The sequence below is a fragment of the Pedobacter glucosidilyticus DSM 23534 genome (assembly GCF_000425145.1).
Lineage (GTDB): Bacteria > Bacteroidota > Bacteroidia > Sphingobacteriales > Sphingobacteriaceae > Pseudopedobacter > Pseudopedobacter glucosidilyticus.
In genome coordinates, this window is sequence record NZ_AULF01000031.1 from 1 (window position 1) to 52,111 (window position 52,111).

Genomic DNA, 52,111 nt, shown 5'->3' on the forward strand with positions numbered 1-52,111 from the left:
GCTATTTCCATCTTCTTTTTACTATTCAGATAATACGATAAAAACACTCCATCATTATCTGTTTTAATAATATTTAAATCACTTCCTAATGCAACTCCCGATTTTAAAACACAAGAAGCTGTAGCAATATCGATTTTAGATTCACCAGATGCAGGAATTATAACATCATTATCCTCGCTAAGTACTAATAAAGACTTTTGCAAATTCGTCTTCGATTTTATCTCTTTAATAACTTCACCATAATATGTATAAAGCTCACCATATCTTATGCAATCGTTCATTCCATCTTCAGTAATATCACTTTTTGAAATACCTTTCCCTTTTGAAAATTTTGCAACCTCCCCCAACCTCTTAACCTCCCATGCCCCCTCAAAGCCAGGAAATCTTAAATTGGGAACCTTTAATCCTTAATTACATAAAGATTAGTAATCCTTAATCATCAATTACTTTTCTTCGTGATTTTAATCAATAAATAAAATCATGAACAATCAAAAACAACTCTCAGAAATTATTGAACTATGGAAAAAAGACAAAAAGCAGTACGTGAAAAAGTCGAGTTTTTCTGCTTATGTACTCCTTACAGAAAACCATTTATTGCCAGTATTTGGTCATTATTACGAGTTAACTGAGGCAGATGTACAAAAATTTGTTTTTCAGAAACTTGAAAGAGGGCTTAGTCAAAAAACAATCAAAGACATTTTAATTGTTTTGAAGATGATTCTCAAATTTGGTGCAAAAAATAAGTGGTTAGCATATACTCCTTTTGAAATACAGTTCCCTACCGAGCGTGAGAAGCGTAACATTGAAGTGCTAAACCGTAGCAATCAGAAAAAAATCATGAATTATATTCAAGATCATTTTACGTTTAAAAATTTAGGTGTTTATATCTGTTTAAGTGCGGGTATGCGTATAGGAGAAGTTTGTGCATTAACCTGGGATGATATCGATATAGACAACGGAATCATTAATGTAAACAGAACCATACAACGCATCTATGTGATAGAAAACGGACAAAGAAGAACTGAACTTATTCTGGATACACCTAAAACAAAAAATTCAATCAGAGAAATACCAATCAGCAAAGATTTATTGAGACTGCTAAAACCTTTTAAGAAAATAGTTAATCCGTCTTTTTTTGTTTTAACTAATGAGGCTAAGCCAACAGAACCTAGAACTTACCGTAGTTATTATAAAAACCTGATGGAACTGTTAAATATGCCAGATTTAAAATTTCATGGCTTAAGGCATAGTTTTGCTACAAGATGTATAGAGAGTAACTGCGATTATAAAACCGTAAGTGTACTACTAGGGCATTCTAACATCAGTACAACTTTGAACCTTTATGTACATCCAAATTTGGAGCAAAAGAAAAAGGCTATTGAACAAATGTTTAAAGGATTAAAGTAATTATTTGATTTCGGTTTGTTTGAATATTTTGAACACAAAATACTTTGAATACAAATCTTGAAAGCAAAAAGGTTTGTCTTCTATTTTTACTTGATTATGGAAAACAAATAAACTTATCTTCATTTTTGGAAAACAAAGCTCTTTGATTTCAGGAAAATTATTTTTTATGTAAACAAGGGGCTTTGTTTTCTATTTTTTGTAGTTTCGGAATGGCGAAAACTTATGAGTAAACAATCAGAACAGATTTTAGAAGAACAGCTTATCATCCAATTACAAAAAATTGGTTATAAACTTGTCTCTATTGCTGATGAAAAAGCCTTGTTGGCTAATTTAAAGACACAGCTAGAGAAACATAATAAAATACAATTTACGGATACAGAGTTTGAGAAAGTGCTTAATATTTTAAGTAAAGGCTCAGTATTTGAAAAAGCGAAAACATTACGTGAAAGGCAGCATATTCTCAGAGATAATGGTGATAATCTGTACTTTGAATTTTTAAATGTAGAGCATTGGTGTCAAAATGAATATCAGGTTACAAACCAGATAACACAAGAAGGTAAATACGAAAATAGATATGATGTTACTGTCTTAATAAACGGTTTACCTCTAGTTCAAATAGAACTTAAAAGAAGAGGCTTGGAAATGAAAGAAGCCTTTAACCAAATTAACCGTTATCAAAAACATAGCTTTGGAGCAGGAAAAGGCTTATTTCATTTTGTTCAATTGTTCATCATCAGTAATGGTGTAAACACTAAATACTTCAGTAATTTTGGTTCGCATCCTCAAGAATATCTTCAAACTTTCCATTGGACAGATGAACAAAACAAACCTTTAAATAATATCCTTAACGGTTTTACTGATTCTTTTTTAGAGCCCTGCCATGTTAGTAAGATGATATGTAAATATATTGTCTTAAATGAAACAGACAAGAAGCTCATGGTGCTTAGACCATATCAGTATTATGCTGTAGAAAGCATCATCAAAAAGGTAACAGAAAATGAGATTTTAAAGGGTTATAGTGTCCAAAAAAATGGTTATATCTGGCATACTACAGGTAGCGGTAAAACATTAACTAGTTTTAAGGCAAGTCAGATTTTATCTAAAATTCCAGCTATAAAAAAAGTAGTATTTGTTGTTGATAGAAAAGATTTAGATTACCAAACCAACCAAGAGTATGATAAATTTAGCAAAGGATGTGTGAGTGCCGCTGGTAGTACTGATGAATTGATTCAACAATTCAAAAATCCTAATATCCCAATTATTGTTACGACCATTCAAAAGTTAAATAACGCTATTTCGGGTAAGAATTTGATTAAGATGAAAACTATTCAAGATGAAAGAATGGTTTTTATTTTTGATGAGTGCCATCGTTCTCAATTTGGTGATACCCATAAAAATATCATCAGCTATTTTACTAATGTTCAACTATTTGGTTTTACAGGTACACCTATCCTTGCAGAAAATGCTGATGGAGAAAAAACGACAGCAAGTTTATTTGGTAAATGCCTACATAAATATGTAATCACTGATGCGATTAGAGATGAAAATGTCTTGAAATTTTCTGTTGAATATATCCAGACATTTAAAAAGAAAGACCATATTATTGATTTAAAAGTAGAAGAAATCAATGAGGCTGAGGTATTAGAAGCGCCAGAAAGAAAGGAGGCTATTGTAGATTATATAATTCAATACCATGACCAAAAAACGCAAAATAGAAATTTTTGCGCTATGATGTGCGTTCAGGATATTGACTCGGTAATTCAATATTATGAGATTTTTAAGCGTAAAAGAATTAATGGAGAACATGATTTAAAAATTGCTGCCATATTTAGCTATGCCCAAAATGAGGACGAGCTAAAAGATGATGTTTATCCACCAATAAGTATGGCAGCCGAGCCAGAGGCAAGTTATGGACATATAAAGCCGCACCGAAGAGAGTTATTAGAAGAGTATGTTAAGGACTTTAATGCCCAGTTTGGAACTGCTGAAAATATTAAAGACACAGAAAGTTTTTATAATTACTATAATGCTATAGCAAAAAAATCTAAGCATCCTAAACATGAAACGGATATTCTTTTAGTTGCAAATATGTTTCTAACAGGCTTTGATAGTAAGAATCTAAATACTTTGTATGTTGATAAAAACCTTCAATATCATGGTTTAATACAAGCATTTAGTCGCACCAACCGTATTTTAGATAAGAATAAAACACAGGGCAATATCATTTGCTTTAGAAACTTAAAAGATAAGACAGACGAGGCTATTACCTTATTTAGTAATAAAGAAGCTATTGATGAAATTATTGTCGAACCTTATGAATCGTATGTAAATCAATTTAACGAGGCTACAGAAAATCTGTTGAAAATTGTTCCTGTTGTAAAATCAGTAGACGATTTATATTCTGAAGAAGATAAATTGAAATTTATTCTCGCTTTTAGAATGCTAATTAGGCTTCATAAGAAAATGAGTCATTATACAGAGTTTACTTGGAATGATTTAGATATAGAAGAACAATTATTCACAGATTATACCAGTAAGTATTTAGATTTAAAAGAAAGAATTCCACCTCAAACAAAAGAAAAAACATCTATTTTAAAGGATATAGATTTTGAACTAGAATTAATTAGGCGTGATACCATAAATGTAACCTACATTCTTCAGCTATTAATGAAAGTTAAATCAAACCAAACTACTCAAGAAAAAGAACGTTTACAAAAAGAGATTTTTAATTTGCTAAATACAGAGGTTTCTTTAAGAAGTAAAAGAGATTTAATAGAGAAATTTATTCAGGAAAACTTACCTCATATTAAAGATGCAGATGCCATTCCCGAAGAGTTTGAAAAGTTCTGGAGTGAAGAGCAGTTAATAGCCTTAAAACAATTGATACAAGAAGAAGATCTTTCGGAAGAAAAGACCGAAAAATTAATAGAAAATTATCTTTTTGCTGAAAGACAACCTTTAAGAAATGAGATATTAGATTTACGTAAAGAAGGCCGGCCTAGTGTTTTAAAGTCAAAAGAAATTGGAGATAGAATATTGAATAGAATTATAAGTTTTGTTGAAACATTCGCTAACGGGATTTCAGGGCGGTAGGTTTTAATCTATTGATAATTTTATACCTTTCAAATAAGTTCAATTACTCTTGATGGTCATGAATGATATGCTTAGCTTTTTTCTATCCCGCTAGAATTAAATTGTAGGTCATACAAGTTTTTATAATAACCGTTTAACCTGAGCAACTCTTGGTGTGTGCCCTTTTCTTTAATTTCACCATGGTCTAATACAATGATTCTATCTGCATTTTGGATGGTAGATAAACGATGCGCAATAACTATGGAGGTTCTGCCTAGCATTAGTTTTTCTATAGCTTGTTGTATCAAAATTTCTGTTTCTGTGTCTACTGATGAAGTAGCTTCATCTAGAACTAAAATTTTAGGGTCGTAAACCAGCGCTCTGATAAAAGAGATTAATTGTGCTTGTCCAGCAGATAAAGTAGCACCTCTTTCTTGTACTTGATAATCATAACCATCGGGTAAACGCATAATAAAATCATGTGCGCCAACATCTTTAGCTGCTGCTATAATTTTTTGTCTGCTAATAGCTTGATTTTTGAGGGAGATGTTATTTGCAATGGTATCAGAAAATAAAAAAACATCCTGTAAAACCGTGGCTATTTGATTTCTTAAGTATGTAAGCTCAAAATCTTTGATGTTAATACCGTCTATTTTAACACTTCCCTTACTGATTTCATAAAATCTATTCAGGATATTGATGGTTGAGGATTTACCTGCACCAGTAGCACCTACAAGCGCTAATGTTTCTCCTTCTTTAACTTCAAAAGAAATGTTTTTTAATATCCAATCTTCTTCAATTATAGGAGTTTGATTTTGCTGGTAAGAAAACCAAACATCTTTAAATACAATCTCGCCTTTTAAGTTTTGTGGTGCCAGTTTGCCTTCATTAATAGTTTGTTCCTGAGTATCTAAAACTTTAAAAATTCTATCAGCGCCTACCATACCCATTTGTAAGGTGTTAAACTTATCTGCTAATTCTCTAATAGGTCTAAATAACATGTTAACGTACATGATAAAGGCAACCACTACTCCGGCAGAAATTTCATTGTTAAGTATACTTTTAGAACCATACCAAACCAATAAGCCAATAGACAGAGCGGATATAATCTCTACAACAGGAAAAAATATAGAATAATACCAGTTTGAACGGATATGAGCATCGCGGTGAACCGCATTTATAGCTTTAAACTTTTTGTATTCTTGATCTTCTCTGGCAAAATATCTGATGATACTGATGCCACTAATGTGTTCTTGTAAAAAAGTATTGAGTTGGGCAACCTGTGTTCTTACCTCTTGAAAAGCAGATTTTATGGCTTCTTTGAAAATGTAAGTTGCAAGCATCAATAATGGCATCGGAATTAAAACCACTAAAGTGAGCTTCCAATCGGTATACAACATGACCCCAATAATGGTTACCAATTGTAATATATCGCCAATAATAACTATTAAACCTTCAGAAAATATATCGGCAATGGTTTCTAAATCAGATACGGTACGTGTTATGAGTTGTCCTAAAGGTGTTTTATCAAAATACTTTAATCTGAGTTGGGTTAGATGGTTAAAAACATCTTTTCTTAAATCTTTAATAACCGATTGCCCTAGTGTATTGGTTAGGAATGTGTGATAGTATTGGATAACGGTTTGAAGGATTAACAATATGATAAGGATAATAGTCATATTGATCAATCCGGATTTATTATCAAAAAGGATAAAATCATCAACCGTTTTTTGAATAAGCAGGGGTCTTAACGGAGCTACGATAGCTAAGCTAAGGGTTAAAAAAATAGCAAGATAAAAAAGTCTTTTATAAGGGTTGGTATATTTAAAAAGTCTTTTTAATAAGCTCCAATCATAGGTTTTTCCAGTAACTTCTGCCATTATTTTTCTTCTTCTATTGCCCTCATGATATAAGGATAGTTAACTTCGGTTAAGAAAAGTCCACAAGCAGGTACAGAAGCACCAGCGTAAGATCTGTTTTTACTTTCTATCACTTCTCTCATATAGTCTGGTGAAAATTTCCCTCTTCCAATATCCGTTAAAGTGCCCACAATTGCCCTTACCATATTTCTCAAAAACCTGTTAGCGGTGATATGGAAGATAATTCCATCGGAAGCTACTTCCCATTCTGCTCTGGAAACTAAACAGTTATTCGTAAAATTATCGGCATTAGCCTTACAGAAAGCACTAAAATCTTCATATTCTAATAGATATGTTGCTGCAATATTCATGGCGTTCATATCCAGATTTTCTTTTATAAGCCAGCTGGTATGGGTTTTAAAAGGGTTTTTATGAAAATGAATATGGTATTGATAAGACCTAAAAGTGGCATCAAAACGGGCATGCGCATCTGGCACTACTGGGTAAATATGATGTATAGCGATATCATGAGGTAGAAGCGCATTTAAACTTCTCAGGAATTTAAGTTCTTGGTTTTCTAAATTCGCGATAGGGCAATCAAAATGTGCAAAAAACTGAGTGGCGTGTACGCCAGTATCTGTTCTGCCACAGCCTAAAGTTTCTATTTTATCTTTAAAATAGATGCTTAAAGCTTCGTCAATTTTTTGTTGAACAGTAATAGCGTTAGGTTGATATTGCCAGCCATGGTAATTTATTCCATGATAGCTTAATTCTAGAAAATATCTGTTAACGTGATGCACCCTACAAATTTAATCTAAATAGGCTTACCATTTTAGTTCAATAGGCAACATTTATGTAATTTCTTTTATAAACAATTTTAATAAGACCAGATGTTTTTACATTTGCTTAATTGTTTATATTTAAAAAAGATTATGATACAAAGAATACAAACTGTTTATTTTTTCTTAGCTTCTTTAGCACTTGCAGCTTTGTTTATGTTTCCTATTGCCACAGTTTTTGAAACCGATGGAGCAAAAAAAATAAGCGTTACCGGTGTAACCCAAACCCTTGATGGAAATGTAGTACAAACAGAAAGTTTTTTATTATTAACCATTATTACGGCATTGTTAGCTTTAAACTCGTTGGTATTGATATTTCTTTACAAGAATAGAAAGCAGCAAATGATGTTTACCTATGTACATATCGTTGTTATTATTGCTTACAGTTTTTGGTTATCGCAAACTGTAAAAAATGCTACTACTACTCTATTAGAGATAGGAGATTATGGTATTGGTGCCGGACTATCATCTATAGCGGTTTTATTTTTGGTGCTAGCAGTTAAGGGGATTAAAAGAGATGATAAATTGATAAAATCTGCGGATAGATTGAGGTAATGCTTTAGATAATCGAAGTGTAGCAAGAGGCTGTCAAAAATCATATTTGCCACATTGAGCGGACCTTTGTTGTCATCCTGAGGGTTAATATATTTCATATAAATCAATATGTAATGACGTGTTTAAGTATTTCGATAGTCCTGCCCAAGCATTAACAGCCGTTTACGCCCAATTCCGCCTTGGCGGTTGCGGCTTCTACAGGATTAGCCTTAGTAGAACCTTTAGAAGCAAGCGGCGCAGCGGAGAGTTTTTGGGTACTTTTTGCGGAAAAAAGTACCTTGACATGGCCGGTCAAGAGGCCGGAAAGCCAGTGGGTGAATGCTTAATTTTTAAACATTTATAAATAGCGTCAATGGTAGCGAAGTCGAAGGATAAGAAAAGGCTTCGACTCCGCTCCTTTAGCCTGACACAAAGTGGTGATTTGAGATAACTTCTTTTTTTGTTTAAATATTTCCTACAACCAAAATAGGTTCAGGGCCTTTGGGTTCTTGTTCTAGTTTTTCTGAAATGGCGCAATAGCCAGAGACCCCTCTGTTAAGTAAAGTATAGCCTAAGGTCAATTCTGTTGCCGCGATAAGAGGATGAGAAAATATGTTTTTTAATCCTTTAAGGGCGATATAAGTTCCTCCGGCTATAGAAAGTATCCTTTCTGTTTTACTTAAATTGGTATTGATGTTTTCTTTTAATAAAGAATCTTCTAAAGTATTCTTTAATTGTTCTACGGTATTTATCATAAGAAATGTTTTTTTTGAGAGCAATAATTCAATAATGATGCCTAATTATTGTTTTAAGGATTTTAAATTGTGGTATAAAAAAGGGATAAAACAATAATGATTTTTTAGAGTTTATAACTTTGTGGTGTTTTTGTATTGACAAAACGAAATATTTATCAATTATTTTTTGAAAATTTCACATAAATTTAATCTATTCTCTTTATATTTAGCAGAAACTACTTAAAAAATTAAATTCGATACACATGAAAAAATTTTTACTCTTTTTATTGGGCTTGTCTAATTCTGTTTTTGCACAGACAACTATATTCTCTCAAGATTTTAGCTCTTCTGCTGTTGTTGCAGACTATGTAAGTGGAACGCCTGGTATTGGGCAGTTTACCGCTATAAACAATGCAACCAACAATCCTACATCTATAAATAGCGGGACTTTAAGATTCGCTAAATCAGGAGGAAGTACAGGTTATTTTTCAAGAATTACACCTTTTACTGGCGCACCCGAGTTACTGGAAGTAAAATTTGATTTTGAAATAAGTAATAATTTAGCAGCAGCTGCAATAACACAAGCTACATTTTATGTAGGTTCAAATTTTGAAAATAGTGCCTCAGCCCCAGCAACTGTAGATTTTCACAGTAGAATAACTTTTAATTTTGAGACAACAGGAAGTTTTAGTCTAAGAAATATCGGACCAAATACAAATGGGAACATCTATACTGGTAAAAGAACTATAACTCTTGTCATTAATAATACCAGCTCTTCTCAAGATTATTTGGCTCCTAGTGGAGTTTTGGAATCAGTTGGAATAGATGCTTATGATATTTGGGTAGGTAACGTAAAAGAGTTTAATGATATACCAGCAACTACGCCAACTGTGGGATTAAACAATATGAAATTTATTTATCCTAGTAGTTCATCAAATGCAAATTTAGACTTTGATAATTTTGTTATTAAAAATCTTTTGGGAGTACTTCCCATCCAACTATCCTCTTTCGCAGCTCAAGCTATTGATAAAACCATCTTATTAAACTGGGAAACTTTATCAGAAACTGAAAATGCAAGTTTTGAAATAGAAAGATCAGTAGATGGAATAAGCTTTACTAAAATTGGCTCAAAAGAAGGTTCAGGAACTACCATAGCTTTAACAAAATATCGTTTTGTAGATGAAAATCCTCTGCCTGGAACCAATTATTATAGATTAAAGCAACTAGATATTGATGGTAAAAGCGAAATTTTAGCAGTTAGATCAGCCATATCAAATATATCTTTTGCTACTTTAAGTGTTTTACAAAATAGTAATACGGTTACGGCTCAAATTTTATCTCCCGTAAAAGAAAAAGCAAAACTAAGCTTGTTTGATATAGGGGGTAAAGTCTTGGCTCAACAAGATATTTTATTAGAAAACGGCTTAAATAGGTTTGATTTTTCTCAGAACCTGGTTAGTGGCGTTTATTTCTTCAAGCTAACAAGTGCATCAAATCAAATTAATACAAAATTTATAAAGCTGTAAAAGCTGTATTACTGTCTGGTATAAAAAACTATATCAGACAGATTTTGCATTTCAGGTATATAATTGTATCTTTGCGCCCTATTTGGCAATGTTGCCATATTTTATAAATTATCATGAACCCATTCAATGAATTGGGGATACGACATGATATTGTTAATGCGATAACTGAGTTAGGTTTTACTAACCCTACTCCAATCCAGGAAAGTGCCATTCCAGTTTTGTTATCAGGCAGCAACGATTTTGTCGGATTAGCCCAAACAGGAACAGGAAAGACAGCCGCATTTGGCCTTCCATTATTAGAACTGATCGACTACAGTAAAAATCACCCACAAGCACTTATTCTTTGCCCAACACGTGAACTTTGCTTACAAATCAGTAACGATTTAAAAAATTATTCTAAAAACCTTCCTAATGTTAATGTAGTTGCAGTATACGGTGGTGCAAACATCGTAAACCAATTAAGAGACATTAAAAGAGGCGTACAAATTGTGGTGGCAACACCTGGTCGTATGCTAGACATCCTTAACAGAAAAGCTATAGATTTCTCTCAAGTGAAATATGTGGTTTTAGACGAGGCTGATGAGATGTTAAACATGGGTTTTCAGGATGATATTAACGATATCCTTTCTACAACCCCAGACACTAAGAAAACTTGGTTGTTTTCTGCTACCATGCCTAAAGAGGTAAGAGCCATTGCCAACAATTACATGACCAACCCACATGAGTTAACCATGGGGACAAAAAACACAGGTAATGTTAATATTGAGCATGAGTATTACATCGTTAAAGCTAGAGACAAATACGCAGCTTTTAAACGTATTGTAGATTTTAATCCAGAAATTTTTGGTATTGTATTTTGTCGTACTAAAATAGAAACTCAAGAAATTGCAGAATCTTTAGTAAAAGATGGTTACAATGCCGATTCTTTACACGGAGATTTATCTCAACAACAACGTGATAAAGTGATGAAGCGTTACCGCGATAGAAGTTTGCAATTGTTAATTGCTACTGATGTTGCAGCCCGTGGTATTGATGTTAGCGATGTTACCCACGTTATCAATTATTCTTTACCAGATGAGATAGAAAACTACACGCATAGAAGTGGTAGAACAGGAAGAGCTGGTAAAACAGGTATTTCTATAGCTATCATCAACTCTAAAGAATTATACAAAATACGCCAAATAGAAAAAGTAATTGGTAAGCAATTTACAAAAGCAGAAATTCCAACTGGTTTTGATGTTGTAGAGAAACAATTATTTGGTTTGGTACATAAAGTTCATAATGTAGAGGTTAATGATTCTCAGATAGAACAGTATCTTCCTAGGATTATGGACGAGTTTAAGGATTTAACTAAAGAAGATGTTATCAAACGTTTTGCATCTTTAGAGTTTAACAGATTCTTAGATTATTACAAAAATGCCCCGGATTTAAATACTGCTACAGATGAGCGTGGCGGTAGAGAAAGAGATGGCGGCAGAGCAGGACAAAGTGGATTTACGCGTTTGTTTATCAACTTGGGTTCTGTTGATGATTTTACAAGAGGAGATCTTTTAGGTTATATCTGTAACAATGCAGGTATAAGTGGTAAATCTGTTGGTAAGATTGATATGAAAGGTGTTTTCTCTTTCTTTGAAGTGGAGAATGAAGTTGCAGAAAAAGTGATTGAAGGCTTCAAGAAAGTAGATTTCCATGGTAGAGATGTAAGAATTGAAGTTTCTGGAGAAGGAAGAAGTGAGCGAAGAGGTGGTGGAGGCCCTAATCGTGGTGGAGACAGAGAGCGAAGAAGCTATGGTGGCGGCGGCAGTAGAAGCAGTGGCGGCGAGCGAAGAGAAAGAAGTGATAGAGGAGGAGAAAGAAGTAGCGGTGGCGGATTCAGAGATTTTTCTGGTAAAAGAAAAGAGGGTGGAAATAGTGGTGGTGGAGAAAGAAAATCTGGTGGAGAAAGAAAAAGAAGATATTAAAATTAATATCTACACATAAATTCTAAAAAACTAAAAGCAGAGGTATTCTTATATAAGAATGCCTTTTGCTTTTTATAAGGGCTTGTATGCTTATCAAAAAAAAATGATAATTTCACGTCTTTATCTTAATCAAATAAAATGAAGTTATTACAAGGGAAAACCGCATTAATTACTGGTGCATCTAAAGGAATAGGAAAAAGAATTGCAGAAAAATTTGCAGAACAAGGTGCAAATGTTGCATTTACCTATTTATCATCAGTGGAAAAAGGCGAAGCTTTAGAGAAAGAATTGCAACAATATGGTACGCAAATAAAAGGTTACCGTTCTGATGCTTCTAAGTTTGGAGAGGCTGAGCAACTGATTAATGCTATTGTTACTGATTTTGGTACCATAGATATTGTTGTGAACAATGCTGGTATTACTAAAGATGGTTTATTAATGCGTATGTCTGAAGAAAATTGGGACGATGTATTGGAAGTAAACTTAAAATCAATTTTTAATACCACAAAAGCAGCGTCAAAAATCATGATGAAAAACCGTCATGGTGTGTTTATTAATATGAGCTCTGTAGTTGGTGTACAAGGAAATGCTGGACAATCTAATTATGCAGCATCTAAAGCTGGGATTATAGGTTTTTCTAAATCAATAGCTAAAGAATTAGGTTCAAGAAATATCAGAACCAATGTGGTAGCTCCAGGTTTTATCAGAACAGAAATGACAGCTGTTTTAGATCCAAAAGTTGTAGAGGGATGGGAAAAAGATATTCCTTTAAAAAGAGCGGGAGAAACAGATGATGTAGCCAATGTTTGTGTTTTCTTAGCATCAGATATGAGTGCTTACGTAAACGGACAGGTAATTTCTGTTTGTGGCGGCATGCTGTAGAAAGTTAGAAAGTATAGAGTACAAAGTATAGAGTAGAAAGTACAGAGTACAAAGTATTAAGCCGTTATAAGCTTTCAGAAAAATCTCTAACAAATTGTTAGGGATTTTTTTATTTAAAAATTTTGGGCTAAAGTGACTTATGTCACCTAAATCCCAATGCTATTATTTCATATTTGTTATAAGAATTAAAGAAGAGTTTATGAGAAGTCTGTTGCTAAATAATTGGAATATTATCCGAATCATAAAAACCCTAGCGGGTATTTATATCGCTTATGAAGCTATTGCTCGTGAGGAAGTGATGATAGCTGTTTTAGCTGCAATTTTACTTTATCAAGGACTTTTTAATGTTTCTGCTTGTGGTATTGGCGGGTGTAATGTATCAAATAGATATAACCATTAAAATTTTGAAATATGAAAAAGAATATGGGAAGCTTAGATAGAAGCCTAAGAGTAATTATAGCCTTGGTAATTACTTTATTGTACTATAATGAAATGATAAAGGGCGCTTTAGGTATGGTATTATTAGTGCTAGCTATTGTATTTGTTCTAACAAGTTTAGTGAGTTTTTGCCCCTTGTACGCACTTTTTAAACTGAATACTTGTAAGCGGGATTAAATCAGAAAATGATGGTGGAGAAAGAGAAAAATGATAAGAAGTTGTTCAGTTGGTCTAATATTTCAACTGTGTTATTAGTTGTTTTTGCTTTAGCAATGCTATTTAGTCCGCAAGTTAAAGGAAAAGTAATTGAAGGCTTAATGATGGTAGGCTTATTTCAGCCTGATTTACCTCAAGATCAAGAAATCAAAGCAGCTTCAATTTCAGAGGAAGAGGTTGTTTTTAAAGATGAAACAGGTAAAGAAGTAAGATTATCTAGTTTAAAAGGTAAAGTTGTGTTCATTAATTTTTGGGCTACTTGGTGTCCGCCTTGTATTGCAGAAATGCCGTCTATCCATCAACTGGCTAAGCAATTTAAGGGAAATAATAAGCTTATTGTTTTAACTGTGGATGTTGATCAGGATTTGCGGAAATCATTAAAATTTATGCAAAAAAGGAATTTGGATTTGCCATTATATGTGCTTGCTAGTGCAGTGCCCAGTGCGTATCTGGGGAATAGTATTCCAACTACTATTGTTTTAAATAAAAAAGGTAAATTGGTATTTAAGCATGAGGGTGGTGCTGATTATACCAATAAAGAATTTATCGACTTTATAATAAAGTTGAGTCAAGAGTAATGTTGTACTGATATGGGAATAATATTTTAAAGATTTTTCTGGAAAAGATGTTATTTTAATGTAATTATCGCTTATTTAATGTGAAACATGTATCTTTTTTGCAATAGCTCTTTAAAACATATTTTTAGTTTTACATTTACAATTAAAAAAAAGAGAAATGAAAAATAAGTTATTACTACTTGCCATGTTGTTGGCAACAAACAGCCTTTTTGCACAGTTTACGCAAAAACCTTTGCCTTATGATTATAAGGCGCTTGAGCCTTATATTGATGCTCAAACTATGGAGATTCATTATTCTAAGCACCATGCTGGTTATATTAAAAACTTGAATGATGCATTAAAAGCTAAGGGTGTAGAAAATCAATCTATTGAGGCTATTTTGGCAAATATGTCAAAATATGACACTGGAATAAAAAATAATGCTGGAGGGCATTATAACCATGAATTGTTTTGGTCTATTCTTTCCCCTAAAAAAAGTAATCCGTCGGCAGAACTTAGCGCAGCCATTAATGCATCTTTTAAAAGTTTAGATGGTTTGAAGAATAAATTAAACGATGCTGCCGTAAAAAGATTTGGTTCTGGTTGGGCATGGCTGATTGTTGATGAGAGTGGTAATTTAGTGGTTTCTTCTACTGCAAATCAAGACAATCCCTTAATGGAAGGAGCTGCTAAAAAGGGTATACCTATTTTAGGGATAGATGTATGGGAACATGCTTATTATTTAAAATATCAGAATAAAAGAGCTGATTATCTTTCTGCTATCTGGAATGTGATTAATTGGGACGAAGTGAGTAAAAGATATAACGAAGCAAAGAAAGCTAAGTAATAGTTAAGATATCATCAGGAAACAGATTGAGTATTTGTTTCCTGATTTTAATAGTAAGATAGTTGATGATTTTAGATGACGATTATTAATTTTTTAATGTTTTAATAACCTCTATAATTTGCGCTTTTGTTTGAGCGCTAACAGGAACAAGAGGTAATCTTACATAATCATCACAAATGTCTAATTGTTTCATTGCAGCTTTAATCCCGGCAGGGTTACCTTCTACAAAACATAATCTTGTAAAAGCTAAAAAGTCAAAATGACTTTTTCTTGCACCTTTAAAATCATTGTTTAAGCAGGTGCGTACCATTTCAGAAAATTTTAAAGGGAAAGCATTTGCAACAACTGATATTACCCCTATAGCACCTAAAGCAATCATAGGTAACGTTATGGGGTCATCTCCAGAAATTAAGTCAAAACCTTCTGGTTTATGAGCTGCTATCTCATTAAACTGATCAAAATTACCTGAAGCTTCTTTAATTCCGATGATATTTTTAACTTCTTTGGCTAACCTTAAAGTAGTTTCGGCACTCATGTTGGCACCTGTTCTACCTGGTACGTTGTATAAGATGATAGGTAATTTGGATGCTTCGGCAATAGCCTTATAGTGTTGATAAAAACCTTCTTGTGTGGGTTTATTATAATAAGGTGCTACAGAAAGTATAGCTTCATATCCTTTTATAGAAAAACTACTTACTTCAGCCACTATTTCAGCGGTATTATTACCACCAATTCCGGCAATTAAGGGAATTCGTCCGTTTACTTTCTCGGTAACAAATTCAAAAACTTTTTTCTTTTCTTCTTTTGTTAATGTAGCAGATTCTGCGGTTGTACCTAAAACCACTATATACTCAATTTTGCCATCTATTAAATGGTTAATGGTTTTTTCTAAGGCATTAAAATCAATTGTGTAATCAGCATGAAAAGGTGTAATTAAGGCAACACCAGTCCCCAAAAATCTACTCATTTTATTTTCTCTAAATAATATCTCAACTCTGTAGAAAAGCCAACTATGCTTTCCTGTTGTGTTTCTAACATAAAATCAAAAAAAGGTGCTTGCTTAGGATTATAAGCCGCAACTTTAAAAACCGATTTTGATACCGCAGCTACATAAACCAGTGGGAAGCATAAATCAGTACAAAGGTTTATTAAAATGTCAAATTCATGATTAATGAAATTGCTTATTTTGTCTTTTTTAGGAATATAATTCCAATCTATATCCTCTAAAGAAATAAGTTCAATATTGGTTTTTGATTTCAGTTTTAAACCTTTGTCTAGCACAAAACCCAACAATTTTACCTTTTTATTATCATTTTGCAAAGTTTTTGCAAAATGTTCTGCCTCTATCATCTGTTCTGCATCTTTAATGGGTACTAAAATACCTATATTTTGTGCATCTTGTAAGGATATAGAATGATTATGACGTTTAAGTTTCTTGAGTTCATGCTTCAACTTTGCAAAGCCATACTTAATCCTTAAACTATTGAAGAATTGCTTCATCTCTTTTCCTTTTTTTATTACTCCAACAGCTTTAACAAAGCCGCATCATTGATGATAGGAATGTTTAATTTATGGGCTTTTTCTAATTTAGAAGGGCCCATATTATCACCAGCTACTAAATAATTTAATTTACCGGATATACCACTTAGTATTTTACCTCCATTACTTTCTATAATGTCTTTAAGTTCATCACGACTGTATTGTTCAAACACACCCGATATAACGAAAGTTTGGCCAGCTAATTTTGAACTCTGTAAAATTACTTCCTTTTCTTCAATTTCAAACTGTAAACCTATTTCTTTTAAGCGATTTATTTCTTGTTGATGTTTTTCATCAGTAAAATATTCTAAAATACTTTGTGCAATACGTTCTCCAATTTCATCAGCAGCAATCAGTTCTTCAAAAGAAGCACTTTGCAAAGCTTGAATATTCTTGAAATGAAAAGCTAATTTTTTAGCAACGGTTTCTCCAATATATCTGATTCCTAAGCCAAAAAGTACTTTTTCAAAAGGCATTTGTTTAGAGCGCTCTATACCATCCAGCATGTTATTAACAGATTTTTCGCCAAACCTATCCATACCTTTTAAGGTAGCTTCGTGGTTTTTTAATAAGTAAATATCACTAATATGCCTGATTAAGCCTTTTTGATAAAGCGCTTCTATAGTTTCAGAACCTATTCCATCAATATTCATTGCCTTACGGCTGATGAAATGCTGCATTTTACCTACAATTTGTGGCGGACAACCCTCGTCATTAGGGCAATAATGAACAGCTTCTCCCTCTTTTCTGATGAGCTGTGTGCCGCACTCTGGACAATGTTCTATGTAATTGATTTTTGCAGCATCAGTTTTTCTTTTTTCCAGATTTACACGTATAACTTTCGGGATAATTTCTCCGCCTTTTTCTACTAAAACAGTATCGTTTTCATGTAAATCAAGTCTTGAAATTTCGTTAGCATTATGCAAAGTGGCTCTTTTTACTGTTGTACCTGCCAATAAAACAGGTTTTAAATTAGCTACAGGAGTTACAGCACCGGTTCTACCAACTTGGTAAGTTACTTTTTCTAAAGTAGTTTCTACTTCTTGGGCTTTGTATTTATAACTGATTGCCCAACGTGGAGATTTTGCTGTAAAACCTAACTCTTGCTGTTGGGCGTAGCTATTTACTTTGATGACGATGCCATCTATATCATAGCTAAGGTTAAACCTTTTAGTTTCCCAGCTTTCTATAAAGAGTAAAACATCTTCTATGGTATTACAAAGTTTACTTTCTTCGGATACATGAAAGCCCCAACCTTTTACAGCTTGTAAACTTTCCCAATGTGTTTTAAACGGATTTTGGTCTGCATAAAGGAAATATAAAAAGCAGTCTAGCGGGCGTTTGGCAACTTCGGCAGAGTCTTGCATTTTTACAGTACCTGATGCAAAGTTTCTTGGATTGGCATAAGCTTGTTCGCCCTGCTCTATACGTTCTTGGTTAAGTTTTTCAAAAGCAGCTTTATGCATAAAAACTTCGCCACGTATCTCAAAATGTTCTGGAACATTTTGATGGGTTAAGCTCAATGGAATACTTCTTAATGTCTTGATATTCGCAGTTACATCATCGCCCTTGGTGCCATCTCCGCGGGTAACGGCTCTTAGTAACTTTCCGTTTTCGTAAGTTAAACTGATAGATAAGCCATCAAATTTTAACTCGCAAACGTATTGAAAATTATCGCCTATGGCTTTTTTAATTCTTTGATCAAAATCTATTAAATCTTGTGCATTATAAGTGTTACCTAAAGAAAGCATAGGCCATTTGTGCACCACAGTTTTAAAGGTTTTGGTAATTTCTCCGCCTACTTTTAAGGTAGGGGAATCCGGGTGTACAAATTCTGGATATTGTTTTTCAAGAGCTTCTAATTCTTTTAGTTTAATGTCAAAATCATAATCAGAAATGGTTGGCATAGCTAATACATAATAATTGTAATTATGCTGTTTTAGCTCTTTTACTAATGCGGCTATTTGCTCTTTTATATCTACCGTTGGCATACTGCGAAGATACTATTTTAGAGAAATATTAATACAGGCTTCTTTTTACATAACAAAAGAAGTTTTTTAAAAATTACATCCCTAATGCAGCTCTTAATTTGGGATAACCGTTTTTACTTACAGGTAGTTTTTCGCCATTTCTAAGTAAGACAATGTGACTGTCTTTTTCGTAGTTTTCTATTTTAGTGATTTGATCTAGCTTTACGATGTACGAGCGATGAATCCTGATGAATTCTTTCTCAGATAGGTTTTTCTCAAAAAAGCTCATGGTTTTGTTTTTCAGAAAAGCACCTTCTGCGGTATGTATATTTACATAATCATCATCAGCTTCTAGATAGAGAATGTCATAAACAGGGATAATTTTAATTTTATTGCCCGTTTTAACCACAACACGTTCATTTTGAGCCTGGGTTAAAGAAGCTTCTTCTAAAACTGTTTTAAAATTTTGTATGCTTTGCTTTGCCAGGCATTTAGCAATAGCTTTATTAAAACGCTGTTGATCAAAAGGTTTTAATAAATAATCTATGGCGTTTGCTTCAAAAGCTTTGATGGCATATTCTTCAAAAGCAGTGGTAAATATAACCTGAGGTTTTTGGTCTAAAAGTTCAAGCATTTCAAAACCAGTTATTTTAGGCATTTGGATATCTAGGAAGATCAAATCAGGTTCGTGTTCTTTGATAGCTTTTAGACCCTCAAAACCATTGTTGCATTCTTCTAAAACAGTAATGTTTGGATGCGCTGTTAAATATTCTAGAATAACACTTCTAGCTAGTGGTTCATCATCAATAATTAATGCCTTTTTCATGTTTGTGGAATCGTGAGTGTAGTTGTGAATTCATGGTTTACGGCGGTTACCTCTAACAAATCTTTTCTGTTATAAATAATAGAGAGTCTTCTTTTAATACTAGCCAAGCCAAAGCCTGTTCCTTTATGCGGGTAAGCCGTATTAGGGTCAAACGGGTTGTGGATACTAATATAGAGCGTGTTTTCCTCCGAACTGCAATTTATCGTGATGGTTACATATTCTAAAGTATCATATAAACCAAATTTTATAGCGTTTTCTAGTAAAGGCTGTAATATCATCGGAGGAACTTTTAGCTCTTTATTCTCTGTATCACAGTTTATGATGGTGTTAAGCCGGTGTCCAAACCTAACTTTTTCTATGTCTAAATAAAGCTTTAGGTGTGATATTTCTGCTTCTAGTGTAGTTAACTCATCATCTCTTTTGATAGTGCCTCGTAAAAAATCAGAAAGTTGCTGTATCATTTTTCTTGCTTCCTGAGGTTTTGAAAAAGTGAGTGCACTTATAGAGTTAAGGCTGTTAAACAGAAAATGAGGCTGTAGTTTTTCTCTCAAAGTAGAAAGCTCTGCTTCTTTGCTCAACCTGTCTGCTTCTTGTCGTCTTTGTTCTAGTTCTTCTTTTTCTTGTTGGTTGTACCAAAGTACGCCAATCATGGCCATCCATCCAATAAGTAAAAAGGAAAACCCAAAGCGTATAGGGATAGAAGAATGTAAAAAATTATGATATTCTTCGGTATCTGATACTAGTTGAGGTAGCACAAACAACAACACCGTGGTAGACAAAAAAGCCAATACTAAGCACCAAACAATTATAAAAATGTATTTATTTTCTTTTGGTTGATAGTAGGCTAAGTTGTTGGCAATTAACCAACAAAATAAGGCTATAATGACTAAAGAGCAGAAGCTGTCTTTAATGGCTACCATCAAGTTAAGACCTAAAGAGTACAAGGTATATGTACTTAAGACAAACCAAATGGTCCATAAAATAAAGAATGCTTTTCTGAAACTTCTGTTAGAAAAAGGTAAAACAGCCAAACTAAAAATGAATTAAATTTTCTTGTGTTATCTTTTTTAAATTTAGTGCTTTTTCTTCTACTCTTTTTAAGTAAAGCTCAACATTATCCGGCTCTTCAATATGATAATGTATTTCTTTGCCCTGTTCTATCTCGCCAACATATTCAGATTCTGTTACGGCAATAAACTTCCAATTTAAAGTATGCCCGTTTTGGCTGATGATATTTTCTTGAGCCATCATACCAACCTGATGAGCCATCTCCAAAGCATGTTCTTTACTTAATGCTTGAATAAGTCTTAGTTGTTCATCAAATTGAAAATGCTTGTTATTATCATTCACAATTTGAAAAATTAGTTTTACAGCAAACCATTTCATAAGTAAAATATTTAAAAGCTTTTAATTTCTATTCCTCCAAATACCGATGTTCCTTTAATTACAAGTACCTTACTTTTATCAGTTACTTGATTTTGGAATACTCTTTTGTCATCTATTCCGGCAAAAATTGCTGCCATCTCTGTACTCACTTCCCAGCCATGTGGGATGATGATTTTTGTGCCTCCAAAAATTTGTACTACCTCTAGTACGGCAACACCTTGTATATCAGCATGGGTAAGATTAATTTCTGTACCACCCATAATGGTTACAATCTCGCCACCTTTAAAATTTTTAGAAAGTACGTGTTTTTTTGCGCCTCCAAATACTGCAACGGAGTCTATCACATCATCACCTGTATTTAAATTTTCTTTATGACTGAAGTTGGCTTTCGCTTCATTTTCGTCAGTTAAAGGCTGATGCTCTTTTTTTTTAAATCCACCTTTAAACTCATGCATCTCGCATTTTTTATGCCTGCCAAAAATGAACCATAAGCCTAAGCCAATTAATATAACTGGCCAAGTAAATTCAGTTACAATTAAATCGGGATTAATTCTTTCTGCTAAAAAAACACCTCCTACTAAAATCATAAATAACCAGCCAGAGTTTCTGAAGTTGTTTTTGATACCACTGGCAAGGCCAATGACAATCAGTAGCATAGGCCAGCTTACTAACCATGATGGTAAATCTGCGCCCATTTGTTTAGCTAACAAAACTGAGCCTATAACCAAAAAGGCGCCTCCAACGACTTGTTTGTTGTAATTTCTTTTATTTTTTATTTCTTGGGTTTCCATATTCTTTGTATTGATAGTTCAAATATGCGATAGCAATTACAGATTCTTTATAGTAACAGGGAGAAATGAGGGGATTTCTCGGTAAAATGCCATAAAAAATCGGTGAAAATATTAGGCTTGATATTTTTTTGCTTGCCTTTGACCGATATAAACCAAAGAAAAACTACAAATAATACAGAAAGCCATTACGCTTGTCATAGGTAAAGCTGTACCATCGTGTAGAAAACTAACTGCAAATGATGCTAAAGCACTAAACAACATTTGGAAACACCCTAATAAGGCTGATGCTATCCCTGCTTTTTTATCAAATGGTGCCATTGATAATGCTGAAGTATTGGGAGAAAAGAAACCTAAAGCCGACATAAATATCCATATCAAAACTAGAGTACTGTAAACATTTAATAGTTGTGTAACTGATAAAATAGCAAGCAATAAGGCTGTGACGAGTTGTACCCGACTTGAGTTTTTTATAATCATCCCAATGGGATATTTTTTGAGCAATTTACTGTTTAGTTGGCTAGCACTTATTAAACCAATGGCATTTAATGCGAATAACCAACCATATTGTTTTTCGGTAAAGCCAAATAGTTCTATAAAGACAAATGTTGAGCCTGCTATATAAGCAAACATAGCTGCTGAGGCTATACCTCCGGCAAGAGCATAATAAATAAAGCGTGGTTCAGTAAAAGCAAACCAAAAATCTTGTAATACTGCTTTAGGTTTTAACGACATGGTTTTATCTGCAGGTTTACTTTCTGGCAAATATTTATAGCACATGTAAATGGTGAAAACAGCTAATACAATTAAAAAAATAAAGATAGAGCGCCAACCTAAACCGCTACTCATGTATCCACCTAATGTTGGAGCCAGAATAGGCGATACCCCAATAACTAACATCAATAGAGAAAAGATTCTGGCATTTTCACTCACCGGGAAAATATCTCTCACCATGGCTCTGGAAATAACCATGCCTGCACAACTTCCCAAAGCCTGAAAAAATCGCATCACTATAAGGGTATCAGCAGTATTTGCAAATGCACAAGCAATACAAGTAAGCAGATATATAAATAATCCTGTAAAGAGTGGGATTAACCTACCAAACCTATCTATTAAAGGGCCATAGATAAGTTGTCCTAAAGAAATGCCGATAAAATAGCTACTTAACGAGAGTTGTATATGGGGTACCGTAGTATTTAAATTTTCAGCCATCACTGGGAAAGCAGGTAAATACATATCAATACTAAAAGGACCTACAGCAGATAAAACGCCAAGCGATAAGATCATGTAGAATCTGTTTTTTTCTGCCATATTACAAAAATAACAGAATCAGGCTTAAGCCCGAGTATTATTTCTGCAATAAATACCCTACTATATAATTTTTACAGTATGGTAAAACCAAGGTTGTTTAGTAAATGCTGCTAGCAAACCTTCATTTTGTATATTGTCTTTAAGTATTTTTTTGAAAGTGATTTTTATCTCAAAAGGTTTTTCAAATAAACGACTATTAAATTTGATGATGTGTTTATCTTGATAATTAGCTGTTACCCTTTGTTCTCCATTATCATGAAAAAATTCTGAGTTATTGAAACCATCTTTAAAAAGTGGATGCTCGTTCTTTTTGTCTACGCCAGGGTTATTCATACAAGCATATAATGATAAGTCATCACAAAGTTGTAAGATTTTAAGTTGGTAATTTAAAAAAGTAGATGTTTGAATTCTTAAACGCTGCATTAAATGTTTCTGTCTTAGCGTTTCTCTTTCATAGAAAGATTTTCCATACTCGGTTTCAGAATGGGCAAAAAAGCTACTGTAGTGCATACTACAAAGTAAAGCAGCGTAAGAGTTAGCCTGGTCTACTTGCTCAATGCCAAGCTTATAAAAGTGTAATTTAATATTTTCAGGATATGCTATAAAATCATAAGGCTTTTGAAGCTTATCATTCCAAATGGGCTCAGAGTCTGGTATTATCCAAGCTCTGTCATGTTGATAGATAGCAAATTTCAATGATTCAAAATGTTCTGTAGGTATAAACTCTTTCTTTAAGTTTACAAAAAATTCCCCAGAAATAGTAGCATGTTCATGCTGCGTTATAAAAATAAATGAATCCTTTGTTTCCCGCGTAATCATAGATGTAATAAAGCCCAAAATTACACTTTCTTTAAAATTTAAAAAATTATAATTTGTATAATATTGATGTATTTTAAAAAAATTACAATCAGATAAAAAAAAGTTTAAATAATTGGTTGTTTTGTTGATGATTTTTTATTTATTTGTTTAAAACTTTGACAAAATGATTATAGGAGTACCTCGCGAAATAAAAAATAATGAAAATAGAGTTGGTCTTACGCCTGCCGGAGTGCATGAATTGGTAAAAAGGGGGCATAAAGTTTTAATAGAAACGCATTCTGGAGCAGCTAGTGGTTTTAGAAATGACGATTATGAAGATGCCGGAGCTCAAATTATTTTAACTGGTGATGAGGTTTGGGGTAGGGCAGATATGATTGTTAAAGTTAAAGAACCCGAAGAACGTGAGTATAAATTAGCCAGAAAAGATCAATTGATATTTTGTTTTTTTCATTTCTCATCACACCGTAAGCTTACTTACGCCATGATGGATAGCGGTGCTGTGTGTTTAGCGTATGAAACTGTTGAGTGTACTGATAAATCTTTGCCTATTTTGGTACCTATGTCTGAAGTTGCTGGTAGAATGGCCATACAACAAGGCGCTAGGTATTTAGAGAAGCCGGTTATGGGCAGAGGCGTACTGTTAGGTGGTGTGCCGGGTGTAACACCAGGTAAAGTTTTAATTATTGGTGCTGGTGTAGTTGGTGTGCAAGCTGCTAAAATGGCCTCTGGCTTAGGTGCCCATGTTACCATAGTTGATACTAATATAGAACGACTAAGATATGTAAATGATATTCTTCCGCCTCATGTGGTTACCATGTTCAGTAGCGAGTATAACATCAGAAAGTTAATCACAAATCATGATTTAATCGTTGGTGCAGTTTTAGTTCCAGGTGCAAAATGCCCCACCGTTATTACCAGAGATATGCTAAAGCTGATGAGGCCAGGTACTGTTATTGTGGATGTATCTGTAGACCAAGGCGGATGTATTGAAACTTGTAAGCCTACAACACATGAAAATCCAACTTATATTGTTGATGGTATTTTACATTATTGTGTAACCAATATGCCTGGGGCGGTACCTTATACTTCTACCATTGCACTTACAAATAGCACATTCCCTTACATATTGCAACTTGCAGATAAAGGATGGAAAAAAGCTTGTTTAGATAATTATGAACTCCTTAAAGGCTTAAATATCATTAGCGGAGAAGTAGTTTATCGTGAAGTTGCAGCCACTTTTGATTTACATTATAAACCTGTACATCAGTTTCTAGATACCAAGGAAGAGTATTGATTAACCTAGTTGAATAACAAATTTTAATATCAATTGTTAAATATTTAGCTTCGTAGGTTAAGTTAATTATAATATGAGCATTAAAGTATTTGGTATACCCAACTGTGGGTCGGTAAAAAAAGCAAGAACCTGGTTAGAAGAAAATAACATTGATGTGCATTTCCATGATTTTAAAAAGCTTGGTATAGATGAAGAACATCTAAATAAATGGTGTAATACCTTAGGTTGGGAAAAAGTAGTTAATAAAAAAGGTTTAACTTGGCGTGGATTAGACGATAAAGTTAAAGAAACTGTAAAAGACCAACAGTCTGCAATACAGCTTATGTTAAATCATACAAGTGTTATTAAAAGACCAGTAATAGAGACTCCTAAAGGTATAATAATAGGTTATGACGAAACAGAGCTAAATAAATTGTTCTCTTAATGAAGCGTTAAATAATGTTAATAAGTTGTTTTCTAAGGTTTATTAACAGATTTTTGACATTGTATGATACAAAATGGTTGTTAATTTGTTAATACAATTAAACATAATTTATGAAAGGCTTCTGGTTATTGCTGTTTCTTTTAGCACCTGGTTTTTTATGCGCACAAAGCATATTAACGGGTACCGCTTATGATGCTGATACAAGAAGTAAATTAAAATTGGTATTTGTTAACAATCTTACCCAAAGAGAAGTAGACCATACCGGACAAAAAGGTGATTTTAAAGTTAAAGCCGAAATTGGAGATTTAGTTGTTTTTTCTTGTCCGGGTTATCAAAGCGATACCTTAATTATTGAAAGTTTAGACCCTCGAATTGTTTTGTTAAGAACAAGAATGATTGTTTTGAACGAAGTAATCGTATCTGCCCAAGCCAATAAAACCGATGCGCAAATTAAAGCTGCTTACTCATCGGCTTATTCTGCTGCTAATACCACCATTTTAACTAAAGATGGCGGTTTAAGCTTGTATAATGCTTTTAGTAAGCAATCTCAACAAAAGAGAGAATTTCAAAAATTTATGGATACCGAGCTTAATGAACGTTTAATTGATAGACGTTTTAATAGAGAATTGGTAACCGAGCTCACCAAAGTGCGGGGACAGCTTCTGGAAGATTTTATGTCTTATTACAGACCAACCTATTCGCAAATAAAAGATATGAGTGATGTAGAATTAAGAACCTATATCATTAAATCTTATAATGAATATATCAAGTTGCCAGCAGAAATGAGAATTTATCCCCCTTTACCTAAAACATCATTCGGGGGCGGCATGTAATTTAAAGATTTATTAAAATCCTTAGCCTTATGATTTATTGTTTTGGAGAAATATTGTGGGATGTTTTACCACAAGAAGCCTTACCAGGTGGTGCTTTGATGAATGTATGTATCCATTTGCACAAATTAGGCTCGCAAACAAAATTGATAAGTGCTATTGGTAATGATGAAGATGGTGCTGATTTAAAAGAATATCTATATCAACAACTTAATGATGTATCGCTTATTCAAACTAAAAATCATTTAGTTACGGGTAAGGTTTTGGTAAATTTAAATGATCCCATAAATGCCAAATATGATATTTTACAGCCTGTTGCGTATGATGAAATAGATAGCCCTGAAATAGCATTAAAGAATGATGATATTCTTGTTTTTGGCAGTTTAGCATCCAGAGGGGCATACACTAAAAATACTTTATTAAAACTTCTAGAAAAACCTTGTTTGAAAGTTTTTGATATCAATTTAAGAGCGCCACATTACACAGAAGCATCATTAAAACAATTTTTGAAACTAGCAGATTGGGTTAAGCTTAATGACGATGAATTTGAATTGGTTTGTTCTTGGTATTATTTAGACCCTCAAGACGAATCAATTTTTAAAAAGTTAGCTGCTTTATGGCATGTTAAATTGATTTGTTTGACCAGGGGAGGTAAAGGTGCTACCTTGTTTATCGATAATCAGATTTATCAGCACCCAGGTTTTAAAGTAGAAGTTGCAGATACTGTTGGTGCAGGGGATGCCTTCTTAGCAGCACTCATCCATTCTTATCAAATGGGCTTTACTCCAGATGTTGTGCTAAACAATGCATGCGCTTTAGGTGCATTTGTTGCAGGTAAAAGCGGGGCTAATCCCGATTATCATATTCAGGATATTAAGTTTTTTAAGGCTTAGCTCTGAAAACTTAATCCAAAGTACTAACAGACTTTATAAAGGATGATTGCATAAATATGTCTTGAGGAAATATTCTTATATCTTCGCATCTTTAATTTAATTGATGAGCAATAACAATAACTGTCCACAATGTGGATCTGAATTTACCTATCCAGAACAAGATTACTTAGTTTGTTCCCAGTGTTTCTACGAATGGAATCCAGAAACCGAAGAAACTGAGGTAAACGTTACGGATAAAGTATTAGATGCAAACGGTAATGAACTCATAGATGGAGACACTGTTATTTTAATAAAAGATTTACCTGTAAAAGGCTCGCCTAAGCCTATTAAAATTGGAACTAAAGTAAAAAATATTCGTCTTACCTCTGGTGATCATAATATTTCTTGCAAGGTAGAAGGCTTTGGAGCTATGTATTTAAAATCGGAATTTGTAAAGAAGGTTTAAATAATGATAAACAAGGTTTGGCTTTTTTCTGAGCCAAACCTTATTATCATTACTGTCGTTTTTTTCTTTTTAGAGCTGCCCAATTCTTTTGTAGCTTCACTTTTCTGTGTTTTATTTGTTTTTGGGTCTTTTAACTCTTAAGAAGCCTGGCTCTTAGAGTTGTTTCTTAATGTAGTCATGTTTTTCAATTTAAAATAAACATAAGTAAGACTTTACAACAAGTTTTGCCAAAAGAATAAGATATAGTGTTTGCCTTTCATGATTTTAGAACACTCTTGTAAAAGCCTCTACTCATCCTTTGATTAATTGCAAACTCGCTTAAATATCTTGAGTAAAGCTTTTTATTTAGGTTTTATCCAAACAATTCTTAAACATTTTTATTATCAGTTTTAAAAACCAATTTTTTAATGGCATTAGATTTAGATAAGTTTAGACAAGTAGGAGACCCTCTGGCAGATGATTTTATAGCAAATTATTTTTCTAATGCTGATAATAAAAAGAAATTAGATTTGGCATTATCCAAATTAAAAACCAATGCCAATTGGGTAGATTTTTTAGCTGAAATACCCGAAGCCATATTTTTTGATGAAGAATTGAAAAGAATAGGACTTGTTGATTTAAAGATAAAAAACACTGCTTTAGAGTTTTATAGTAAGAAATCAACATACATACTCCAGCTTTTAGGCCTATTATCTTTACCTTATTGTTATGCTGCTGCCGATGGTGCTATGGTTCTTTATCAAACAGAAAGAATGTATAAAGATGTAGCCAAGAGATTAGAAGAAACAGGAATGTTTGTAGCTTCTATGATGAACCCAAAGGGGTTTGATGAAACTGGTGATGCTAAAGTTCAGCTTTTTAAGGTAAGACTTATGCATGCTGCCGGTAGATATTACATTTTAAAAGGGAATTGGGATGATAATTTAGGGTTGCCAGTTAATCAAGAAGATTTAGCCGGAACCAACCTTTCTTTTTCTTTGATAGTCATTAGGGGATTAAGAAAAATAGGTTTTACTATTTCTTATCAAGAGCAAATGGCTTATATCAATTATTGGAGTTGGATTGGAGCTGCCTTAGGGCTAACTCCGGAGTTACTACCCCAAAATGGAAAACAAGCTTTAGATTTAGAAAAGGCAATTAGTGGTAGGCATTTTAAACCATCACTTGCTGGAAAACAACTGATCAAATCTTTACTACAGTGTTTTTATAATTTAAATGATAGAAAACAAATCAAAAATGTAGAGATAGCGGGTTTTATGAGGTTTTTACTGGGTGATAAGATCTCAGATATGTTAGATGTTCCTAAAGAGAAATTTCCTGTTTCTAAACAGTTATTGTTAAAATTGAAAGCAACGGTTTCTTAAGCATACCCTCATCGATTGTCTTTTTAACAACCTGTTCTATTACTTGGATGTTAATCTAAATATTATAGGCATAGTATATCTAAACCTCACTTTCTTGTTAAAATTTTCTCCTGGAATCCATTTAGGCATTAAGTTTATCAACCTTAGTGATTCATTTCCTAAATTTTTTGATTTATCAGGAACTCTTAGGATTCTAGGATTATTAATAGTCCCATCTTTTTCAACTATAAAATCAACTATAACCCTACCTTCAATTTTTTGATTTTTTTCCCATTTTGGGTATACTAAGTTTGCTTCAATAAATTCATAAAGTTTATCAATTCCACCTCTATACATAGGTAAAATAGCAATATTAGTATGAATAAAATTAGTATCTAAATTGTTGTAGTTTTGAGAAATAACCTCATCAAAAGGCATATTTACAGATGTTTTAATAGTCGGACTTATTTGCAAACCTCCTTTTGTTGATTTTATTCCTTTATCTAAGTCTGCTTGATAATTGGTATTTGATTTATCTTTTTTTATTTTATTGGTTTCAGTTTTACAGTGTAAAGAATCTTCTTTTTCTTTTATTAAGGGTTGTTTATCTAATAAGACTGATTTAGGTATAGAGTTAGTATTATTGCAACTTATAAAAGAAAGTGTAGCTACTAATAACAAATAAAAGCCATAATTGGTCTTTTTGTTTTTCATTAGTTCCTTGTCTATTACAGCAATAATCTCTTCATGAGAAAAGTTCATTATGCCATTCTTTACTCTACCACAAACATCTTTATCTTTATTTTGAAGAATAAAACGAATAATTGAATTGTTATCCATTTCTGCAAAATTCATTACGTTTTTTGAGCAAAAGTTACAATATCGGGCATTATCATTAATAATCATTTCGTCCCAATTCACAGTACAAGGGCTTATAATCTCAATCTTCATTTTTAGATGTTGTATGAATAAAGATAATAATTCTTAAGTCTGTTTTTAGATTGAATTATAAATTTTAGACTAAATAATCATAATTGTTTAAGATACTTAATTTTATAGTTTTACCGGTACAAGCTTAGATCACCTAAATCCGATTGAAGCATTTGTTTGAGCTCTTTAGCAATTGTGATAAATTGCTAAAAGCGAGTGCAGAAAGCGTAACTACCTTTATATGCTTTCTAATTACTAATACATCCTCGGCGTTTAAATCAGACTTCTGACATCGGTCATCGGTCATTTAAACTTTTTTCACACAAACTATTGAATATCAAAAAATAAAAACCTACTTTTGCAGTCCTTTTAAATGGGCATGGTATGCCGTGTTCAAATTTGAGGGTAGTTAAAAGAAATTTTTAAACATAAATTCATTAAATGCCAACCATTCAACAATTAGTTAGGAAAGGTAGAGTAGCTCTGGAGGATAAGAGTAAATCCCCAGCGTTGGACAGCTGTCCACAGCGAAGAGGAGTATGTACCCGTGTATATACAACTACCCCTAAAAAACCAAACTCTGCAATGCGTAAAGTTGCCCGTGTACGTTTAACCAATGGTAAAGAGGTTAACGCTTACATCCCGGGTGAAGGTCACAACTTACAAGAGCACTCTATCGTGTTAGTAAGAGGTGGAAGAGTAAAAGATTTACCAGGTGTTCGTTATCACATCGTTCGTGGTGCTTTAGATACTGCAGGTGTTGCAGGTCGTAATCAGCGTCGTTCTAAATATGGTACTAAGAGACCAAAACCAGGACAAGCAGCAGCAGCTCCAGCAAAAGGTAAAAAGAAATAATTAAACGGAGGAAAAGAACATGAGAAAGTCGAAACCAAAAAAGAGAATTATTCTTCCTGATCCAAAGTTTAACGACGTTATGGTTACCAGGTTTGTGAATAATATGATGTACGATGGAAAAAAATCTATCGCTTACGATATATTTTATAAAGCTATTGATTTAGTTGAGTCTAAAACTAGTGAAAACGGTTTAGAGCAATGGAAAAAAGCTTTAAATAATGTAATGCCAGGAGTAGAGGTTAAATCACGCCGTGTGGGTGGTGCTAACTTCCAGGTACCTACAGAAGTTCGTCCAGAGCGTAAAATTGCTTTAGGTATGAAATGGTTAATTAGCTATTCAAGAAAGCGTGGTGAAAAAACCATGATGGAAAAATTAGCTGGTGAAATTATTTCTGCTGCTAAAGGCGAGGGTGCTGCAGTGAAGAAAAAAGAAGATACACATAAAATGGCAGAGGCTAACAAAGCTTTCTCTCATTTCAGATTCTAAATTTTAAATGATAGAATGAGGGATTGATTGAGTGGAGGAATATATTATTCAATCATTCATTCAATCCTTCAATCATTAATAACATAAGATGTCAAGAGATTTAAAATTCACAAGAAACATTGGAATTGCTGCTCACATTGATGCTGGTAAAACTACCACAACAGAGCGTATTCTATATTATGCAGGTGTGAACCACAAGATTGGTGAGGTACACGATGGTGCTTCTACTATGGACTGGATGGTTCAAGAGGCTGAAAGAGGTATAACCATCACTTCTGCTGCAACAACTGTAAACTGGAAATACAGAGGAGATAACTATCATATCAATATTATTGATACTCCAGGTCACGTTGATTTTACTGTAGAGGTAAACCGTTCTTTACGTGTTTTGGATGGTTTAGTTTTCTTATTTTCTGCGGTTGATGGTGTTGAGCCTCAATCTGAAACCAACTGGCGTTTAGCTAACAACTACAATGTATCACGTATCGGTTTTGTTAATAAAATGGATAGAGCCGGTGCTGACTTCTTAAAAGTTGTTAAGCAAGTAAAAGAAATGTTAGGTTCTAATGCTATTCCTTTACAAATTCCTATTGGTGCAGAAGATTCTTTCAAAGGTGTTGTTGATTTAATTAACTGGAGAGGTATCGTTTGGAATGAAGCCGATAAAGGGATGACTTTTACAGAGGTTCCAATTCCTGATGATTTAGTTGAGGAAGCAACCGAGTGGAGAGAGAAATTATTAGAAGCAGTTGCTGAGTATGATGAGTCATTAATGGAGAAATTCTTTGATGATCCTTCTAGCATTACAGAGCGTGAAATCTTAGACGCTTTACGTCAAGCTGTATTGGATGCTAAAATTGTTCCTATGGTTTGTGGTTCATCTTTCAAAAACAAAGGTGTACAAACCATGCTTGATTACGTGATGGAATTATTGCCTTCACCATTAGATCAGGAAGGTATTAATGGAACTAATCCTAATACCGGCGAAGAGGTAATTCGTAGACCAGATATTAAAGAGCCTTTTTCTGCCTTAGCATTTAAAATTGCTACCGATCCTTTCGTTGGTCGTTTATGCTTTATCCGTGTTTATTCGGGTAACTTAGAGGCTGGTTCTTACGTTTACAATGCCCGTTCAGAAAATAAAGAACGTATTTCTCGTATTTTCCAAATGCATGCAAACAAGCAAAACCCTATTCCTAATGTTGGAGCTGGTGATATTGCTGCCGTTGTAGGTTTCAAGGATATTAAAACTGGAGATACGCTTTGTGATGAGAAAAATCCTATCGTTCTAGAATCAATGAATTTCCCTGATCCAGTTATTGGGTTAGCTATTGAGCCAAAAACTCAAGCTGATGTTGATAAATTGGGTATGGCTTTAGGTAAATTAGCTGAGGAAGATCCAACTTTCCGTGTTCATACTGATGAAGATTCAGGACAAACTATCATTCAAGGTATGGGTGAGCTTCACTTAGACATCTTAATGGACCGTTTAAAACGTGAGTTTAAAGTTGAGGTTAACCAAGGTGCGCCACAAGTAGCATACAAAGAAGCTATTACTGGTACTGTTCAACACCGTGAAACTTACAAAAAACAAACTGGTGGTCGTGGTAAATTTGCTGATATCCAAGTTGTTATTTCTCCTGCTGATGATGAGACTAAAGTTGGTCTTCAGTTTGAGAACGAAATATCTGGTGGTTCTATCCCTCGTGAGTTTATTCCATCAGTACAAAAAGGATTTGAGGCTTCATTACCAAACGGTGTGTTAGCAGGTTTCCCTGTAACTTCAATGAAAGTTCGTTTAATTGATGGTTCTTTCCACCCAGTGGATTCAGATGCATTATCATTCGAATTAGCTGCTCGTAACGCTTTCCGTGAGGCACTTCCAAAATGTAAACCAGTATTAATGGAGCCAATCATGAAAATTGAGGTATTAACTCCAGAAGAGAACATGGGTGATGTAATGGGAGACTTAAACCGTCGTCGTGGTCAGTTACAAGGTATGGATACAAGAGCTGGTGCTCAAGTTATCAAAGCCTTAGTGCCACTTTCTGAGATGTTTGGATATGTTACTCAACTACGTACAATTACTTCTGGTAGAGCAACTTCTACTATGGAGTTTGACCATTATGAGCCAGCTCCAAGAAACGTACAAGAAGAAGTAGTAGCTAAAGCTAAAGGTGCTAAAGCAAACGCATAATTGATATAAAAGAATAAAGAGCAAAGATAAAAAGACTAAATATTGTCCTTAATCTTTGTTCTTTAATCCTTATTCATAAAGAAAAATCCGGTCTCTGTTACTAATAGCTCTAACAGAAGATCATAACTTAAAACAACAATGAGCCAAAGAATTAGAATTAAATTAAAATCTTACGATTACAATTTGGTAGATAAATCTGCTGAGAAAATCGTTAAAACTGTTAAACCTACTGGTGCAGTAGTTAGTGGTCCAATTCCTCTTCCAACCGAGAAGAAAATTTACACAGTATTACGTTCTCCACACGTTAACAAAAAAGCAAGAGAGCAGTTTCAATTATGCTCTTACAAAAGATTACTTGACATCTATAGTGCTTCTGCAAAAACTGTAGATGCTTTAATGAAACTTGAATTACCATCAGGTGTTGAAGTAGAAATTAAAGTCTGATTTTAGCTTTTAATAAATTTATGAGCCCTTTCCTGAAAATTGGAAAGGGCTTTTTGTTTTTAGAATTTTGTTAACACAATTATTGTGACTATATTTGTCATGACTAAAAATGTCATGATATGATTTCAAAAATAAAAACAGCTAGAATTAAGAAGGGGCTAAAGGTTAGAGAGCTTGCACAATTACTTATGGTTGATTCTTCATTGGTCAGTAAATTTGAATCGGGAGTTAGAAAGCCTAGTAGAGATCAAATTATACAAATTGCGCAAATATTAAACATAGATGCACATGAATTATTAATAGATTGGTTAAGCGAGCAAGTTGTTGAGCAAGTAGGTTATGGTAATTTTGCTCTAGAAGTTCTTTCTGTTGCTGAAGAAAAGATTAAGTATTATAAGAAAAGCGAACTGCTAATTATTAATAAGGTAAATGATGTTTTAGCAGAGATAGATAAGTTAAAGGAAAAGTTAACACAGCATAGAGCTTTAGATAGTTTCAAGATTATAGAGGCTCTAGAGTTAGAATACACTTTTGAAAGCAATAGGATAGAAGGGAATACGCTCACACTTAAAGAAACAGACTTAGTAATTAATGAGGGTATTACCATCTCTGGTAAAAGTATGAGAGAGCACTTAGAAGCTATAAACCATAAAGAGGCCTTAGATTTTTTAAAAGAATTAATAAGAAAGGATGCTGATTTTTCTGAGAGAGATTTATTATTGTTGCATGCCCTTATCCTTAAAGGGATAGATTCTAAATATGCAGGTATTTATAGAGATGTACAAGTTATGATTAGCGGTAGCAGGCATTTACCTCCACAGCCATATTTGGTAAAAAAGCAAATGGAGGATTTGTTTTTTTGGTATCAGGCCTATAAAAAGGATTTACATCCGGTGGTTTTAGCTGCAGAACTTTCTGAAAGATTAGTTACTATTCATCCTTTTTTAGATGGAAATGGTAGAACATCTAGGCTTATCATGAATCTTATTTTATTAAAAAATGGTTATGTAATTGCAAATATTAAGGGCGATGCCGAAAACCGTATGAAATATTATGAAGCCTTAGAAAATGCTCAAGTGGATAATCAAAAAGAAGGTTTTTATCTTTTTGTAGCCCAGGTGGAGTTAGAGGCTTTGAAAAGATATTGCTCAATTTTAGGGATTTAAAATCTATATCTTTTAATATCTTAGCAACGATGAATATAGGATTAATAGGTCTAGGAGATATGGGTAAGCTGTATGCAAAGAAATTTGCAGCAGCAGGGCTTTCTGTTTTTGGATGTGATTTGCCTGATCGTACGCTAGAACTTCAAGAAGAATTAGGTCCTTTAGGTATCATAATTCTGAATAATGGTTTGGAAGTATCTGCAAAATGCGATTTTATTTTTTACGCTGTAGAAGCAGAGAAGATTAAAGAAGTTGTAGCTGCTTGTGCTTTTTCTACAAAAAAGGGAGCTATGGTAACAGGCATGACATCGGTTAAAACTCCAGAAGTAGAAGCATTTGAGCGTTATTTATCAAAAGATATAGAATTAATCTTAACCCATTCTTTGCATGGTCCAGGTTTTAGTACTAAAGGTCAAAAGTTAATTGTTGCGCCACATCGGATATCTGCTGCATCTTATGCTAAGGCTATGCAAGTTTTACAACTTCTAGAATCTGAAATTATTGAGCTTAATGATTATCATCAGCATGATCAAATCATGGCAGATACACAAGCGGTAACGCACATGGGTTTTGAAAGTATGGGTACTGCTTGGAAAAATGCAGGAACTTATCCTTGGGAGAGTGGTGCTTATGTTTCTGGGATAGATAATGTTAAGATTCTTACAACTTTAAGAATTTTTAGTTACAAAGCACATATTTATGCCGGTTTGGCTATTCTAAATCCTTATGCAACGGCTCAGATTATTGCTTACGCTCAGTCAGAATCCATTTTATTTAAAATGATGATTCAAGAGGATGAAGCTAATTTTAGAGAAAGAATTTATAAAGCAAGGGATTTTGTTTTTCATGAACAAACCAATCTTATTTTGTTTGATGACGATATTATGCAAGAATTTAGCATAGGCGATAATCAGGAGTTAGCTAAGCATAATTCTCATCTTAGCTTACTTGCTATGGTTGATGCGTGGCACCAATTAGGCATCAATCCTTATGATAACATGATATGCCAAACGCCTCCTTTTAAACTCAGATTAGGAATTGTAGAGTACCTCTTTAAGAATGAAGATTTATTAGAAGATACTATTCAAACTGCTTTATACGATAAAAGTATTAGAGGAGATGATTTAGAGTTTCATACAGCAGTAAGAGAGTGGGCTTCTATTATCAGATATAAAGATATGGAGGGTTACAAAACTCATTTTAAAGAAGCAAAGGATTTTTTTGAACCTCTGCTAGAAAAAGGGCGTGTTCAAAGTGCTGAATTAATTAAACGTTTATCAACGCCTAAATAATTCGTCTAATTTGTTTCTTTCATCTTGTAGAGCCCTGGCAAGTTTTTTCTCATTGTCATTAGCTTTTATTTTATAATTCTTAAACTCGTCATTTAAATCGTTGAAAAGTTTTATCCTGTAAAGAGCTTCTTTTCTAAAGCTTTTGGTCCTAAATATTAAGAAAGTAGCTAAACCGAGCAAAAAAATAATTAGACCCCACATGGTAGTTTGATAGGCAGCTTTAGAAAGCGGAACAAAACTTAAGAGTAATATTTCATCTTTGGCATTTAAAGCTTTAGATAAGAGATTGTTTTTTTCTGATAAAAGCTTTTTAAGTTGGTTAATTTCTAATTGTTGTGTATTAATTTGACTTTGAGCTTTATCTAATTTAGCTTGATTACTCTTTAAAGAATCAGTTGTGTTTTTCCAGAGACTTTTTATCTGATTCTGGTTAATCACCTTATATTCCTGATAATTATTGGCTTTTTCCACAATATTTTCATATTGAGCATTTAAGCTTGTTTGTGCTTTAGAAAAATTTATTATTCCAGCAAATATTAGTATTATGCCGGTAAACAGATAGCATTTATTTTTCATTTATGTAAAAGAGTTTATACTGAATAAACAGTAAAAAGATTAGAATATTGTAGATTTATATAGAATGAAAACTTAAAATATTGATTTAGAAGTATTAAACCAACGAATTTTCTTATAAAGCAATCCTTTCTGTTTTTATAAGTCTCTTATTTTTCTTACTAAAAGTGTATACCCAGTTTTAATGGTGACCAGAAGATAGTTTGTCTTTATCAATAACAACAATTTAAGATAAATAAATCTTAGTATGATAGATTAAATTTTAGGTTATTCTAGTGTTAAGAAAAAATATAAAAAATAAACTTATAACTGTTTGATTATTAATAACTGTTTCTTATCTTTGCCGTCCCTTTTGGGAATATTGTATCCACCTTGAACGAAGCCCTACTGCTTCGATGGGTGTTAATTTAATTTAAGAAATGTCAGGAATTATTGGAAAAAAAGTAGGAATGACCAGCATTTTCGACGCAGAGGGTAAAAACATACCTTGTACTGTTATCGAAGCTGGACCTTGTGTGGTAACACAAGTTAGAACCGTCGAGAAAGATGGCTATGCTGCTGTTCAGTTAGCTTACGACGAGAAGAAAGAAAAAAACACCACTGCTTCATTAAAAGGTCATTTTGAGAAAGCTGGAACTACACCTAAGCGTAAGCTTGTTGAGTTTAAGTATTTTACAGAAGAAAAATCTTTAGGTGATGTTGTTGATGTTAATCTTTTCTTAGAAGGTGATTACGTAGATGTAGTTGGTACTTCTAAAGGTAAAGGTTTTCAAGGTGTTGTAAAACGCCATGGTTTTAGTGGTGTGGGTATGCAAACTCACGGACAGCACAACCGTTTAAGAGCTCCAGGTTCATTAGGTGCATCTTCATTTCCTTCAAGAGTATTTAAAGGAATGAGAATGGCCGGAAGAACAGGTGGTTCTAGGGTGAAAATTCAAAACCTTCAAATCGTTAAAGTTTTTGCTGAGCAAAATTTATTAGTTGTTAGTGGTTCTATACCAGGAGCAAAGGGTTCGTACGTATTAATCGAGAAGTAAGATGGAAGTTAAAGTATTAAACATCTCAGGTAAAGAAACAGGTGCCAAGGTGCAACTTCCTGAGGGAATCTTCGGTATTGAGCCTAATGACCATGCGATTTATTTAGACGTAAAACAGTATTTGGCAAATCAACGTCAAGGTACTCACAAGTCTAAACAACGTAATGAAATTGCTGGATCAACTAGAAAATTGTACAAGCAAAAAGGCACAGGTGGTGCTAGAGCCGGAAGTATTAAATCTCCATTATTTAATGGTGGTGGTAGAATCTTTGGTCCTCAACCACGTGATTACAGCTTTAAATTGAACAAAAAGTTAAAAGAAGTTGCTCGTAGATCTGCGCTTTCTTACAAAGCTCAGGATAACAGTGTTTTAGTATTAGAAGACTTTACTTTTGATTCTCCGAAAACTAAAAACTTTATCAGCTTATTAAATGCTTTAAATTTTGCAAACGAGAAAACATTAGTTGTTTTAGCAGAAGCAAATCAAAACGTTTATTTAGCAAGCAGAAATCTTCAAAAAGCTAAAGTTATTACAGCAGATCAGTTAAATACATACGATGTATTAAATGCAGGAAAATTAGTATTAACTACCGGTTCGGTAAAAACATTAGAGGAGGCATTAGCTAAGTAATATGGAAATTTTAAAAAAACCCGTTCTTACAGAAAAAGCCGCTGTGTTAACTGAGAAATTGAACCGTTATATTTTCCAGTGTGATCACAGAGCTAACAAATTGCAAATTAAATCTGCAATTGAGGCCATGTATGGTGTTACTGTAGATGCAGTAAATACGATGGTTGTAGTAGGTAAAAACAAAACCAGATCTACTAAGACTGGTATCGTACAAGGTAGAATAGCTAAATATAAAAAAGCTATTATTACTTTAAAAGAAGGTGAAACTATTGACTTTTATAGCAATATATAATTAAAAAATGGGCTTAAGAAAATTTAAACCAGTAACCCCAGGAACACGTTTCAGAGTTGGCGCTGATTTCACTGAAATCACTACAAGAACTCCTGAGAAGTCTCTTGTTGTAAAAAGCAAGAAATCTGGTGGTCGTAATAATACTGGTAAAATGACTATGCGTTATCTCGGTGGGGGTCACAAGCAATTGTACCGATTGATAGATTTTAAACGCGATAAAAAAGATATCCCCGCAACTGTAGCAACAATCGAGTACGATCCAAATCGTACTGCCCGTATCGCCCTGTTACACTATGCTGATGGAGAGAAAAGATATATCATCGCTCCTGAAGGTTTACAGGTTGGACAGAAAGTTGTTTCTGGTGAAAATGTAGCTCCTGAAATAGGAAACACTACAACATTAGCAAATATCCCTCTGGGTTCTATCATTCATAATATAGAAATTAACCCAGGAAGAGGAGCTCAAATTGCAAGAAGTGCTGGTTCTTACGCTCAATTAGCAGCAAGAGACGGTAAATATGCAACTATCAAAATGCCTTCTGGTGAAACTCGTCTGATTTTAGTTACCTGTACAGCAACTATTGGTACTGTATCTAATTCAGAACATTCAAATGAAGTTTTAGGTAAAGCCGGTAGAAAACGTTGGTTAGGCCGTCGTCCAAGAGTTAGAGGTGTTGCAATGAACCCTGTTGATCACCCAATGGGTGGTGGTGAAGGTAGATCTTCTGGAGGTCACCCACGTTCAAGAAAAGGTTTATTGGCGAAAGGTTTCAAAACTCGCGACAAAAAGAAATATTCAGATCGTTTCATCATTGAGAGGAGGAAAAAATAATGGCTCGTTCAATTAAAAAAGGACCATATATAGACCATAATGTAGAAAGAAAAGTTTCTACGATGAATGATTCAGGTAAGAAAACTGTAATCAAAACTTGGTCAAGAAGATCAATGATATCTCCGGATTTCGTAGGTCATACATTCGCAGTACACAACGGAAATAAATTCATTCCGGTTTATGTAACCGAGAACATGGTTGGTCATAAGCTTGGAGAGTTTGCTCCAACCAGAACATTTAGAGGTCACTCTGAAAAGAAAAGATAATAAGAAATGGAAGCAATAGCAAAATTAAATAATTGCCCTACTTCTCCTCGTAAAATGAGACTGGTTGTTGATTTAATCAGAGGTGAACGCGTAGAAAAGGCACTTTATATCCTAAAATATACCAATAAAGAAGCAGCTATAAGGGTTGAGAAACTATTATTATCTGCCATTAAAAATTGGGAGTTAAAAAATGAGGGTCAACGTCCTGAAGATGCTCAACTATTTGTGAAAACAATTATGGTTGATGGTGGTCGTCAGTTGAAACGTTTAAGACCTGCACCTCAGGGTCGTGGTTATAGAATACGTAAGCGTTCTAACCATGTAACTTTGGTAGTAGATAGCAAAAATGTAGAACCTCAAAACTAATTAAGAAGAAATGGGACAAAAGGCTAATCCAATAGGAAACAGATTAGGAATCATCAGAGGATGGGATTCTAACTGGTATGGTGGTAATAACTATTCTGATAAATTAGTTGAGGATGAAAAGATTCGTAAATACCTTTCAGTGCGTATAGCAAAAGGTGGCGTATCTAAAGTTGTTATCGAAAGAACGTTAAAACGTATTACTGTTACTATTCACACTGCTCGTCCGGGTATTGTAATTGGTAAAGGTGGTTCTGAAGTTGATAAGATCAAAGAAGAGTTAAAGAAATTAACTAAGAAAGATGTTCAAATCAACATTTTTGAAATCAAAAGACCTGAGCTTGATGCAAAATTGGTAGCAGATGGTGTTGCGAAACAATTAGAGGCTCGTATCTCTTTCAGAAGAGCTATGAAAACTTCTATCGCATCAACGATGAGAATGGGAGCAGAAGGAATTAAAATTATGTGCTCTGGCCGTTTAGGTGGTGCAGAGATGGCTCGTTCTGAACAATATAAAGACGGTAGAATTCCTCTACACACTTTCAGAGCTGATATTGATTATGCTTTAGGTGAAGCATTAACTACTTATGGTAAAATCGGTATCAAAGTATGGATTTGTAAAGGTGAAGTTTACGGTAAGAGAGATTTATCTCCAAATATCGGAGCTAGCGCAGGTAAAGGTGGAAAAACTGAAGGTTCTTCAAACTTTGCTCCAAGAGGTGGTGAGCGTGGTGATAGAAAAGGTGGTAACAACCGTGGTGGAAATCGTGGTGGTGCCGGAGCTAATAGAGGTAAAAGATAATTCAGTTAGAAACTATCGTTTAACGATTAAAGAATAAAGTAATGTTACAGCCAAAAAGAACGAAGTTCAGAAAAATGCAGAAGGGCAGAATGAAAGGCCTAGCCACTCGTGGTGCTGAGCTTGCATTCGGTTCATTCGGAATAAAATCACTGGAAGAGTGCTGGATTACCAGCCGCCAGATAGAAGCAGCCCGTATCGCGGTAACACGTTTTATGAAACGTGAAGGCCAAGTATGGATTCGTATTTTCCCAGACAAACCAGTTACCAAAAAACCTGCTGAAGTACGTATGGGTAAAGGTAAAGGTGCGCCTGAGTATTGGGTTGCAGTTGTAAGACCAGGTAGAATCCTTTTCGAAGCAGAAGGTGTACCTTTTGAAGTTGCTAAAGAAGCTATGCGTCTTGCAGCTCAGAAATTACCGGTTCAAACTAAGTTTGTAGTGCGTAGAGATTACGTAGAAGCATAAAATCAGTTTTTAGTTTTTTTTGTTGGCCGTTACCTAACAAAGACAGCTTAAACTAAACTAATTACTAATAGTAAAATGAAATACGCAGAAATTAAAGCGCTGGCTACAGACGAAATTGTTGCCAGAATTCAGGAAGAAAAAGCGACTATTACCAAGTTGAAATTTGCTCATGCAGTTTCATCAATAGAAAATCCTACTAGAATTTATAAATCTAGAAAGACTATTGCTCGCTTAAGTACAGAATTAACTCAGCGCCAAGCGCAAGCTAAGGCAGCTTCTGAAAGTAACTCATAATTTTTAGAGTCGAAATGGAAAGAAAATTAAGAAAAACAAGAATTGGGTTAGTGGTGAGCAATAAGATGGATAAATCTATTGTAGTGAGTGTGGAGAGAAAAGTAAAGCACCCAATTTATGGTAAGTTCGTAAAGACGACTACCAAATTTATGGCTCATGACGAGAAAAATGATTGCGGTGTTGGAGATACCGTTTTGATCATGGAGACACGTCCTCTGAGTAAGAACAAAAACTGGAGATTAGTTGAAATTTTAGAAAGGGCTAAGTAAGATGGTACAACAGGAATCACGATTAAACGTAGCCGACAATTCTGGAGCTAAAGAAGTTTTAGTTATCAGAGTGTTAGGTGGTACCGGTAAAAGATATGCTTCTATTGGTGATAAAGTGGTAGTAACTGTGAAAGCAGCACTTCCATCAGGAAACATCAAAAAAGGAACAGTATCTAAAGCTGTAGTAGTTAGAACGAAGAAAGAAATCAGAAGAAAAGATGGTTCTTATATCCGTTTTGACGATAACGCGGCAGTATTATTAAATAACCAGGACGAACCAAGAGGTACTCGTATCTTTGGCCCGGTTGCAAGAGAACTGCGTGAAAAACAATTCATGAAAATTGTATCATTAGCACCGGAGGTTTTGTAAAATGGAAAATAAGAAAAAATCACAACCTAAATTAAATATCCGTAAAGGAGATTTAGTAACGGTTATCGCCGGAGACTCTAAAGGTCAACAAGGTAAAGTAGTTGAAGTAAGAATTAAAGAAAACAGAGCTATCGTAGAAGGTGCTAATATGGTTTCTAAACATTCTAAACCAAGTGCTACAAATCCTAATGGTGGTATAAGTAAAAAAGAAGCTCCTATTCATATCTCTAACTTAGCATTAGTTGATCCTAAAACGGGTAAGGCTACAAGAGTTTCAAGAAAGAGAACAGAAGACGGAAAAGTTGTTAGAATAGCTAAAAAATCTGGGGAGGAAATTAACTAATGGCTTACGTACCAAGATTAAAAGACAAATATAAGGCAGAAATTGTTGATGCTCTTAAGGATAAATTCCAGTATAAGAGTGTTATGCAAGTGCCTAAGTTAAAGAAAATCGCTATCAACCAAGGTGTTGGTGCGGGCGTAACTGATAAAAAGGTAGTTGAAGCAGCAATTGTAGAGTTAACTACCATCACCGGACAACAAGCTGTTGCAGCAAAGTCTAAAAAAGATATCTCTAATTTTAAATTACGTAAAGGTATGCCAGTAGGTGTACGTGTAACTTTACGTGATAATAAGATGTACGAGTTTTTAGATCGTTTAATCGCAGTTGCTTTACCTCGTATCCGTGATTTCAAAGGTATCAACGATAAAGGCTTTGATGGAAATGGAAACTATACTTTAGGTGTATCAGAGCAAATTATCTTCCCTGAGATTAATATTGATAAAATCAATAAAATACAAGGTATGGATATCACTTTTGTAACTAGTGCCGGAACAGATGTAGAAGCGTTAGAGTTACTTAAACAATTCGGGTTACCATTTAAAAATCAAAATAAAGTTAACAATGGCTAAAGAAGGTGTAAAAGCTCGCGAAATTAAGCGTCAAAAATTAGTAGCAAAGTTTGCTGCTAAAAGAGAAGAATTAAAAGCTGCTGGAGATTTTGCGGGATTAGATAAATTACCAAAAAACTCTTCACCTGTTCGTTTACACAATCGTTGTAAATTAACTGGTCGTCCAAGAGGTTATATGCGTCAGTTCGGTATTTCAAGGGTTACATTCCGTGAAATGGCACTTGCAGGTAAGATTCCGGGGGTTAGAAAAGCAAGCTGGTAATTAAATTAAAAGAATAAAGAATTTTTTTGTACTTTTGCGGTCCAAAAAAATTCTTTTTATTTATATAACAATAAAATGTATACAGATCCAATAGCAGATTATCTTACAAGAGTAAGGAATGCCATCAAGGCCAACCACAGGGTTGTTGAAATTCCTGCATCGAACCTGAAAAAAGAAATTACAAAAGTTCTTTTTGATAAAGGTTATATCACGAACTATAAGTTTGAGGATAACGATGCACAAGGCACAATTAAAGTTGCATTAAAGTATCATCCAATTACTAAAGTTCCTGCTATTCGCACCATAACAAGAGCGAGTAAACCAGGTTTGAGAAAGTATGCAGGTGTTAGTACTATGCCACGAGTATTAAACGGTTTAGGCGTTGCTATCATGTCAACTTCAAAAGGAGTAATGACTGATAAAGAAGCTAGACAGTTAAATGTAGGTGGTGAAGTTTTATGTTACGTTTATTAATTAGGAGAAAGAGATGTCAAGAATAGGAAAAGCCCCGATTTCAATCCCTAGTGGAGTAACGGTTACAGTTTCTTCAAGCAATTTAGTTTCTGTAAAAGGACCTAAAGGAGAATTGAGTCAACAAGTTGATGCTGATATCATCGTTGAGCAAGAAAATAATACTTTATTAGTAAAACGTCCTTCAGATCAAAAACGTCATAAAGCTTTACATGGCTTATACAGAGCCTTACTTAACAACATGGTTGTTGGTGTAACAGAAGGTTACAAATTAGAGCAAGAATTGGTAGGTGTTGGTTATAAAGCGTCTAATCAAGGAAATACATTAGATTTAGTTCTAGGATATTCTCACCATATCGTTTTTGCTTTACCTCAAGAAATTAAAGTTTCAACAACTTCTGAAAAAGGTAAAAACCCAACCATCATTTTAGAATCTATAGATAAGCAATTGCTTGGTCAAGTTGCAGCTAAGATTCGTTCATTCAGAACTCCAGAGCCTTACAAAGGTAAAGGTATTAAGTTCGTAGGTGAGCAGTTAAGAAGAAAAGCAGGTAAGTCAGCAGCTAAAAAATAATTGTTATGGCAGGAAAAGTAAAATTATCCCGTAGGGAAAGAATAAAAAAAGGTATCAGAAAAAGAGTTTCTGGTTCTACAGAGCGCCCTCGTTTATCTGTTTTCAGAAGTAACAAAGGTATTTATGCTCAAATTATTGATGATATAGCTGGTAAAACTATTGTTTCAGCTTCATCAGTAGAGAAGGATTTCAGTGCAAATGGTAATAAAGTAGATCAATCTAAAGAGGTTGGTAAAAAAGTTGCAGAGAAGGCTATTGCTGCTGGAATTAAACAAGTAGTTTTTGATAGAAACGGTTACTTATACCACGGACGTATTAAGTCTTTGGCAGAAGGTGCCCGTGAAGCAGGTTTAATATTTTAATTTCAGAAGCAGATGTCAACTATCAATATAAAAAGAGTAAAAGCAAACGAGATTGAATTAAAAGATCGTTTGGTTAGCATCCAACGTGTTGCTAAAGTTACCAAAGGTGGTCGTACTTTCAGTTTTTCAGCTATCGTAGTTGTTGGTGATGAAAACGGCGTTGTAGGTTATGGTTTAGGAAAAGCAAAAGAGGTTACTGAGGCAATTGCTAAAGGAATTGATGATGCGAAAAAGAACTTAGTTAAAGTCCCTATCATTAATGCTACTATACCTCATGAGCAAATCGGTAAATTTTCTGGAGGTTTCGTTTTCTTGAAACCTGCATCAAATGGTACCGGTGTTATTGCTGGTGGTGCGATGAGAGCAGTATTAGAATCTGCAGGAATCCATAACGTACTTGCAAAATCAAAAGGTTCTTCAAATCCACATAACGTGGTTAAAGCTACTATCTCAGCATTATCTCAACTAAGAGATGCTCATACTGTAGCTCATAACAGAGGTGTTTCATTAAGTAAAGTATTTAACGGTTAATACGATGGCTAAGATCAAAATAACTCAAATTAAGAGCGTGATCGATAGAAGTGAACGCCAAAAAAGAACTATCCAAGCTTTAGGATTAACTAAAATTAACCAAAGCGTAGAGGTAGAAGCTACTCCGTCAATTATCGGAATGGTAAAAGCAGTAAATCATTTGGTAGCAATCGAAAAAGTTTAATTACCATGAATTTAAGTAATTTAAAACCTGCAGAAGGTTCAGTAAAAAATAGAAAAAGAATTGGTCGTGGTACCGGTTCTGGACGTGGAGGAACATCTACACGTGGTCATAAAGGAGCTGGTTCACGTTCTGGCTATTCTTCAAAAGTTGGTTTTGAAGGTGGGCAAATGCCTTTACAACGTCGTGTTCCTAAGGTTGGATTTAAAAATCCTAACCGTGTTGAGTTTGTAGGTGTCAATCTAGATGTTCTACAAGGTTTAACTGAGAAATTTAATCTTTCTCTTATAGACTTTGATGTAATGAAAGAGCATGGATTAGTATCTAAAAATGATTTGGTGAAGATTTTGGGTAGGGGCGAATTAAATGCTAAATTAGAAGTAAAAGCACATGCATTTACAGCTGCCGCATCAAAAGCAATCGAAGCTGCCGGTGGTTCTGTTGTTAAATTATAATTAATGAAGAAGCTGTTCACAACTTTATCCAATATTTGGAAAATTGAAGAATTAAGAGTGCGTATTTTATACACACTCTTAATTCTTTTAGTTTATAGAATTGGTTCATTTATCGTATTGCCAGGTGTTGATCCTGCGTCTTTAGATACTGGTGAGGCCAAAGAAGGTTTATTAGGTTTACTTAATATGTTTGCAGGAGGTTCTTTCTCAAGAGCTTCTATTTTTGCATTAGGGGTAATGCCTTATATTTCTGCATCTATCGTCATTCAATTATTAGGAATTGCGGTTCCTTATTTTCAGAAATTGCAAAAGGAAGGTGAAAGTGGAAGAAAGAAGATTAATCAAATCACTCGTTATTTAACAATTATAATCACTGCTTTACAAGCTATAGGGTATGTTAAATCTCAAATAACACCTGATGCAAGATTAATTGCAGAGCCACTTTTTAGCATTACCTCAATGGTAGTACTAACAGCTGGAACTATGTTTGTGATGTGGATGGGTGAAAAAATTACTGATAAGGGTATTGGTAATGGTATTTCATTATTAATCATGGTAGGGATTATTGCTCAGCTTCCTTATGGTATTTCAGCGGAGTTCTTAAGTAGACAAAATGGTCAAGGAGGTTTAATTGCTTTCTTTATCGAATTTGTTGCTTTATTTGCGGTTGTGATGTTTACGGTTTTGATTATTCAAGGAACCAGAAAAGTACCTGTACAATATGCTAAAAAGATTGTTGGAAATAAACAATATGGAGGTGTTAGACAGTACATTCCTTTGAAGCTTAATGCCGCTGGTGTAATGCCGATTATCTTCGCTCAAGCAATTATGTTTATTCCTTCTACTATCGGTCAGTTTTTTCCGGAAGCTCAATCTTCTTTATTAACATCCTTTAGTGATTATACATCTTTAGCTTACAACTTAACTTTTGCTATTTTAATTATCCTGTTTACTTTCTTTTATACAGCCATTACGATTAATCCTAATCAAATGTCTGATGATATGAAAAAGAATGGTGGTTTTGTTCCAGGAGTAAAGCCAGGTAAAACAACAGCTGATTATATAGATGGAGTTATTTCTAAGATTACTTTACCTGGTTCTATATTTTTAGCTATTATAGCAATTTTACCTTCTATAGCCATTATTGCTGGTGTTAACTCGCAGTTTGCACATTTCTTTGGAGGCACATCACTATTAATCTTAGTAGCTGTAGTATTGGATACTTTACAACAAGTAGAAAGTCATTTATTAATGCGTCATTATGATGGATTAATGAAAACAGGTAGGATTAAAGGACGTAATCCAGTTGGAGCAGCAACTTCCGGTTCAGCAATTTAATTTGATCCATGCCAAGAGTTATTTTAAAGACAGCAGAAGAGATAGAGCTGATTAGGGAAAGTTCTTTACTAGTAGCTAAAACACATGGTGAAATTGCAAAGGTTATAGCTCCCGGAGTTACTACACAAAAATTGAATGATTTAGCGGAAGAGTTTATTAGAGATCATGGTGGAATACCTGCTTTTTTAAATTATAATGGATTTCCTTATTCGCTATGTATTTCATTAAATGATCAAGTAGTTCATGGCTTTCCAAGTAAGTACACACTTAAAGAAGGAGATATTGTTTCAGTAGATTGTGGTGTAGTTAAGAATAGTTTTTATGGCGATTCTGCTTATACTTTCGCAATAGGTGAAATAGATGAAGAGACCAAGAAATTATTAAAGGTAACTAAAGAGTGTCTTCTCAAAGGAATAGAAAAAGCTGTAGCAGGAAATAGAATAGGTGATTTAGCTTATGCCATACAAGAACATGCAGAAAGTAATGGTTTTGGTGTTGTAAGAGAATTGGTAGGACATGGCGTTGGTCATAAACTACACGAAAAGCCAGAAGTTCCTAATTACGGTAAGCGAGGAGTAGGAATAAAGTTAGAAGAAGGTATGGTTCTGGCAATAGAGCCCATGATAAATGCAGGAAGAGCTGGAGTGAAATTTTGGGATGATGGATGGACAGTATCAACTATAGATAAGAAACCATCCGCTCATTTTGAGCATACAGTAGCCGTTAAAAAGGGCAAAGCAGATGTATTATCGTCCTTTACGTACATTGAAGAAGTTTTAAATAATAAAATTTAAATATTAAAAAATTTTATTTAATTTTGCAGCCCGCTTTAGTGGGTAGAATTAAATAAATAATAATTATTATATGGCTAAACAATCCTCTATTGAGCAAGACGGAGTAATTAAAGAAGCATTATCAAATGCGATGTTTCGTGTTGAATTAGAGAACGGTCATGAGATCATAGCACATATTTCTGGTAAAATGAGGATGCACTACATCAAAATTTTGCCTGGAGATAGAGTGAAATTGGAGATGTCTCCTTATGATCTTACTAAGGGTAGAATTACTTATAGATATAAATAAGAAAATGAAAGTTAGAGCATCCATTAAGAAGCGCAGCGCTGATTGTAAGGTGATCCGTAGAAAAGGAAAATTATACGTGATCAACAAAAAGAATCCTAAGTACAAACAGCGTCAAGGTTAATCGAAATTTTTAAACTATCAACAAATAATAAATGGCAAGGATAGCAGGTATAGATTTACCAAAAAACAAAAGAGGAGAGATCGGCCTTACTTATATTTTTGGAATCGGTAGAAGTACAGCACAGTCAATTTTGACTCAGGCTGGAATCGATTTCAATAAAAAAGTTCAAGATTGGACCGATGAAGAATTAACAGCCATCCGTAACATCATCTCAGAATCAATTAAAGTTGAAGGACAACTACGTTCTGAAGTACAATTAAACATTAAGCGTTTAATGGATATTGGATGTTACAGAGGATTACGCCACAGAAAAGGCTTACCATTACGCGGACAGAGAACTAAAAACAATTCTCGTACTCGTAAAGGAAAGAGAAAAACTGTTGCTAATAAGAAAAAGGCTACTAAATAATAATTGATAGTAAAAAATGGCTAAGTCAAAAAAAGTTACTAAAAAACGTGTTGTTGTTATTGAGCCAGTTGGTCAAGCACATATCAACGCTACCTTTAATAACATAATCATTACTCTTACCAATAATCAAGGACAAACTATTTCTTGGTCTTCAGCAGGTAAGCAAGGTTTTAAAGGTTCTAAAAAGAATACACCTTACGCAGCATCACAAGCAGCAATTGATTGTGGAAAAGCAGCACACGATTTAGGTTTACGTAAAGTTGAGGTTTTTGTAAAAGGTCCAGGTTCAGGTCGTGAGTCTGCAATCCGTACATTACAAAATTCAGGTTTGGAAGTTACAACTATAAAAGATATAACTCCACTACCTCACAATGGATGTCGTCCTCCTAAAAGAAGAAGAGTTTAATAAATTTTAAAGCTAAGATTCTCCTAGCACTTGGTTAGGATGATACTTTAAACACAATAAAATGGCAAGATATACCGGACCAAAGTCCAAAATCGCTCGTAAATTCAGAGAGCCAATTTTTGGCCCTGATAAAGCATTAGAAAGAAAAAATTATCCTCCTGGGCAACATGGCGCTTCAAAAAGAAGAGGAAAGCAATCAGAATATGCGGTTCAGTTAATGGAGAAACAAAAAGTAAAATACACTTATGGTGTGTTAGAAAAGCAATTCTCTAACTTATTCAAAAAAGCATCTTCAAGAGAAGGTATTACAGGTACAAACTTATTACAGCTTTTAGAAGCTCGTTTAGATAATACTGTATACCGTTTAGGCATCGCTCCAACAAGATCAGGTGCTCGTCAATTAGTTTCTCACAGACACATCATGGTTAATGGTGAAGTTGTTAATATCCCATCTTATACTTTAAGAGCAGGTGATGTTATTGAAGTTCGTGAGAAGTCAAAATCACTAGAAGCAATTAGTAACTCGGTTGCTGGCCGTACTATTAATAAACACAACTGGTTAGAGTGGGATGCAAAAACCTTAACTGGTAAATTATTACAGTATCCAGATCGTGATAGTATTCCTGAAAATATTAAGGAAAACTTAATCGTCGAGTTGTACTCTAAATAATGATAAAATGATTAATTGCCAATTTCTAACGAAGTTGGCAATTAGTTGTTTATCTAAGAATTAACGATAAAACATAAGGCAAATAAATGGCAATTTTAGCATTTCAGAAACCTGACAAGGTAATTATGCAGAAATCTACAGATTTTGATGGTACGTTTGAATTTCGTCCATTAGAACCTGGTTTTGGTGTTACTATAGGTAACGCTTTAAGAAGAATCCTGTTATCTTCATTAGAAGGTTACGCAATTACCTCAGTTCGTTTTTCAGGTGTATCACATGAGTTTTCTACCATCAAAGGTGTGGCAGAAGATGTTGTAGATATCATCTTAAATTTAAAACAAGTTCGTTTTAAGAAAACAGGCGAGTCTGGTGATTCAGAAAAAATCTTTGTAATCATCAACGGTCAGGAAAGTTTCAAAGCTGGAGATATTTCTAAGTTCTCTAATAATTTTGAGGTTTTAAACCCTGATTTTGTTATTTGCAACATGGAAGACTCTGTTACCTTAGAGATTGAATTAACAATCAATAAAGGAAGAGGTTACGTTTCTGCAGAGGAGAATAAAAATGCTGACGCTGTAGTAGGTGTTATCGCAATTGATTCAATTTATACTCCTATCAAGAACGTTAAATACACTATAGAAAACTATCGTGTAGAGCAAAAGACTGACTACGAGAAATTACTTTTGGATATTTCTACTGATGGTTCTATCCATCCTGAAGAAGCACTTAAAGAGGCTGCTAAAATTTTAATTCAGCACTTTATGTTATTCTCTGATGAGAATTTAGTATTAGAGTCTCAAGCAAAAGAAGAAACTAAAGAAGTTGATGAGGAAGTTTTACACATGCGTAAAATCTTAAAAACTGAATTGGTTGATTTAGATCTTTCTGTTAGAGCCTTAAATTGCTTAAAAGCAGCTGATATTCGTTCGTTAGCAGAATTGGTTTCTTATGATGTTGCTGATATGTTAAAATTCAGAAACTTTGGTAAGAAATCATTAACAGAGATTCAAGAATTAGTAAAATCAAAAGGTTTATCTTTTGGTATGAACTTGTCTAAATTTAAATTAGACGAAGAATAATCTTTTAAAGATTATATAAAAGCGAAAATCTCGCATAATTCCCGGCTCGCCATAGGGGCTTGAGCTGACGGTATGCGAAAATTAATATAGTAATGAGACACGGAAAAAAAATTAATCATTTAGGTCGTACAGATAGTCACCGTAAGGCGATGTTATCTAACATGGCATCTTCGCTTATTTTACACAAGCGTATTACTACAACCTTAGCAAAAGCTAAAGCTTTACGTACTTATGTAGAGCCTATCTTAACTAAGTCTAAAAATGATACTACTCACTCTCGTCGTACAGTATTTCAATTGCTACAAAACAAAGAAGTTGTTACAACTTTATTCCGCGAGGTAGCTGAGAAAATTGCATCAAGACCAGGTGGTTACACTCGTATCATTAAATTGGGTAATCGTTTGGGTGATAACGCTTCAATGGCTATTGTAGAATTGGTAGACTTTAATGAGGTTTACGGTGCAGAAGCTAAAGTTGAGAAAAAATCAACTCGTAGAAGAGGTTCTGGTAGTAAAGCTAAAAAAGCGACTCCTACTGCGGAAGCAGCGACAGAGGAAGTTGTTGAAGCTCCAGCACAAGAAGAAACTTCTAGCGAATCTTCAGAAGAAGAAAAAGCATAATTATCTTAACGAGATAAATAGAGAAGAGGCTGTCTCAAAGAGGCAGTCTCTTTTTGTTTGATAATAATGAGTTAATTTAGTAGATAAATTTCATATTTTTTTTGGTATAAATACTTGATTTACTTATATTTAAGTGTAAATCAATAAGATGTAATGCCAAATAAAGTACCTGTTTTCAAGCCCTATAATCAGCATCAAATCATGATGCTTCCTCCATCCTTAGAGGAGCTTATACCTGAAAGTCATACAGTTAGAGTAGTCAATGAGGTTATCAATCGCATCAATGTAGAACCTTTATTATCAGCTTATCAGACTAAAGGCACATCATCCTAT

Annotated in this window: 66 protein-coding genes and 1 pseudogene; 52 read left to right on the top strand and 15 right to left on the bottom strand. The window is 34.0% G+C overall.

The annotated features are described in order from the left end of the window. On the bottom strand, positions 1-347 hold a 347-nt coding region (locus H510_RS18675; RefSeq protein WP_162143072.1), incomplete at its 3' end, for a restriction endonuclease subunit S domain-containing protein. Positions 348-480: 133 nt separating this feature from the next. Here H510_RS18675 and H510_RS0110325 point away from each other — a divergent pair. Both H510_RS0110325 and H510_RS0110330 read left to right on the top strand, forming a co-directional pair. Then, a complete protein-coding gene (locus H510_RS0110325) occupies positions 481-1,407 on the top strand; it encodes a tyrosine-type recombinase/integrase (RefSeq protein ID WP_026904257.1) in 927 nt (308 codons plus the stop codon). A gap of 222 nt (positions 1,408-1,629) precedes the next feature. Further along, entirely contained in the window at positions 1,630-4,500 is a 2,871-nt protein-coding gene (locus tag H510_RS0110330; RefSeq protein ID WP_026904258.1) for a type I restriction endonuclease subunit R, read from the top strand. A gap of 71 nt (positions 4,501-4,571) precedes the next feature. On the opposite strand, the gene H510_RS0110335 is transcribed toward H510_RS0110330, so the two are convergent. Further along, positions 4,572-6,359, bottom strand: coding sequence for an ABC transporter ATP-binding protein (locus H510_RS0110335; RefSeq protein ID WP_026904259.1), 1,788 nt, complete (start codon positions 6,357-6,359; stop codon positions 4,572-4,574). Then, positions 6,359-7,138: a tRNA pseudouridine(38-40) synthase TruA gene (gene truA, locus H510_RS0110340; RefSeq protein ID WP_036692575.1), complete on the bottom strand. Its 780-nt coding sequence runs from the start codon at positions 7,136-7,138 to the stop codon at positions 6,359-6,361. Before truA ends, H510_RS0110335 begins: the two co-directional genes overlap by 1 nt. A 132-nt stretch (positions 7,139-7,270) precedes the next feature. Between truA and H510_RS0110345 the strand changes: the two genes are divergently transcribed. Beyond that, positions 7,271-7,732: a DUF4293 domain-containing protein gene (locus tag H510_RS0110345; RefSeq protein WP_026904261.1), complete on the top strand. Its 462-nt coding sequence runs from the start codon at positions 7,271-7,273 to the stop codon at positions 7,730-7,732. A gap of 443 nt (positions 7,733-8,175) precedes the next feature. On the opposite strand, the gene H510_RS0110355 is transcribed toward H510_RS0110345, so the two are convergent. Further along, complete coding sequence (locus H510_RS0110355) at positions 8,176-8,466, bottom strand: hypothetical protein (RefSeq protein ID WP_026904262.1); 291 nt, start codon at positions 8,464-8,466, stop codon at positions 8,176-8,178. A gap of 242 nt (positions 8,467-8,708) precedes the next feature. Between H510_RS0110355 and H510_RS0110360 the strand changes: the two genes are divergently transcribed. The 7 genes from H510_RS0110360 to H510_RS0110390 all read left to right on the top strand — a co-directional run bounded on the left by H510_RS0110360 (position 8,709) and on the right by H510_RS0110390 (position 14,872). Then, positions 8,709-9,971, top strand: coding sequence for a T9SS type A sorting domain-containing protein (locus H510_RS0110360; protein WP_026904263.1), 1,263 nt, complete (start codon positions 8,709-8,711; stop codon positions 9,969-9,971). Between the two features lie 113 nt (positions 9,972-10,084). Next, the gene (locus tag H510_RS0110365) at positions 10,085-11,932 is read left to right on the top strand and encodes a DEAD/DEAH box helicase (protein WP_036692577.1); all 1,848 of its coding nucleotides are present in this window, start codon (positions 10,085-10,087) and stop codon (positions 11,930-11,932) included. A 138-nt stretch (positions 11,933-12,070) separates the two neighbouring features. Next, the gene (gene fabG, locus H510_RS0110370; RefSeq protein WP_026904265.1) at positions 12,071-12,814 is read left to right on the top strand and encodes a 3-oxoacyl-[acyl-carrier-protein] reductase; all 744 of its coding nucleotides are present in this window, start codon (positions 12,071-12,073) and stop codon (positions 12,812-12,814) included. 199 nt (positions 12,815-13,013) lie between these two features. Beyond that, positions 13,014-13,214, top strand: coding sequence for a hypothetical protein (locus H510_RS0110375; protein WP_026904266.1), 201 nt, complete (start codon positions 13,014-13,016; stop codon positions 13,212-13,214). Positions 13,215-13,225: 11 nt separating this feature from the next. Beyond that, positions 13,226-13,429, top strand: a complete 204-nt coding sequence (locus H510_RS0110380; RefSeq protein WP_026904267.1) for a YgaP family membrane protein — start codon at positions 13,226-13,228, stop codon at positions 13,427-13,429. A gap of 8 nt (positions 13,430-13,437) precedes the next feature. Continuing rightward, positions 13,438-14,046 (top strand): TlpA family protein disulfide reductase, encoded by a 609-nt coding sequence (locus tag H510_RS0110385; protein ID WP_026904268.1) that lies wholly within the window; start codon positions 13,438-13,440, stop codon positions 14,044-14,046. A gap of 157 nt (positions 14,047-14,203) precedes the next feature. Then, positions 14,204-14,872, top strand: a complete 669-nt coding sequence (locus tag H510_RS0110390; protein ID WP_026904269.1) for a superoxide dismutase — start codon at positions 14,204-14,206, stop codon at positions 14,870-14,872. Positions 14,873-14,957: 85 nt separating this feature from the next. On the opposite strand, the gene dapA is transcribed toward H510_RS0110390, so the two are convergent. The 9 genes from dapA to H510_RS0110435 form a co-directional block, all read right to left on the bottom strand. Continuing rightward, positions 14,958-15,839: a 4-hydroxy-tetrahydrodipicolinate synthase gene (gene dapA, locus H510_RS0110395; protein WP_026904270.1), complete on the bottom strand. Its 882-nt coding sequence runs from the start codon at positions 15,837-15,839 to the stop codon at positions 14,958-14,960. Next, complete coding sequence (locus H510_RS0110400; protein WP_026904271.1) at positions 15,836-16,372, bottom strand: DUF6913 domain-containing protein; 537 nt, start codon at positions 16,370-16,372, stop codon at positions 15,836-15,838. The genes dapA and H510_RS0110400 overlap by 4 nt, the downstream gene beginning before the upstream one ends. Positions 16,373-16,389: 17 nt before the next feature. Continuing rightward, the gene (gene ligA, locus H510_RS0110405) at positions 16,390-18,402 is read right to left on the bottom strand and encodes an NAD-dependent DNA ligase LigA (protein WP_026904272.1); all 2,013 of its coding nucleotides are present in this window, start codon (positions 18,400-18,402) and stop codon (positions 16,390-16,392) included. Between the two features lie 73 nt (positions 18,403-18,475). Further along, complete coding sequence (locus tag H510_RS0110410; RefSeq protein WP_026904273.1) at positions 18,476-19,207, bottom strand: LytR/AlgR family response regulator transcription factor; 732 nt, start codon at positions 19,205-19,207, stop codon at positions 18,476-18,478. Continuing rightward, positions 19,204-20,238, bottom strand: a complete 1,035-nt coding sequence (locus tag H510_RS0110415; RefSeq protein ID WP_245584819.1) for a sensor histidine kinase — start codon at positions 20,236-20,238, stop codon at positions 19,204-19,206. Before H510_RS0110415 ends, H510_RS0110410 begins: the two co-directional genes overlap by 4 nt. 1 nt (position 20,239) lies before the next feature. Beyond that, positions 20,240-20,593: a DUF4288 domain-containing protein gene (locus H510_RS0110420; RefSeq protein ID WP_026904275.1), complete on the bottom strand. Its 354-nt coding sequence runs from the start codon at positions 20,591-20,593 to the stop codon at positions 20,240-20,242. An 11-nt stretch (positions 20,594-20,604) separates the two neighbouring features. Then, positions 20,605-21,384: a LiaF transmembrane domain-containing protein gene (locus tag H510_RS0110425; RefSeq protein ID WP_026904276.1), complete on the bottom strand. Its 780-nt coding sequence runs from the start codon at positions 21,382-21,384 to the stop codon at positions 20,605-20,607. 111 nt (positions 21,385-21,495) lie between these two features. After that, complete coding sequence (locus H510_RS0110430; protein WP_245584820.1) at positions 21,496-22,668, bottom strand: multidrug effflux MFS transporter; 1,173 nt, start codon at positions 22,666-22,668, stop codon at positions 21,496-21,498. An 84-nt stretch (positions 22,669-22,752) separates the two neighbouring features. Beyond that, positions 22,753-23,511, bottom strand: a complete 759-nt coding sequence (locus tag H510_RS0110435) for a DUF3891 family protein (RefSeq protein WP_026904278.1) — start codon at positions 23,509-23,511, stop codon at positions 22,753-22,755. 163 nt (positions 23,512-23,674) lie between these two features. Here H510_RS0110435 and ald point away from each other — a divergent pair, with 163 nt between their 5' ends. The 6 genes from ald to H510_RS18680 all read left to right on the top strand — a co-directional run bounded on the left by ald (position 23,675) and on the right by H510_RS18680 (position 28,761). After that, positions 23,675-24,805 carry an alanine dehydrogenase gene (ald, locus tag H510_RS0110440; RefSeq protein ID WP_026904279.1) on the top strand — a complete coding sequence of 377 codons (1,131 nt, stop codon included), beginning with the start codon at positions 23,675-23,677 and terminating at the stop codon, positions 24,803-24,805. A gap of 73 nt (positions 24,806-24,878) precedes the next feature. After that, the gene (locus tag H510_RS0110445; protein WP_036692579.1) at positions 24,879-25,229 is read left to right on the top strand and encodes an arsenate reductase; all 351 of its coding nucleotides are present in this window, start codon (positions 24,879-24,881) and stop codon (positions 25,227-25,229) included. Positions 25,230-25,339: 110 nt separating this feature from the next. After that, positions 25,340-26,062, top strand: coding sequence for a hypothetical protein (locus H510_RS0110450; protein ID WP_026904281.1), 723 nt, complete (start codon positions 25,340-25,342; stop codon positions 26,060-26,062). Positions 26,063-26,091: 29 nt separating this feature from the next. Beyond that, positions 26,092-26,952: a carbohydrate kinase family protein gene (locus tag H510_RS0110455; RefSeq protein ID WP_036692581.1), complete on the top strand. Its 861-nt coding sequence runs from the start codon at positions 26,092-26,094 to the stop codon at positions 26,950-26,952. A gap of 103 nt (positions 26,953-27,055) precedes the next feature. Then, a complete protein-coding gene (locus tag H510_RS0110460) occupies positions 27,056-27,397 on the top strand; it encodes a zinc ribbon domain-containing protein YjdM (protein WP_026904283.1) in 342 nt (113 codons plus the stop codon). A 407-nt stretch (positions 27,398-27,804) separates the two neighbouring features. After that, positions 27,805-28,761 (top strand): oxygenase MpaB family protein, encoded by a 957-nt coding sequence (locus H510_RS18680; RefSeq protein WP_051291149.1) that lies wholly within the window; start codon positions 27,805-27,807, stop codon positions 28,759-28,761. Positions 28,762-28,800: 39 nt separating this feature from the next. On the opposite strand, the gene H510_RS19610 is transcribed toward H510_RS18680, so the two are convergent. After that, the gene (locus H510_RS19610; protein ID WP_051291150.1) at positions 28,801-29,595 is read right to left on the bottom strand and encodes an energy transducer TonB; all 795 of its coding nucleotides are present in this window, start codon (positions 29,593-29,595) and stop codon (positions 28,801-28,803) included. A gap of 516 nt (positions 29,596-30,111) precedes the next feature. Here H510_RS19610 and rpsL point away from each other — a divergent pair. The 6 genes from rpsL (at position 30,112) to H510_RS0110505 (ending at position 36,111) form a co-directional block, all read left to right on the top strand. Then, positions 30,112-30,525 carry a 30S ribosomal protein S12 gene (gene rpsL / locus H510_RS0110480; protein ID WP_026904284.1) on the top strand — a complete coding sequence of 138 codons (414 nt, stop codon included), beginning with the start codon at positions 30,112-30,114 and terminating at the stop codon, positions 30,523-30,525. A gap of 19 nt (positions 30,526-30,544) precedes the next feature. Beyond that, positions 30,545-31,012: a 30S ribosomal protein S7 gene (rpsG, locus tag H510_RS0110485; protein WP_026904285.1), complete on the top strand. Its 468-nt coding sequence runs from the start codon at positions 30,545-30,547 to the stop codon at positions 31,010-31,012. Between the two features lie 88 nt (positions 31,013-31,100). Beyond that, positions 31,101-33,209 carry an elongation factor G gene (gene fusA / locus H510_RS0110490; RefSeq protein WP_026904286.1) on the top strand — a complete coding sequence of 703 codons (2,109 nt, stop codon included), beginning with the start codon at positions 31,101-31,103 and terminating at the stop codon, positions 33,207-33,209. 138 nt (positions 33,210-33,347) lie between these two features. Continuing rightward, positions 33,348-33,653, top strand: a complete 306-nt coding sequence (gene rpsJ / locus H510_RS0110495) for a 30S ribosomal protein S10 (protein ID WP_013633190.1) — start codon at positions 33,348-33,350, stop codon at positions 33,651-33,653. Between the two features lie 119 nt (positions 33,654-33,772). After that, positions 33,773-34,819, top strand: coding sequence for a Fic family protein (locus H510_RS0110500; RefSeq protein ID WP_026904287.1), 1,047 nt, complete (start codon positions 33,773-33,775; stop codon positions 34,817-34,819). Between the two features lie 29 nt (positions 34,820-34,848). Then, on the top strand, positions 34,849-36,111 hold the full coding sequence (locus tag H510_RS0110505) for a prephenate dehydrogenase (protein WP_026904288.1): 1,263 nt from the start codon (positions 34,849-34,851) through the stop codon (positions 36,109-36,111). On the opposite strand, the gene H510_RS0110510 is transcribed toward H510_RS0110505, so the two are convergent. After that, positions 36,097-36,687, bottom strand: a complete 591-nt coding sequence (locus H510_RS0110510; RefSeq protein ID WP_026904289.1) for a coiled-coil domain-containing protein — start codon at positions 36,685-36,687, stop codon at positions 36,097-36,099. The two genes, H510_RS0110505 and H510_RS0110510, sit on opposite strands and share 15 nt — an antisense overlap. A gap of 416 nt (positions 36,688-37,103) precedes the next feature. Here H510_RS0110510 and rplC point away from each other — a divergent pair, with 416 nt between their 5' ends. The 30 genes and pseudogenes from rplC to H510_RS19895 form a co-directional block, all read left to right on the top strand. Further along, positions 37,104-37,721: a 50S ribosomal protein L3 gene (gene rplC, locus H510_RS0110515; protein WP_026904290.1), complete on the top strand. Its 618-nt coding sequence runs from the start codon at positions 37,104-37,106 to the stop codon at positions 37,719-37,721. Between the two features lies 1 nt (position 37,722). Continuing rightward, positions 37,723-38,352, top strand: a complete 630-nt coding sequence (gene rplD / locus H510_RS0110520; RefSeq protein ID WP_026904291.1) for a 50S ribosomal protein L4 — start codon at positions 37,723-37,725, stop codon at positions 38,350-38,352. Between the two features lies 1 nt (position 38,353). Continuing rightward, complete coding sequence (gene rplW / locus H510_RS0110525; RefSeq protein ID WP_026904292.1) at positions 38,354-38,644, top strand: 50S ribosomal protein L23; 291 nt, start codon at positions 38,354-38,356, stop codon at positions 38,642-38,644. Positions 38,645-38,651: 7 nt separating this feature from the next. Continuing rightward, complete coding sequence (rplB, locus tag H510_RS0110530; RefSeq protein ID WP_026904293.1) at positions 38,652-39,476, top strand: 50S ribosomal protein L2; 825 nt, start codon at positions 38,652-38,654, stop codon at positions 39,474-39,476. After that, entirely contained in the window at positions 39,476-39,742 is a 267-nt protein-coding gene (rpsS, locus tag H510_RS0110535; RefSeq protein ID WP_026904294.1) for a 30S ribosomal protein S19, read from the top strand. Before rplB ends, rpsS begins: the two co-directional genes overlap by 1 nt. A 6-nt stretch (positions 39,743-39,748) precedes the next feature. Beyond that, positions 39,749-40,108: a 50S ribosomal protein L22 gene (gene rplV, locus H510_RS0110540; protein ID WP_026904295.1), complete on the top strand. Its 360-nt coding sequence runs from the start codon at positions 39,749-39,751 to the stop codon at positions 40,106-40,108. A gap of 10 nt (positions 40,109-40,118) precedes the next feature. Continuing rightward, positions 40,119-40,907, top strand: coding sequence for a 30S ribosomal protein S3 (gene rpsC / locus H510_RS0110545; protein WP_026904296.1), 789 nt, complete (start codon positions 40,119-40,121; stop codon positions 40,905-40,907). 41 nt (positions 40,908-40,948) lie between these two features. Further along, positions 40,949-41,371, top strand: coding sequence for a 50S ribosomal protein L16 (rplP, locus tag H510_RS0110550; RefSeq protein ID WP_026904297.1), 423 nt, complete (start codon positions 40,949-40,951; stop codon positions 41,369-41,371). 75 nt (positions 41,372-41,446) lie between these two features. Next, positions 41,447-41,665: a 50S ribosomal protein L29 gene (rpmC, locus tag H510_RS0110555; RefSeq protein ID WP_026904298.1), complete on the top strand. Its 219-nt coding sequence runs from the start codon at positions 41,447-41,449 to the stop codon at positions 41,663-41,665. A gap of 14 nt (positions 41,666-41,679) precedes the next feature. Then, positions 41,680-41,934, top strand: coding sequence for a 30S ribosomal protein S17 (gene rpsQ, locus H510_RS0110560; protein ID WP_026904299.1), 255 nt, complete (start codon positions 41,680-41,682; stop codon positions 41,932-41,934). 1 nt (position 41,935) lies between these two features. After that, a complete protein-coding gene (gene rplN / locus H510_RS0110565) occupies positions 41,936-42,304 on the top strand; it encodes a 50S ribosomal protein L14 (protein WP_026904300.1) in 369 nt (122 codons plus the stop codon). A gap of 1 nt (position 42,305) precedes the next feature. Next, entirely contained in the window at positions 42,306-42,647 is a 342-nt protein-coding gene (rplX, locus tag H510_RS0110570; RefSeq protein WP_026904301.1) for a 50S ribosomal protein L24, read from the top strand. Continuing rightward, entirely contained in the window at positions 42,647-43,216 is a 570-nt protein-coding gene (gene rplE, locus H510_RS0110575) for a 50S ribosomal protein L5 (protein WP_026904302.1), read from the top strand. Before rplX ends, rplE begins: the two co-directional genes overlap by 1 nt. After that, a complete protein-coding gene (gene rpsN / locus H510_RS0110580) occupies positions 43,209-43,478 on the top strand; it encodes a 30S ribosomal protein S14 (protein WP_026904303.1) in 270 nt (89 codons plus the stop codon). The genes rplE and rpsN overlap by 8 nt, the downstream gene beginning before the upstream one ends. A 75-nt stretch (positions 43,479-43,553) precedes the next feature. Continuing rightward, positions 43,554-43,952: a 30S ribosomal protein S8 gene (rpsH, locus tag H510_RS0110585; protein WP_026904304.1), complete on the top strand. Its 399-nt coding sequence runs from the start codon at positions 43,554-43,556 to the stop codon at positions 43,950-43,952. 13 nt (positions 43,953-43,965) lie between these two features. Then, entirely contained in the window at positions 43,966-44,523 is a 558-nt protein-coding gene (gene rplF / locus H510_RS0110590) for a 50S ribosomal protein L6 (RefSeq protein ID WP_026904305.1), read from the top strand. Between the two features lie 5 nt (positions 44,524-44,528). Further along, a complete protein-coding gene (rplR, locus tag H510_RS0110595) occupies positions 44,529-44,885 on the top strand; it encodes a 50S ribosomal protein L18 (RefSeq protein WP_026904306.1) in 357 nt (118 codons plus the stop codon). Between the two features lie 12 nt (positions 44,886-44,897). Next, a complete protein-coding gene (rpsE, locus tag H510_RS0110600; RefSeq protein ID WP_026904307.1) occupies positions 44,898-45,416 on the top strand; it encodes a 30S ribosomal protein S5 in 519 nt (172 codons plus the stop codon). Between the two features lie 4 nt (positions 45,417-45,420). Beyond that, positions 45,421-45,600, top strand: a complete 180-nt coding sequence (rpmD, locus tag H510_RS0110605) for a 50S ribosomal protein L30 (protein WP_026904308.1) — start codon at positions 45,421-45,423, stop codon at positions 45,598-45,600. A 5-nt stretch (positions 45,601-45,605) separates the two neighbouring features. Continuing rightward, positions 45,606-46,052: a 50S ribosomal protein L15 gene (rplO, locus tag H510_RS0110610; protein ID WP_026904309.1), complete on the top strand. Its 447-nt coding sequence runs from the start codon at positions 45,606-45,608 to the stop codon at positions 46,050-46,052. Positions 46,053-46,055: 3 nt separating this feature from the next. Continuing rightward, positions 46,056-47,390: a preprotein translocase subunit SecY gene (gene secY / locus H510_RS0110615; RefSeq protein ID WP_026904310.1), complete on the top strand. Its 1,335-nt coding sequence runs from the start codon at positions 46,056-46,058 to the stop codon at positions 47,388-47,390. Positions 47,391-47,398: 8 nt separating this feature from the next. Continuing rightward, complete coding sequence (gene map / locus H510_RS0110620; protein ID WP_026904311.1) at positions 47,399-48,184, top strand: type I methionyl aminopeptidase; 786 nt, start codon at positions 47,399-47,401, stop codon at positions 48,182-48,184. A gap of 70 nt (positions 48,185-48,254) precedes the next feature. Next, positions 48,255-48,473, top strand: coding sequence for a translation initiation factor IF-1 (infA, locus tag H510_RS0110625; RefSeq protein ID WP_013633164.1), 219 nt, complete (start codon positions 48,255-48,257; stop codon positions 48,471-48,473). A 4-nt stretch (positions 48,474-48,477) separates the two neighbouring features. Continuing rightward, complete coding sequence (gene rpmJ / locus H510_RS19890; protein WP_081659260.1) at positions 48,478-48,594, top strand: 50S ribosomal protein L36; 117 nt, start codon at positions 48,478-48,480, stop codon at positions 48,592-48,594. A gap of 31 nt (positions 48,595-48,625) precedes the next feature. Continuing rightward, positions 48,626-49,003, top strand: coding sequence for a 30S ribosomal protein S13 (gene rpsM, locus H510_RS0110630; RefSeq protein ID WP_026904312.1), 378 nt, complete (start codon positions 48,626-48,628; stop codon positions 49,001-49,003). Between the two features lie 16 nt (positions 49,004-49,019). Then, positions 49,020-49,409 (top strand): 30S ribosomal protein S11, encoded by a 390-nt coding sequence (gene rpsK / locus H510_RS0110635; RefSeq protein ID WP_026904313.1) that lies wholly within the window; start codon positions 49,020-49,022, stop codon positions 49,407-49,409. A 61-nt stretch (positions 49,410-49,470) separates the two neighbouring features. Next, on the top strand, positions 49,471-50,079 hold the full coding sequence (rpsD, locus tag H510_RS0110640; protein WP_026904314.1) for a 30S ribosomal protein S4: 609 nt from the start codon (positions 49,471-49,473) through the stop codon (positions 50,077-50,079). Positions 50,080-50,165: 86 nt separating this feature from the next. Further along, positions 50,166-51,158: a DNA-directed RNA polymerase subunit alpha gene (locus tag H510_RS0110645; protein WP_026904315.1), complete on the top strand. Its 993-nt coding sequence runs from the start codon at positions 50,166-50,168 to the stop codon at positions 51,156-51,158. Between the two features lie 92 nt (positions 51,159-51,250). Next, on the top strand, positions 51,251-51,778 hold the full coding sequence (gene rplQ, locus H510_RS0110650) for a 50S ribosomal protein L17 (protein ID WP_026904316.1): 528 nt from the start codon (positions 51,251-51,253) through the stop codon (positions 51,776-51,778). Between the two features lie 153 nt (positions 51,779-51,931). Further along, a pseudogene (locus H510_RS19895) lies at positions 51,932-52,111 on the top strand (IS5/IS1182 family transposase); the annotation flags it as partial.

Coding starts and splice junctions, on each gene's coding strand:
- H510_RS0110325 (WP_026904257.1), top strand. CDS start 481: ATGAACAATCAAAAACAACTCTCAGAAATTATTGAACTATGGAAAAAA.
- H510_RS0110330 (WP_026904258.1), top strand. CDS start 1,630: ATGAGTAAACAATCAGAACAGATTTTAGAAGAACAGCTTATCATCCAA.
- H510_RS0110335 (WP_026904259.1), bottom strand. CDS start 6,359: ATGGCAGAAGTTACTGGAAAAACCTATGATTGGAGCTTATTAAAAAGA.
- H510_RS0110345 (WP_026904261.1), top strand. CDS start 7,271: ATGATACAAAGAATACAAACTGTTTATTTTTTCTTAGCTTCTTTAGCA.
- H510_RS0110355 (WP_026904262.1), bottom strand. CDS start 8,466: ATGATAAATACCGTAGAACAATTAAAGAATACTTTAGAAGATTCTTTA.
- H510_RS0110360 (WP_026904263.1), top strand. CDS start 8,709: ATGAAAAAATTTTTACTCTTTTTATTGGGCTTGTCTAATTCTGTTTTT.
- H510_RS0110365 (WP_036692577.1), top strand. CDS start 10,085: ATGAACCCATTCAATGAATTGGGGATACGACATGATATTGTTAATGCG.
- fabG (WP_026904265.1), top strand. CDS start 12,071: ATGAAGTTATTACAAGGGAAAACCGCATTAATTACTGGTGCATCTAAA.
- H510_RS0110375 (WP_026904266.1), top strand. CDS start 13,014: ATGAGAAGTCTGTTGCTAAATAATTGGAATATTATCCGAATCATAAAA.
- H510_RS0110380 (WP_026904267.1), top strand. CDS start 13,226: ATGAAAAAGAATATGGGAAGCTTAGATAGAAGCCTAAGAGTAATTATA.
- H510_RS0110385 (WP_026904268.1), top strand. CDS start 13,438: ATGATGGTGGAGAAAGAGAAAAATGATAAGAAGTTGTTCAGTTGGTCT.
- H510_RS0110390 (WP_026904269.1), top strand. CDS start 14,204: ATGAAAAATAAGTTATTACTACTTGCCATGTTGTTGGCAACAAACAGC.
- dapA (WP_026904270.1), bottom strand. CDS start 15,839: ATGAGTAGATTTTTGGGGACTGGTGTTGCCTTAATTACACCTTTTCAT.
- H510_RS0110400 (WP_026904271.1), bottom strand. CDS start 16,372: ATGAAGCAATTCTTCAATAGTTTAAGGATTAAGTATGGCTTTGCAAAG.
- ligA (WP_026904272.1), bottom strand. CDS start 18,402: ATGCCAACGGTAGATATAAAAGAGCAAATAGCCGCATTAGTAAAAGAG.
- H510_RS0110410 (WP_026904273.1), bottom strand. CDS start 19,207: ATGAAAAAGGCATTAATTATTGATGATGAACCACTAGCTAGAAGTGTT.
- H510_RS0110420 (WP_026904275.1), bottom strand. CDS start 20,593: ATGAAATGGTTTGCTGTAAAACTAATTTTTCAAATTGTGAATGATAAT.
- H510_RS0110425 (WP_026904276.1), bottom strand. CDS start 21,384: ATGGAAACCCAAGAAATAAAAAATAAAAGAAATTACAACAAACAAGTC.
- H510_RS0110430 (WP_245584820.1), bottom strand. CDS start 22,668: ATGATCTTATCGCTTGGCGTTTTATCTGCTGTAGGTCCTTTTAGTATT.
- H510_RS0110435 (WP_026904278.1), bottom strand. CDS start 23,511: ATGATTACGCGGGAAACAAAGGATTCATTTATTTTTATAACGCAGCAT.
- ald (WP_026904279.1), top strand. CDS start 23,675: ATGATTATAGGAGTACCTCGCGAAATAAAAAATAATGAAAATAGAGTT.
- H510_RS0110445 (WP_036692579.1), top strand. CDS start 24,879: ATGAGCATTAAAGTATTTGGTATACCCAACTGTGGGTCGGTAAAAAAA.
- H510_RS0110450 (WP_026904281.1), top strand. CDS start 25,340: ATGAAAGGCTTCTGGTTATTGCTGTTTCTTTTAGCACCTGGTTTTTTA.
- H510_RS0110455 (WP_036692581.1), top strand. CDS start 26,092: ATGATTTATTGTTTTGGAGAAATATTGTGGGATGTTTTACCACAAGAA.
- H510_RS0110460 (WP_026904283.1), top strand. CDS start 27,056: ATGAGCAATAACAATAACTGTCCACAATGTGGATCTGAATTTACCTAT.
- H510_RS18680 (WP_051291149.1), top strand. CDS start 27,805: ATGGCATTAGATTTAGATAAGTTTAGACAAGTAGGAGACCCTCTGGCA.
- H510_RS19610 (WP_051291150.1), bottom strand. CDS start 29,595: ATGAATTTTGCAGAAATGGATAACAATTCAATTATTCGTTTTATTCTT.
- rpsL (WP_026904284.1), top strand. CDS start 30,112: ATGCCAACCATTCAACAATTAGTTAGGAAAGGTAGAGTAGCTCTGGAG.
- rpsG (WP_026904285.1), top strand. CDS start 30,545: ATGAGAAAGTCGAAACCAAAAAAGAGAATTATTCTTCCTGATCCAAAG.
- fusA (WP_026904286.1), top strand. CDS start 31,101: ATGTCAAGAGATTTAAAATTCACAAGAAACATTGGAATTGCTGCTCAC.
- rpsJ (WP_013633190.1), top strand. CDS start 33,348: ATGAGCCAAAGAATTAGAATTAAATTAAAATCTTACGATTACAATTTG.
- H510_RS0110500 (WP_026904287.1), top strand. CDS start 33,773: ATGATTTCAAAAATAAAAACAGCTAGAATTAAGAAGGGGCTAAAGGTT.
- H510_RS0110505 (WP_026904288.1), top strand. CDS start 34,849: ATGAATATAGGATTAATAGGTCTAGGAGATATGGGTAAGCTGTATGCA.
- H510_RS0110510 (WP_026904289.1), bottom strand. CDS start 36,687: ATGAAAAATAAATGCTATCTGTTTACCGGCATAATACTAATATTTGCT.
- rplC (WP_026904290.1), top strand. CDS start 37,104: ATGTCAGGAATTATTGGAAAAAAAGTAGGAATGACCAGCATTTTCGAC.
- rplD (WP_026904291.1), top strand. CDS start 37,723: ATGGAAGTTAAAGTATTAAACATCTCAGGTAAAGAAACAGGTGCCAAG.
- rplW (WP_026904292.1), top strand. CDS start 38,354: ATGGAAATTTTAAAAAAACCCGTTCTTACAGAAAAAGCCGCTGTGTTA.
- rplB (WP_026904293.1), top strand. CDS start 38,652: ATGGGCTTAAGAAAATTTAAACCAGTAACCCCAGGAACACGTTTCAGA.
- rpsS (WP_026904294.1), top strand. CDS start 39,476: ATGGCTCGTTCAATTAAAAAAGGACCATATATAGACCATAATGTAGAA.
- rplV (WP_026904295.1), top strand. CDS start 39,749: ATGGAAGCAATAGCAAAATTAAATAATTGCCCTACTTCTCCTCGTAAA.
- rpsC (WP_026904296.1), top strand. CDS start 40,119: ATGGGACAAAAGGCTAATCCAATAGGAAACAGATTAGGAATCATCAGA.
- rplP (WP_026904297.1), top strand. CDS start 40,949: ATGTTACAGCCAAAAAGAACGAAGTTCAGAAAAATGCAGAAGGGCAGA.
- rpmC (WP_026904298.1), top strand. CDS start 41,447: ATGAAATACGCAGAAATTAAAGCGCTGGCTACAGACGAAATTGTTGCC.
- rpsQ (WP_026904299.1), top strand. CDS start 41,680: ATGGAAAGAAAATTAAGAAAAACAAGAATTGGGTTAGTGGTGAGCAAT.
- rplN (WP_026904300.1), top strand. CDS start 41,936: ATGGTACAACAGGAATCACGATTAAACGTAGCCGACAATTCTGGAGCT.
- rplX (WP_026904301.1), top strand. CDS start 42,306: ATGGAAAATAAGAAAAAATCACAACCTAAATTAAATATCCGTAAAGGA.
- rplE (WP_026904302.1), top strand. CDS start 42,647: ATGGCTTACGTACCAAGATTAAAAGACAAATATAAGGCAGAAATTGTT.
- rpsN (WP_026904303.1), top strand. CDS start 43,209: ATGGCTAAAGAAGGTGTAAAAGCTCGCGAAATTAAGCGTCAAAAATTA.
- rpsH (WP_026904304.1), top strand. CDS start 43,554: ATGTATACAGATCCAATAGCAGATTATCTTACAAGAGTAAGGAATGCC.
- rplF (WP_026904305.1), top strand. CDS start 43,966: ATGTCAAGAATAGGAAAAGCCCCGATTTCAATCCCTAGTGGAGTAACG.
- rplR (WP_026904306.1), top strand. CDS start 44,529: ATGGCAGGAAAAGTAAAATTATCCCGTAGGGAAAGAATAAAAAAAGGT.
- rpsE (WP_026904307.1), top strand. CDS start 44,898: ATGTCAACTATCAATATAAAAAGAGTAAAAGCAAACGAGATTGAATTA.
- rpmD (WP_026904308.1), top strand. CDS start 45,421: ATGGCTAAGATCAAAATAACTCAAATTAAGAGCGTGATCGATAGAAGT.
- rplO (WP_026904309.1), top strand. CDS start 45,606: ATGAATTTAAGTAATTTAAAACCTGCAGAAGGTTCAGTAAAAAATAGA.
- secY (WP_026904310.1), top strand. CDS start 46,056: ATGAAGAAGCTGTTCACAACTTTATCCAATATTTGGAAAATTGAAGAA.
- map (WP_026904311.1), top strand. CDS start 47,399: ATGCCAAGAGTTATTTTAAAGACAGCAGAAGAGATAGAGCTGATTAGG.
- infA (WP_013633164.1), top strand. CDS start 48,255: ATGGCTAAACAATCCTCTATTGAGCAAGACGGAGTAATTAAAGAAGCA.
- rpmJ (WP_081659260.1), top strand. CDS start 48,478: ATGAAAGTTAGAGCATCCATTAAGAAGCGCAGCGCTGATTGTAAGGTG.
- rpsM (WP_026904312.1), top strand. CDS start 48,626: ATGGCAAGGATAGCAGGTATAGATTTACCAAAAAACAAAAGAGGAGAG.
- rpsK (WP_026904313.1), top strand. CDS start 49,020: ATGGCTAAGTCAAAAAAAGTTACTAAAAAACGTGTTGTTGTTATTGAG.
- rpsD (WP_026904314.1), top strand. CDS start 49,471: ATGGCAAGATATACCGGACCAAAGTCCAAAATCGCTCGTAAATTCAGA.
- H510_RS0110645 (WP_026904315.1), top strand. CDS start 50,166: ATGGCAATTTTAGCATTTCAGAAACCTGACAAGGTAATTATGCAGAAA.
- rplQ (WP_026904316.1), top strand. CDS start 51,251: ATGAGACACGGAAAAAAAATTAATCATTTAGGTCGTACAGATAGTCAC.